General features: G+C 41.9%; 36 protein-coding genes and 3 tRNA genes. 20 read left to right on the plus strand and 19 right to left on the minus strand.

Annotated elements, in window-relative coordinates; all coding sequences use genetic code 11:
• Positions 1-223: 223 nt before the first annotated feature.
• The 4 genes from ACEO2X_RS06625 to ACEO2X_RS06640 are packed head-to-tail and all read left to right on the plus strand — an operon-like array spanning position 224 to position 5074.
• Positions 224-1705 (plus strand): TolC family protein, encoded by a 1482-nt coding sequence (locus ACEO2X_RS06625; protein ID WP_371971302.1) that lies wholly within the window; start codon positions 224-226, stop codon positions 1703-1705.
• 11 nt (positions 1706-1716) lie between these two features.
• Positions 1717-2847, plus strand: a complete 1131-nt coding sequence (locus ACEO2X_RS06630) for an HlyD family secretion protein (protein WP_096901140.1) — start codon at positions 1717-1719, stop codon at positions 2845-2847.
• Positions 2847-3977 (plus strand): ABC transporter permease, encoded by a 1131-nt coding sequence (locus ACEO2X_RS06635; RefSeq protein WP_004971855.1) that lies wholly within the window; start codon positions 2847-2849, stop codon positions 3975-3977. Before ACEO2X_RS06630 ends, ACEO2X_RS06635 begins: the two co-directional genes overlap by 1 nt.
• Positions 3974-5074 (plus strand): ABC transporter permease, encoded by a 1101-nt coding sequence (locus ACEO2X_RS06640; RefSeq protein WP_096901141.1) that lies wholly within the window; start codon positions 3974-3976, stop codon positions 5072-5074. The genes ACEO2X_RS06635 and ACEO2X_RS06640 overlap by 4 nt, the downstream gene beginning before the upstream one ends.
• Before the next feature lie 27 nt (positions 5075-5101).
• On the opposite strand, the gene ACEO2X_RS06645 is transcribed toward ACEO2X_RS06640, so the two are convergent.
• The 10 genes from ACEO2X_RS06645 to ACEO2X_RS06690 all read right to left on the minus strand — a co-directional run bounded on the left by ACEO2X_RS06645 (position 5102) and on the right by ACEO2X_RS06690 (position 15925).
• Positions 5102-5527, minus strand: a complete 426-nt coding sequence (locus ACEO2X_RS06645) for a DUF3887 domain-containing protein (protein ID WP_096901142.1) — start codon at positions 5525-5527, stop codon at positions 5102-5104.
• A 68-nt stretch (positions 5528-5595) separates the two neighbouring features.
• Complete coding sequence (gyrA, locus tag ACEO2X_RS06650; RefSeq protein WP_131261185.1) at positions 5596-8571, minus strand: DNA gyrase subunit A; 2976 nt, start codon at positions 8569-8571, stop codon at positions 5596-5598.
• Between the two features lie 402 nt (positions 8572-8973).
• Positions 8974-9906: an electron transfer flavoprotein subunit alpha/FixB family protein gene (locus ACEO2X_RS06655; RefSeq protein ID WP_004971866.1), complete on the minus strand. Its 933-nt coding sequence runs from the start codon at positions 9904-9906 to the stop codon at positions 8974-8976.
• A gap of 18 nt (positions 9907-9924) precedes the next feature.
• Positions 9925-10674 (minus strand): electron transfer flavoprotein subunit beta/FixA family protein, encoded by a 750-nt coding sequence (locus ACEO2X_RS06660; protein ID WP_179994645.1) that lies wholly within the window; start codon positions 10672-10674, stop codon positions 9925-9927.
• Positions 10675-11220: 546 nt separating this feature from the next.
• A complete protein-coding gene (locus ACEO2X_RS06665; RefSeq protein ID WP_096901040.1) occupies positions 11221-11592 on the minus strand; it encodes a hypothetical protein in 372 nt (123 codons plus the stop codon).
• 281 nt (positions 11593-11873) lie between these two features.
• Positions 11874-12788 carry a site-specific tyrosine recombinase/integron integrase gene (gene xerA, locus ACEO2X_RS06670; RefSeq protein ID WP_178318862.1) on the minus strand — a complete coding sequence of 305 codons (915 nt, stop codon included), beginning with the start codon at positions 12786-12788 and terminating at the stop codon, positions 11874-11876.
• Positions 12788-13426, minus strand: coding sequence for an alpha/beta fold hydrolase (locus ACEO2X_RS06675; RefSeq protein WP_096900946.1), 639 nt, complete (start codon positions 13424-13426; stop codon positions 12788-12790). Before ACEO2X_RS06675 ends, xerA begins: the two co-directional genes overlap by 1 nt.
• A gap of 131 nt (positions 13427-13557) precedes the next feature.
• Positions 13558-14403, minus strand: a complete 846-nt coding sequence (gene dapF, locus ACEO2X_RS06680; protein WP_371971308.1) for a diaminopimelate epimerase — start codon at positions 14401-14403, stop codon at positions 13558-13560.
• Positions 14404-14415: 12 nt separating this feature from the next.
• Positions 14416-15660: a diaminopimelate decarboxylase gene (lysA, locus tag ACEO2X_RS06685; RefSeq protein WP_004971882.1), complete on the minus strand. Its 1245-nt coding sequence runs from the start codon at positions 15658-15660 to the stop codon at positions 14416-14418.
• Between the two features lie 25 nt (positions 15661-15685).
• A complete protein-coding gene (locus ACEO2X_RS06690; protein ID WP_004971884.1) occupies positions 15686-15925 on the minus strand; it encodes a lipoprotein in 240 nt (79 codons plus the stop codon).
• A gap of 359 nt (positions 15926-16284) precedes the next feature.
• On the opposite strand from ACEO2X_RS06690, the gene ACEO2X_RS06695 reads away from it, so the two are divergent.
• From ACEO2X_RS06695 to ACEO2X_RS06705, 3 genes are all read left to right on the plus strand, one after another.
• Positions 16285-17640, plus strand: coding sequence for a sodium:alanine symporter family protein (locus ACEO2X_RS06695; RefSeq protein ID WP_096900947.1), 1356 nt, complete (start codon positions 16285-16287; stop codon positions 17638-17640).
• Between the two features lie 424 nt (positions 17641-18064).
• Positions 18065-19456 carry a DNA repair protein RadA gene (radA, locus tag ACEO2X_RS06700; RefSeq protein WP_371971312.1) on the plus strand — a complete coding sequence of 464 codons (1392 nt, stop codon included), beginning with the start codon at positions 18065-18067 and terminating at the stop codon, positions 19454-19456.
• Between the two features lie 115 nt (positions 19457-19571).
• Entirely contained in the window at positions 19572-20558 is a 987-nt protein-coding gene (locus ACEO2X_RS06705) for a Tim44 domain-containing protein (protein WP_004971891.1), read from the plus strand.
• Positions 20559-20908: 350 nt separating this feature from the next.
• Here the strand turns inward: ACEO2X_RS06705 and ACEO2X_RS06710 are convergent, their stop codons facing one another.
• Positions 20909-22087, minus strand: a complete 1179-nt coding sequence (locus tag ACEO2X_RS06710) for a trypsin-like peptidase domain-containing protein (protein ID WP_004971893.1) — start codon at positions 22085-22087, stop codon at positions 20909-20911.
• A 167-nt stretch (positions 22088-22254) separates the two neighbouring features.
• On the opposite strand from ACEO2X_RS06710, the gene ACEO2X_RS06715 reads away from it, so the two are divergent.
• The 7 genes from ACEO2X_RS06715 to ACEO2X_RS06745 all read left to right on the plus strand — a co-directional run bounded on the left by ACEO2X_RS06715 (position 22255) and on the right by ACEO2X_RS06745 (position 25360).
• Positions 22255-23013, plus strand: a complete 759-nt coding sequence (locus ACEO2X_RS06715) for a Nif3-like dinuclear metal center hexameric protein (RefSeq protein WP_180064435.1) — start codon at positions 22255-22257, stop codon at positions 23011-23013.
• Between the two features lie 181 nt (positions 23014-23194).
• Complete coding sequence (locus ACEO2X_RS06720) at positions 23195-23821, plus strand: superoxide dismutase (RefSeq protein ID WP_026438302.1); 627 nt, start codon at positions 23195-23197, stop codon at positions 23819-23821.
• 146 nt (positions 23822-23967) lie between these two features.
• Positions 23968-24043: transfer RNA gene (locus tag ACEO2X_RS06725), tRNA-Asn, on the plus strand.
• Between the two features lie 6 nt (positions 24044-24049).
• Positions 24050-24125, plus strand: a tRNA-Asn gene (locus ACEO2X_RS06730).
• Between the two features lie 217 nt (positions 24126-24342).
• The gene (locus ACEO2X_RS06735) at positions 24343-24645 is read left to right on the plus strand and encodes a hypothetical protein (RefSeq protein ID WP_004971899.1); all 303 of its coding nucleotides are present in this window, start codon (positions 24343-24345) and stop codon (positions 24643-24645) included.
• Positions 24646-24762: 117 nt separating this feature from the next.
• Positions 24763-24838: transfer RNA gene (locus ACEO2X_RS06740), tRNA-Asn, on the plus strand.
• Between the two features lie 78 nt (positions 24839-24916).
• A complete protein-coding gene (locus ACEO2X_RS06745; RefSeq protein WP_004971902.1) occupies positions 24917-25360 on the plus strand; it encodes a DUF2726 domain-containing protein in 444 nt (147 codons plus the stop codon).
• Positions 25361-25376: 16 nt separating this feature from the next.
• Here the strand turns inward: ACEO2X_RS06745 and ACEO2X_RS06750 are convergent, their stop codons facing one another.
• Both ACEO2X_RS06750 and ACEO2X_RS06755 read right to left on the minus strand, forming a co-directional pair.
• On the minus strand, positions 25377-25634 hold the full coding sequence (locus ACEO2X_RS06750; RefSeq protein ID WP_096900950.1) for a hypothetical protein: 258 nt from the start codon (positions 25632-25634) through the stop codon (positions 25377-25379).
• Positions 25635-25830: 196 nt separating this feature from the next.
• Entirely contained in the window at positions 25831-27576 is a 1746-nt protein-coding gene (locus ACEO2X_RS06755) for an FAD-dependent monooxygenase (RefSeq protein WP_371971316.1), read from the minus strand.
• A 224-nt stretch (positions 27577-27800) separates the two neighbouring features.
• Here ACEO2X_RS06755 and ACEO2X_RS06760 point away from each other — a divergent pair, with 224 nt between their 5' ends.
• Entirely contained in the window at positions 27801-28673 is an 873-nt protein-coding gene (locus tag ACEO2X_RS06760; protein WP_371971318.1) for a LysR family transcriptional regulator, read from the plus strand.
• 107 nt (positions 28674-28780) lie between these two features.
• Here ACEO2X_RS06760 and ubiA read toward each other — a convergent pair whose 3' ends face one another.
• The 3 genes from ubiA to glnA form a co-directional block, all read right to left on the minus strand.
• On the minus strand, positions 28781-29659 hold the full coding sequence (ubiA, locus tag ACEO2X_RS06765) for a 4-hydroxybenzoate octaprenyltransferase (RefSeq protein WP_178318581.1): 879 nt from the start codon (positions 29657-29659) through the stop codon (positions 28781-28783).
• A gap of 14 nt (positions 29660-29673) precedes the next feature.
• A complete protein-coding gene (locus ACEO2X_RS06770) occupies positions 29674-30162 on the minus strand; it encodes a chorismate lyase (protein ID WP_004971911.1) in 489 nt (162 codons plus the stop codon).
• Positions 30163-30369: 207 nt separating this feature from the next.
• Positions 30370-31785 (minus strand): type I glutamate--ammonia ligase, encoded by a 1416-nt coding sequence (gene glnA, locus ACEO2X_RS06775; RefSeq protein ID WP_171287402.1) that lies wholly within the window; start codon positions 31783-31785, stop codon positions 30370-30372.
• Between the two features lie 874 nt (positions 31786-32659).
• On the opposite strand from glnA, the gene ACEO2X_RS06780 reads away from it, so the two are divergent.
• The 5 genes from ACEO2X_RS06780 to folE all read left to right on the plus strand — a co-directional run bounded on the left by ACEO2X_RS06780 (position 32660) and on the right by folE (position 36484).
• Positions 32660-33244, plus strand: a complete 585-nt coding sequence (locus ACEO2X_RS06780) for an aminodeoxychorismate/anthranilate synthase component II (RefSeq protein ID WP_004971915.1) — start codon at positions 32660-32662, stop codon at positions 33242-33244.
• A 17-nt stretch (positions 33245-33261) separates the two neighbouring features.
• Positions 33262-34308, plus strand: coding sequence for an anthranilate phosphoribosyltransferase (gene trpD / locus ACEO2X_RS06785; RefSeq protein ID WP_371971322.1), 1047 nt, complete (start codon positions 33262-33264; stop codon positions 34306-34308).
• Between the two features lie 21 nt (positions 34309-34329).
• Complete coding sequence (gene trpC, locus ACEO2X_RS06790) at positions 34330-35136, plus strand: indole-3-glycerol phosphate synthase TrpC (protein WP_371971324.1); 807 nt, start codon at positions 34330-34332, stop codon at positions 35134-35136.
• Positions 35137-35152: 16 nt separating this feature from the next.
• A complete protein-coding gene (locus tag ACEO2X_RS06795) occupies positions 35153-35842 on the plus strand; it encodes a Smr/MutS family protein (RefSeq protein ID WP_371971326.1) in 690 nt (229 codons plus the stop codon).
• Between the two features lie 93 nt (positions 35843-35935).
• Complete coding sequence (gene folE / locus ACEO2X_RS06800; protein WP_171062567.1) at positions 35936-36484, plus strand: GTP cyclohydrolase I FolE; 549 nt, start codon at positions 35936-35938, stop codon at positions 36482-36484.
• A gap of 99 nt (positions 36485-36583) precedes the next feature.
• On the opposite strand, the gene ACEO2X_RS06805 is transcribed toward folE, so the two are convergent.
• The 3 genes from ACEO2X_RS06805 to ACEO2X_RS06815 form a co-directional block, all read right to left on the minus strand.
• Positions 36584-37939: a diguanylate cyclase gene (locus ACEO2X_RS06805; RefSeq protein WP_096900955.1), complete on the minus strand. Its 1356-nt coding sequence runs from the start codon at positions 37937-37939 to the stop codon at positions 36584-36586.
• Between the two features lie 105 nt (positions 37940-38044).
• A complete protein-coding gene (locus tag ACEO2X_RS06810) occupies positions 38045-39994 on the minus strand; it encodes a DUF4105 domain-containing protein (protein ID WP_371971328.1) in 1950 nt (649 codons plus the stop codon).
• 94 nt (positions 39995-40088) lie between these two features.
• On the minus strand, positions 40089-40559 hold the full coding sequence (locus ACEO2X_RS06815) for a DUF3015 family protein (protein ID WP_180096011.1): 471 nt from the start codon (positions 40557-40559) through the stop codon (positions 40089-40091).
• Positions 40560-40708 lie beyond the last annotated feature (149 nt).

Below are 40708 nucleotides of genomic sequence, written 5' to 3' on the forward strand. Positions count from 1 at the left end.
GTCATGAGAAAGCCCATATAAATGGGTAATGTACAAGTTGCTGTAGAAGCATGTTTAATTCGTCTGATCACAGATACTTTATAACGTATTTTAATACTTTTTTGAATCCGTCAATGCGTAAGTCCTAGAAACAATACTATAACTTTACACTAGTTCTATCTGCGAACCTTTGATTTATACTAGCGGGATAACATTACCGGCTTTAAATCAGTTTAGCGACTTTATGAACTTAAAGAAAAATAAAAGACAGCTTGTCTGGGGTTTAAATCTGCTTGCATCTATGATGTATGGCAGCTTTGCTCATGCACAGAGCATCAGCTTTCAGGATGCTGAACGTCAGTTGTTGCAAAATTCTTATAGCAGCCAAGCCTATCAAAGTCTGGAACAGGCTTCAAAACTTGAAGCTCAAGCAGTAAAAGGCGTAGGTCTGCCACGTGTCGACCTGAATGTTCGTGCCTATGCCTTTCACAGTGAAGTCGATATTCCATTAAAGCAATTTAAAAATAATCTGGAGAATTCACTCTCTCAAGGCGTGAATGGCCGGCTTAATGAGTGGGAGGCCAGTAATGGCGTGGATCTACTTGCAGGTATTACCGATCCACTGCGTGATGGACTTAACAATACTATTCATAGCGGAGTTGGTCTGATTCCGGATACGTCTAATGTCATCCTTGAAGATCAGGTGATTCGCCCCACTGTTTCCGTGATTATGCCAATATATACTGGAGGCCTCACCCGTAGTGCCAAAGAAATTGCCAATATTCAGGTCGGTCGTAGTCAGCTCAGCAACAAACAGCAGCAAGATACGCAGCGTTTTGAACTGATTCAAAGTTATTTTAATGTGCAGCTCCAAAAGCAATTGCATGAAGCTGCGCTGTTTAATCTGAATGCCATGCAGCAGCATTATCGCAATGCCTTAAAAATGGAACAGCAAGGTTTTATCAGTAAAGGCCAGCGTACGCAATTTGAAGTGGCACGTAATAATGCCGAGCGCAGCCAGCAAAATACGCAGGCCAATTTGAATGCTGCGCTGTTCCAGCTGAATAATCTGCTTCAGGAAAGTAGCATCACTGAGCTTTCGACGCCTTTATTTGTCAATAAAACCGAGCCACAGGCCTTAAATCATCTGCTAAAAACTTTTAGTCAGAACTCTGCGCTGATTCAAAAAATGCAGCTGGATACCCAATTGGCCCAAGCCAATGTGAAAGCCCAGCAAGCAGCGAAAAAACCAAATGTATTTGCTTTTGGCGAATATAGTCTGGATCAAAATGAAAACTGGATTGTCGGGGTTGCCGCACGCTATAATCTGTTTTCCGGGATCGATAAAAACAAGAATATTCAGGCTGCCGAACTCAAACGCTCTGCAACAGAACTGCTTACTGCACGCACCCAGCAGGAAATTGAAAATCTGATTTATAAATCTTATAGCGAAGCACTTAGTGCACAGCAAAGTGATGTACTTCTGGCACAAAACTTGAAAGCCGCACAGGAAAATTTACGCATCCAAGAATTGTCTTTTAAAGAAGATACGGGCACCGCCACACAGGTCATCGATGCACAAAATATGCTGAGCGGACTACGAGCTGAAACTGCCTTGAATGCTTACAAATATGTGATGTCACTGGCCACACTATTACAAAGCCATGGCTCGATTGCAGAATTTCCAACCTACATTCAACATGCCAACACCCACTATATTCGCTAATGGAGCCGAACATGAACGAAGATCAAAAACCCAATGATCCTGTGAATGAAGTGGCTTCATCCAGCGATACAGAAAAATCGCCTGCGCAACAGGTAGAAACAAAAACTGAAATAGAAAACAACGCGACGACTTCGACCGAGCAACAACAAGCTCCTGAAATCGCTAAAAAGAAAAAATATTTATTGCTCGCCCTGATTCCAGTTCTGCTGGCAGTCATCGCTTTTGGATTGTGGAAAAGCTACCAACCGGCTCCGCTTGAATTGCAGGGTCGTGTAGAAGCTGAAACAGTTCAGGTGGCGACCAAAGTGCCAAGCCGTATTGAAGAAATCTATGTAGAAGAAGGTCAGCGGGTCAAAAAAGGCGATGTACTGGTGCGCTTAAACAGCCCGGAAATTCAGGCCAAAAAACAGCAAGCCGCAGCGGCTTTACAATCTGCGCTGGCCTTACAATCGACTGCTGAACGTGGCTCGCAGGAAGAAAATATCGCCAGTCTGTATGCCAACTGGCAATCGCTGAAAGCACAGCAAAATTTAGCCAAAGTTTCTTATGAGCGTGGTGCAAATTTATTGAAGGAAGGTGTGATTTCACACCAGCGCCGTGATGAATTGTATGCAGCCAGTCAATCAGCGGCGCAAATGACAGAAGCAGCGTATCAGCAATACGCACGTGCCAAACGTGGCAGCACCTCGCAGCAAAAGAGTTCTGCCGATGCACAAGTAGATATTGCCCAGGCTGCGCTGGATGAAGCCAATGCTTTAGAAGCAGAAACCCAATTAGTAGCACCTGTAAACGGAACGGTGTCTAAAACCTATGGCAAAGTCTCGGAGCTGGTAGCCACCGCAGTCCCTGTGGTCAGCCTGATTGAAGATCAAATGTGGGTGAGCCTGAATATTCGTGAAGACCAATATGCCCCATTTCAGAAAATGAGCAGTATTGAAGGTTATATTCCCGCCCTAGATAAAACCGCCACTTTTCAAATTAGACAGATCAGTGCTGAAGGTGAATTTGCCACCATTAAGACCACACGTCAAACCGGCGGTTATGATGTGCGCAGTTTTAAGCTGCATCTTGTACCCACACCAGCGATTTCTGAACTGAAAGTCGGGATGAGCGTGTTATTTAAACTGAAAGAGACCCGATAATGTGGACGGGTATATGGCGCGAACTGCGCTATCTGCTCAGCGAAAAATGGGATCTGTGTCTGGTCACGCTGGCACCTGCACTGGTGATTATTTTATTCAGCAGCATGTTTGCTCAAGGGAAATCGGATCATTTACCGATTGCGATTATTGATCAAGACCAGAGTGCGCTGAGTCAAAGCATTTATCAACATGTGGCGCTGAATCATACTCTTAAAATTGCTACGGTGTCGGAACAAACAGCTGAAATTGAGCGCCTGTTAAATCAAAATAAAATTTGGGGTTATATCCATATTCCAAGCGGTGCCGAGCAACGTCTGGTTCGTGCCCAGGATGCTGACATCAGTATTGCTTTTAACCAGAGTTATTTCAGTATTGGAAATACCATTTCCTCGGCCATGCTGGTCAGTACCCTACAAGCACTCGCTGAATTTAGCGGACAGCAATATCTGGGCAACCGACTCCCCTCTCTCGAAGCACCGTCACCGCATATTAAAATATCTCCGCTGTATAATCCGCAGCTGAATTATGAATTCTATCTGGAACCCTATGTCATTCCGGCAATTCTGCATTTACTGCTGTGTTGTTGTGTGGCATTTTCCGTCGGTCAGGAACTGAAGCGGCAGACCTTAACAAGCTGGATTAGCAACTCATCCATCTGGATGGCATTGCTGTCTAAGAACCTGATCTATGTGGCTATTTTTAGTCTATGGACCTGGATCTGGATGTTCTGGCTGATTGAAATTCGCGGCTGGTTTGTTGCCGGCTCGCTCGCTCTGATTCTATCGGCACAATTTCTGCTATATAGCGCTTATGCATTTTTAAGCAGTGCAGTGGTTCTGGCAACCAAAGATTTAAGTAAATCTTTTGGCATCATTGCGGTCTATGGTGGTTCATCTTTAAGTTTTGCCGGTGTGACTTTACCTTTAAATAATGCGCCCCTATTCACCCAGTTCTGGTCCAATATTATTCCGTTTACGCCCTATGCCAAATTACAAACTGAACAATGGGTGATTGGTAGTCCATTGCATATTTCACTGCAAGCTGGATTCATGCTGCTGATCTATGCCCTAGTTTACGCTCTGCTGGCTTATCTGTTTCTTAAAAAAATAGTTAAAGGAGCAGTCCAATGAAATCCCTCTGGTTTTACTATCTGCAAAGCTTTAAGGATATTGTCAGTCACGGCACGATCTTTACCACGCTTATTCTATCCGTCTTGTTTTACAGCTTTTTTTATCCAACCGCTTATCAGGCACAGCAGGCTGAAGCCTTACCGATTATTATTGTCGATGAAGAACAAAGTAACTTAAGCACCCGTATTATTGGTCAAGTGGCACAAAGCCCCAATGTGGAGATTGAGGCGATTACCGGCAATTTTTCCGAGGCCAAACAATGGGTGGAATCACAAAAAGCCGATGGTATTTTACTTCTGCCGGACAATTTATCGCAAAGCTTAAGGCATGGTGAAACAGGTGGCATTGGCCTGTATTTAAGTACAGCCAACTTTTTAGTAACCAAACAAATTGGTCTGGGCTTAGCCACATCAGTTGAGCAAACTTTGGCAGATTATACTGAACGCTTTGGCAAGGTCTCGGATTTTTCACCTGCCCTTTCTGTGCATCAAATTCCTTTATTTAATCCGCTGTCCGGCTATGGCAGCTATGTCTTTCCTGCGGTTGCACCTTTAATTATCCACCAAACCATTCTTTTGGGTTTGAGTATGCTGATTTTGGTATATCGGGAAAGAAAAATAGAATTAAACACAAATGCATTGATTGGGATGTGTTTAGCGGTCTTCACCATTGGTTGTCTGGGATGTTTCTATTTATTCGGCTTTAGCTTCTGGCTATTTGATTATCCGCGCGGTGGCAACCTGCTCGGGATGCTGCTGGCTGTTGCGGTTTTTATCTACACGATAATTGGCATGACCTGCTTATTTGCTAGTTTTCTGGATCTGCCGGAACGTGCGGGGCATGTCATTGTATTCACTTCTATTCCACTGTTCTTTTTATCTGGTGCGGCCTGGCCGCATGCTGCCATGCCCACCTGGATGCAAGTCGTTGGCGAAATCCTGCCCTCTACCCAAATTGTGCAGATGTTTATTCAACTCAATCAGATGGGTGTGCCTACAACACTGATCTTGCCTAAATTGCTCTATCTTGGAATGATCGGTAGCTTGTGCTTTTTTTTGGCTTATCGACGTTTAATTTCTGGTCATCAAAGCAGATAGAGCATTATAGCAATGCTCCTATTCCACTTATTTACCCGATTCGCCAAAGACTTGAATATTGAAATTACGAATCTTGTTGCTACCATTCGGCTTGTCAAAACTAACATCATACTGAACCAGATTTTCCGGATAGGCAATTTCATAGCTGACCTTATATTGCCCAAGCTGATTGGTTGCTTCTTCAATCTCTTTGGTCATTAAAGTCTTAGACTTGTATTCACCTTGAGGAATTGAACGTGAAAAGCGTTTCATCAGCTTTTCATTGTCCTTAAACTGGGTTTGCAACTGCGGCTCTAACTGATCCAAAAACTCGTCATACTTCCCATCACGCAAATCCTCATAGGCTAGCTGTGCCGCCTTTTCCTGTTCAGGACTCGGATCTGGAATATTGTCCATTGAATTACAGCCACTCAATGCAACCGCTGCTGCCAACAACATTAATTTGGTTTTCATCGCTTACCCTTATGCAGTCAACGTTTATAAAAAAGGACGCCGAAGCGCCCTTTTTATCAGTAAAAAACTTATTCTTCTACTGAATTTTCACCGTCTTTTTCCACTTGCTCAGTTTCAGCAACTGCATCCGTTTCAGCCACTAAAGATTCTGCACCTTCAATCGCTTCAACAAACTCGTCTTCTTCAACAGCTTCAATCGCTTCTACACCCACCAGTGTTTCGTTTTCACCCAAGCGGATTAAACGTACACCTTGTGCATTACGACCTGTTTGCGCCACTTCAGAAGCGCGAGTACGCACTAATGTACCGCCATCAGAAATCAGCATCAGTTCTTTGCTTTCATCAATAGCAACTGCACCGACCAATTCACCATTACGTTCAGAGGTCTTAATGGCAATCACACCTTTACCACCACGTTTTTTGGTTGGGAAGTCGTCTACAGGTGTACGCTTACCATAACCATTCGCCGAAGCACACAAAACTTCGCCTGTTTCTGGTACTACGACTAGCGATACGATACGGCTGATGAGTGCTGAATCTGAACTGTCTTCATCATCGCCATCGACTTCTACATCTTCGACATCTTCAACTTGTGCTGAACCGAAGCTGACACGCATACCACGTACGCCTTTGGCCGCACGACCCATTGAACGTACATCGGTTTCAGCAAAACGAATCGCTTTACCTTCATTGGAGAACAACATAATTTGCTGTTCGCCATCGGTAATTGCAACACCAATTAAAGTGTCTTCTTCATTCAATTCAATGGCACGTAAACCATTCGAACGTACGTTACTGAATTGTTCCAATTCAACACGTTTCACTGTACCTGATGCCGTTGCCATAAAGACATAAAAGTTTTTACGCAAGGCTTCTGCTTGTGATGCAAATTCTGCAATGATCTCATCGTCTAAATCGGTTGCAGAAAGCTCTACACCCAATTGTTTCAATTGCACACGCAATGCATCAGATAAATCATCACCATCTGCTAATTCAGCAAAGGCAGCTTCTAATTCTGCATAATGTGCAGCAATGATTGCGTTGGTTTGTATATGTGTAGCATTGGCTTTTACATAGCTACGGAAGTCTGCCAAACGCTCGGTAAATTTCTTCGGTGCATCAATGACAGGTAAAATCGCGGTGATGGTTTCATTGGCATCTAATGGCAATAAGTTCACCATTGGACGACCTTTCGCACCACGCGATGCCTGTGGCACTTCAAACACTTTCAGACGGTAAACTTTACCCACATCGGTAAAGCACAGCACCGTTGCATGGTTAGATGTCACGATTAAATGCTGCACATAATCATCTTCTTTCATCGACGTTGCAGATTTACCACGACCACCACGACGCTGCGCTGCGTAATCTGACAATGGTTGAGTTTTTGCATAACCTGTTTGTGATACTGTCAGTACCACTTGTTCTTCTGGGATTAAATCTTCACGCGAGAAATCAATGCGAGATTCTACAATTTCAGTACGACGTGCATCGCCATATTGCTGTAAAACTTGCGCCAACTCTTCACGAATCACGCCCATCAACAAATTAAAGTCATTCAAAATTGCAGTTAATTCAGCAATTTGTGCCAAAATTTCAGAATATTCTGCATGTAACTTGTCTTGTTCTAGACCTGTTAAACGATGCAAACGTAATTCTAAAATTGCGGTCACTTGCGCAGGTGATAAACGATAGACCTGACCATCTAAACCAAACGGGCGGTTAGGGTCTTCGCCTTCAATTTCATCTGGACGTACAGAAACTGAACCTGCTTTTTCCAATAACGCAACTACACCACCTGCTGCCCACTCGCCTGCCTGTAAACGCTCACGCGCTTCGGCTGGGTTGGCAGAAGATTTAATCGTTTCGATGATGGCATCAATATTGGCCAACGCAACGGTTAAGCCTTCTAAGATGTGTCCACGTTCACGCGCTTTACGCAACTCGAACATGGTACGGCGGGTCACTACTTCTTGGCGGTGACGAATAAATGCCGCAATAATATCTTTCAGGTTCATCAATTTTGGCTGACCATTGTCTAGGCAGACCATGTTGATGCTGAATGAGTTTTCTAACTGCGTATTTAAGAACAGGTTATTCACAATCACTTCAGCGTTTTCACCACGCTTCAGATCAATTGCAATACGCATCCCTTCTTTATCAGACTCATCACGTAATTCTGAAATACCTTCGAGTTTCTTCTCTTTCACCAGTTCAGCAATACGCTCAATGGTTTTGGCTTTGTTGACCTGATAAGGGATTTCAGTAAAGACGATGGTGGTACGACCAGATTTTTGATCTTCTTCAAAATGGTACTTACCACGAATATGCAAACGGCCTTTACCTGTACGGTAAGCATCAACAATGCCTGATTTACCGTAAATAATACCGCCTGTAGGGAAGTCTGGACCTGTGATATGTTCCATCAACCCTTCAATTGAAATATTTGGGTTGTCTGCATAAGCCAAACATGCATGCACCACTTCAGTCATGTTGTGCGGTGCCATATTGGTCGCCATACCTACAGCAATACCTGCAGCACCATTGACCAATAGGTTTGGAATACGAGTAGGCATCACTTGAGGAATACGCTCAGAGCCGTCGTAGTTATCTTCCCAATCGACAGTGTCCTTTTCTAAATCGGCCAACAGTTCATGAGTAAGTTTGCGCATACGGACTTCAGTATAACGCATGGCTGCGGCACTATCGCCATCAATCGAACCGAAGTTACCCTGACCATCGACCAATTGATAACGCAAACTGAAATCTTGCGCCATACGAACAATTGTTTCGTAAACTGCAGAATCACCGTGAGGGTGATATTTACCGATGACGTCACCGACTACACGGGCAGACTTTTTGTAAGCTTTGTTGTAGTCATTGCCCAATTCGTGCATTGCGAATAGCACACGACGATGCACAGGTTTTAGACCATCTCGTACATCTGGCAGCGCACGTGACACAATCACGCTCATCGCATAGTCTAAATACGAGTGCTTGAGTTCATCCTCAATGGCAATCGGTCTAATTTCCGATACGCTCATGCATACTCCTTATTCTGCAAACAAATTTTGCTTGCATTTTATATGTCGTAAAACTTGCAAATGATTAGCCTGAAATGCAGGCTAAAAATAAAAACTAGCGAAAAATTATAGCATATACGCCTGTGTTTTTGTGCTTTAGAGATGATCTTAATCTTGTTAATTTACTTAAATTTAACGGTGATTTTTTAGGCAAAAAATATTCACACCCAAGAAACAAAAGTGCTTCATATTTTTAAGAGTCACGTCAAAATATCTTCAACATATACTTGCTCGATATGTACCCACATATACGCTAAGTTCACATAATGTACTTAAAACCAATCACTGCATCTAAATTAAAAAAGACAATAAAAAACGCCCCTATGCTATTCACATAGAGGCGTTTTTGACTGTGTTCAGTAATTAGATTTTAGATACTAACTCTGGAACAACAGTGTTCAAGTCACCCACTAACCAGTAGTCAGCTACTGCGTTGATTGGCGCTTCTTCGTCTTTGTTGATCGCAACGATCACTTTAGAGTCTTTCATACCTGCCAAGTGCTGAATCGCACCAGAGATACCTACAGCGATATACAAATCAGGTGCAACGATTTTACCTGTTTGACCAACTTGCATGTCATTTGGTACGAAGCCCGCATCAACTGCTGCACGAGATGCACCTTGTGCTGCACCAAGTTTGTCTGCCAATGGATCAAGTACTTTGTGATAGTTCTCACCAGAACCTACACCACGACCACCAGAAACTACAATACGAGCTGCTGTTAATTCTGGACGCTCTGATTTCACAATTTCTTCAGAAACAAATTTAGAAATACCAGCATCACCTGTCACAGTAGCAGCTTCAACCGCAGCTGAACCACCTTCTGCAGCCACTGGGTCAAATGCTGTACCACGTACAGTACCTACCACAATCGCTTCTGAAGATTCTACAGTTGCAATCGCGTTACCTGCATAAATTGGACGTTTGAATGTCTTTGCAGAATCTACAGCGACGATGTCTGTGATCATGCTAACATCAAGAAGTGCAGCCGCACGCGGTAAAATGTTTTTACCTGTTGTTGTAGAGGCAGCAAGGATATGGCTATAACCTTTGCCTAATTCTGCAACAAGTTTTGCTACGTTTTCAGCCAATTGGTTTGCATAAGCCGCATCGTCAGCAAGTAATACTTTGCTTACGCCTGCAACTTTAGCTGCTTGGTCTGCAACTGCTTGTGCACCAGAACCCGCAACCAATACAGTGATATCACCACCGATTTTTTGAGCTGCAGCAACAACGTTTAATGTTGCACCATTTAGTGCTTTATTGTCGTGCTCAGCGATAACTAAAATACTCATGATTTTTATCCTTCTGTATTAGATCACTTTCGCTTCGTTTTTCAATTTTTCTACAAGCTCATCTACAGATTTCACTTGTACGCCCGCTTTACGCTCAGCAGGTGCTTCAACTTTTACAGTTTTCAGCTTACTACCTGTTGCAACGCCATAATCTGCAGGAGATTTGGTGTCTAGCGGTTTTTTACGTGCTTTCATGATGTTTGGAAGTGCCGCATAACGTGGCTCATTCAAACGTAAGTCAGTGGTGATGATTGCAGGAAGTGCAAGCTCAACAGTTTGTAAACCACCGTCAATTTCACGTGTTACCTGAACTTTGTCGCCATCTACTTTTACTTCTGAAGCAAAAGTACCCTGACCTGCACCAAGTAAAGCGCCTAGCATTTGACCAACTTGGTTAGAGTCGTCATCAATAGCTTGCTTACCCAATAAAATAAGTTGTGGTTGTTCTTGTTCAACAACACCTTTTAAGATTTTAGCCACTTCAAGTGCACCAATCTCATCGGCTGTTTCAACCAAAATACCACGGTCTGCACCAAGCGCCATTGCAGAACGAATTTGTTCCTGCGCTTCTTTAGGACCAATGGATACCACTACGATTTCTGAAACAGTTCCTTTTTCTTTTAAACGAACCGCTTCTTCCACTGCGATTTCACAGAATGGGTTAATTGACATCTTAACGTTAGTTAGGTCAACTCCACTATTATCCGGCTTAACGCGAACTTTAACGTTGGCATCTACCACACGTTTTACAGCAACAAGAGCCTTCATGTAATCCTCGGCTGTTTTAGCAAAAGTAAATATTGAGAAAAGTTAATAATAACTCTTCGCTTTAAATTTTTTAGGTGTCCTATCTTGCTATGTGATCGGCATTTCGGTCAAGTCAGAATTGTCTAAACAAGGCTAAAAATGCCGAAAATTAACTGAACGATGCGTTCATACTTTTTTATTTCTAAAAATTAACAAACCAAGCGACGATTATATAAGCAATTTTAAGCTTTGATTTATATTATGTTTTTTATTTATTTCCCTCATCAACAAGATTGATTGAAATGCAATTCAAATTGAGTTCCGCCTACAATTTAAGCAAAGTTCCTTACATAAAACCCCATAATCTGACTGTCATTAAAGATAGAAAACTTTATTTTTTGCAGTATTTTTTCAGATATAAATGCTCTTTTAAAATGTGACTGCTGGTTCACAAAACTGTATTCAGCAGTTTATTGGGTATGAAATAAACAATCTGTTTTATTTTGATGGATATTTATGCGCTTTCACCACGCCACCTCCCAGATAAAGGACATAAAAAAACTCAGCTTAAACTTGCTGAGTTTCTAAAAAGTCACGGTGGATATGACTTAAATCTATCAATTCATAGGCCTGTAAATTAAAAATTTCCCAAACTGCAATAAAATCTTCTTTTACATCTATTTTACTGCTTGCATTTGGGCGTGCTTGCCACTGCTGATCTGAAATCCATAAATAGCTTTGTTGCGTTTGCGGATGAATCGCCTGCATTTTACCTTCAGCATTAATACCCTGCACCAAACAATCGGCAGGTAGTTCTTGCTCGATCATCGGCAAGCTTATTTCGACAAAATGTTTCACTTGACGCAAGCCATAACCTGCAAAAATTTCTTTTTGGCTTGGGCTTAATTGTTCATATTTTTCTTGAAGATTCGAAATCATGGTTTTGCCTATCATTTGATATCCAAAGTGTTATGCAGTGGAACAAAAAATAATGTCATCCATGTCTATTATTCGTGTGACCCACTCTTTCTGCTTCTTTATACTGCATAACGCACTTTTTTATTATTCTACAATAGTTGCAATGACATATTGGTGAAAGCACTTTTACTTAAAGTATTAAGTACAGCACAAAGGCTTTACAACTGACTGTGAGAAAAAATTTGCAGTATGAAATAGCTATATTTTAACTTGCAAAAATAATGCCGACTTTAGGTAAAGCTTCACTTTTTACTCGCACGTGGATGTGCCTGATCATAAACTCGCGCTAACTGATCAAAGTCGACATGGGTATAAATTTGCGTGGTGCTTAAATTGCTATGCCCAAGCATTTCTTGGACTGCACGTATATCGCCACTATTCGACAACATGTGACTGGCAAAACAATGCCTTAATAAGTGTGGATGCAAATCGACATTAACGCCCGCACGCTGCGCCTGAAACTTCACCCGATTTTCAATTTGGCGTGCTTTTAAAGGTTCACCTTTTTGAGTAATAAACAATGCTGCATCGGGTACAAAATCGCCCTGCCATAAAGGGTAAATCTGCAGCCATTGCATCACCGCATCTTTGGCTTTGCGACCAAAAGGCACGATACGGGTTTTATTGCCTTTACCCGTAATGCGCAGCAATTGACGGTTAAAATCTAAATCGCGGATGCGTAAACTTTGCACTTCTGCTAGGCGTAAACCACTCGAATAGAGCAATTCTAAAATCGCTTTATCGCGTCGCCACATTTGTTGCTGCACTTCAGTTTCGGGTTCTGGCTGATCCAAAATTTGATGAATCGTTTCAATATCAATCAAACCCGGCAAAGGTCGTGGCTGACGTTTTAACTGAAAATTATCAATTGGACTAAATTGTAAATACTGCCCTTGCTCAGCCCATTTCATAAATTGACGAATCGCTGACAACATGCGCTGTAAACTGCTGCTATTTAATTGTTGCTGTTCTACTTTTTGCGCTAAATAATGGCGCAAATCTGCAGCTTCTACATCATATAAGGCAAGTTGTTGTTGCTCACAAAAGCTAAAAAAATCATTTAAATCACGCGCGTAGGCTTTTAACGTATGTGGTGACTGCTGTTGTATTTCGCGCTCTTTGAGCCACATCTTTAATAGTTGCTGCGGATCGTACATTAGTCACGCTCCGATTGCTGAACTGCGGCAAACTGAGATAAATAAGCAGCAATGTGTTCAGCCGCCTGATCTGCATGTGTTTCTAAAAACAAATGATCACCATCATGCACAATTTTTAATACGGCTTGTGGAAATTGTTGTTGTAAAAACTCACCTACCGCCAGTGGACTTATCGGGTCTTGATCACCCCATAACAACAAAATAGGCATGTTGATTTTAGCAAAGTCTACCGTGTAATCGGCCTTTGCCTCTACAAACCAGTCAGGATAATTTAAATCACTTGCTTGATAGTCTTGTCGCCAATCTTGCACCTGAAAACTGCTTAAATCCATGCCACCAGATGTTGCAACCAATACTAATCCTTTGACTTTTTCTGGATATTGCAACGCGGCAGCAACTGCAAAAATACCACCCATCGACTGTGCAATGATAATGCAATCATCTGGGATATTCGCCAACACATAAGCCTGCAAACTTGCAAAATCATGTACCTGTGAATGTGCAGGTTGATGATTAAATTCAGGATAAGCCACAATTTTTACAGCATTCTGCCACGGCAATTTTTCAATTTTTTCGATTAGCGGATGAAAAAATGCGGTATTGCCTGAAGCGCCAGGTAAAAAAATCAGTTGCGGCATAATGAGTAGAAGTTTTTAGAGTGACATTCAGTACAGCATACCTGATCCGTGCTGCAAGATACAAAAAAGCACCATTCGTTTTGAATAGTGCTTTTAAGTAAGATAAGAGCTGTTCATGTTAGAACGAAACATCAGCCCTGAAAATAATTTAAATCCAAACGACCGTGATAGACATTAGCAGTTGGCCCTGTCATCCACACCACATCGCCTTCACGCCATTCGATTTGCAACTTACCACCTGCCAGTTCAATTTCAACTGAATTAGACAATAAGCTACGGCGCATACCCGAAACGGCTGCAGCACATGCACCTGTACCACAAGCCAAGGTTTCACCTACGCCACGTTCAAACACACGCAAACGCGCATGTTTTTCGTCAATGATTTGCATAAAACCTGCATTGACGCGCTGTGGAAAACGCTCGTGTGATTCCACTTGTGGGCCAATACCTGCAACATCGGCAGTCAATACATCAGGCACAATGGTCACAGCATGAGGATTGCCTATGTTCACCACATCAATGGTCAATGCAGCACCATCTTTCAGCGCAATGTCATATAAGTTATCAGGCTCATCGGCAATGAATGGAATCTCATGCGGCAAGAATTTTGGATAGCCCATATTCACCCGCACCCAACCGTTTTGCCCCAATTCAGGCTCTACAATGCCTGCCTTGGTTTGCACCTTGATTTTGGTTTTGGTCGTAAGCTGACGTTCATGCACAAAACGTGCAAAACAACGCACACCATTGCCGCACTGCTCCACTTCAGAACCATCGGCATTGAAAATGCGATATTTAAAATCGACATTTGGTAAATCGGGCGGTTCCACAATCAGGAGTTGGTCAAAGCCAATCCCGAAGTGGCGGTCTGCAAGGCGTTGAATAGTCAGCGCATCCAAATACGCACGCTGGCTGATGAGATCAACCACCATGAAGTCATTGCCCAGACCATGCATTTTGGTAAATTCTAATAACATCTCGAATTCCCCTTATGGCAATAAACGCTCTCTTTCCCACAGCGATTCAATGCTTTCACGTTCACGAATTAAATGTGCTTGATCTGCATCGACCATGACTTCAGCTGCACGACCACGGCTGTTGTAGTTAGAACTCATCACAAAACCGTATGCGCCCGCACCCATTACAGCTAAAACATCATTTTCTTTGATCGCAAGCTGACGTTCTTTACCCAAGAAATCACCTGTTTCACAAATTGCACCAACCACATCCCACTCTAGCGTTTCAACATCAGTACGTGGGGTTACGGGCTGAATGTCCATCCATGCTTCATATAACGCAGGACGGATTAAGTCATTCATGGCAGCGTCAATAATCGCAAAGTTACGATGATTGGTCGGTTTGAGTAAATCAACTTTTGTTAGCAGCACGCCCGCATTGGCAGAGATACTACGACCCGGTTCCATATACACTTTAAGACCTAACTTTTCTAAAGCGGGACGTAAAGCATTGGCATATTCTTCAACCGTTGGTGGAGTTTCATCTTTATAAGTCACCCCTAAACCACCGCCAATATCAATGTGTTTGAGCTGAATACCCATTTCTTTTAAGGTATCAATCATCACAATCACGCGATCTAAAGCATCGACAAACGGTTGTGTTTCGGTCAATTGTGAACCGATGTGACAGTCAATTCCAACGATATCTAAGTTTGCTAAAGAAGCCGCATATTCATAAGTGCTATATACCGAATCAGACGGAATCCCGAACTTGTTTTCTTTTAAGCCTGTAGAAATATAAGGATGGGTTTTGGCATCGACATCTGGGTTAACCCGTAATGAAATTGGTGCTTTGACATTCATGCTTGCCGCAACTTTTTGAATACGGTCTAATTCTGCATGCGATTCTACGTTAAAGCAGGCAATCCCAACTTCCAACGCTTTTTGAATATCGGCTTCAGTTTTACCTAAACCTGAAAAAACAATTTTCGATGCATCACCACCTGCTTTGAGAACACGCGCCAATTCACCGCCTGTCACAATATCAAAACCTGCACCCAACTTAGCCAATACATTCAATACCGCAAGATTCGAGTTTGACTTTACCGCAAAACAAATTTGATGATCGATAAAGTGGAAAGCACGATCCATATCTAAATAATGCTTTTCAAAAGTCGCTTTTGAATAAACATAGAGTGGTGTGCCAAATTGCTGTGCGAGTTGTTGTAGCGAACATTGCTCGGCGTGCAAAACCCCTTGAATGCGGGTAAAACTCATGAATGTATCCTTTATCTAGAAAGCGTTAAGGTGTAGTCGATGTAGATGCAGCAGGTGCAGCAAACTGCTGTTGCACAGGTACGGCTGTGTCTGACGATGTTGCCGATTGCGTTGCACGTTTAGGCGCAGCATCTGGATATAACAAATATTTTGCGCGTTTGTCGTAATTTGGGTCATTGGGTAACTGTAATGTACCTGACTGACCACAACCGACCAAAACCACTGTTGTAAGCAAAACACTCATGCAGCAAATGACGGTACGCATCTGACCACCTATAAAATATTTTCGATGAAGTATAACGCGATCACTGCCGCGACCAAAGTGCTAATGCAGAGAGATTATATTGAGCTTAGTAAAAATTCTAGCTTACTTACTATTCTGCTGGCATAGATTGACCTTATCAGGTCTGAAAAATTGCGACTTCTGACACAGATAAAGTCAATTTTATTTCAAGGCATCAATTGTCAAAATCTAAAAACTATGCAAAAAATATAACGTGCTTAAAACCAAGTTCTTTTAACAGGAAGTTTTAAAGACTGGCATATCACTTGCTTAATTTTTACAACTGTTCAACTACAGTCACAAACTAAGCATTTATACACTGCGTTTATAAGAAGAAATTTATGCAAAATTTACAATCGATGATGGAAACCCTAAGCGGTTGGGTCTGGGGTCCATACATGCTGGTTCTCATTGTGGGAACGGGCGTCTTCCTCACCTTCCGCTTATTGTTCTGGCAATTCCGCATGCTGCCACTGGCTTTTAAACAAGTCTTTTGCAAACACGACAAAGCGCAAAAAGAACCGGGCGATATTTCACATTTCGCATCACTGATGACTGCACTCTCTGCCACCATTGGTACGGGAAATATTGCAGGTGTTGCAACGGCTTGCGTCCTCGGTGGCCCGGGTGCAGTGTTTTGGATGTGGATGACTGCCCTGTTTGGTATGGCGACCAAATATGGTGAAGGTGTTTTGGCGGTTAAATACCGTATTAAAAACGAAAAAGGGCAAATGTCAGGCGGCCCAATGTACTACATTGAACGCGGACTAAAATGGAAATGGCTCGCGATTATCTTTGCCTTTTTTGGCACAGTCGCCTCGTTTGGAATTGGTAGTTCAGTACAATCCAACACCGTAGCTTTAGCAGTTGAAAATAGCTTAGGTGTAGAAACTTGGATTACTGGCGTGGTAATTACCGTATTTTCTGCATTGGTGATTTTGGGCGGAATTAGCTCGATTTCCAAAGCATCTTCGGTGATTGTTCCGATTATGGCCATTCTGTATGTTACAGGCGGTTTAATTATTATCCTGAATAATTTACACCTTGTCGTGCCTGCATTTGAGCTAATTTTCCGTGATGCCTTTACTGGTGAAGCAGTTGCGGGCGGTGCAATTGGTGCAGTAATTCGTTACGGGGTTGCACGTGGCGTATTCTCCAACGAAGCAGGGATGGGTTCTGCCCCAATTGCTGCTGCGGCTGCAAAAACCGACCACCCTGCGCGTCAAGGTTTAGTGTCTATGACAGGTACCTTCATTGATACCATTATTGTCTGTAGCATCACGGGGATTGTTTTGGTAATGGGCTTCATTATGGCAGGTAATAGCTTTGGTGGTGCAACAGGTGCTGTACTCACCACACAGGTTTTTGACCAGTTATTGCCAGGCTTTGGTGGTTGGGTCGTCACTTTCGGGATCATCTTCTTCGCCTATTCCACCATTCTCGGTTGGAGCTATTATGGTGAAAAATGCTGTACTTATTTATTCGGCGAAAAATACGTGTTGATTTACCGCTTAATTTATATTGCTTCAGTGTTCATTGGCACCATCGCCACCCTAGATTTAGTCTGGTTATTTGCCGATACCTTTAATGGTTTAATGGCTGTACCAAACTTAATTGCCTTGTTGTTACTGTCTGGTGTGATTGCCAAAGAATCCAAAGACTTTATTGCGAAGCGCAAATCTGGCGAGTTGTATTAGGGTCTGTTGACAATTCGTCTATGTTTGCGGCAACGCATATTTTTTAGCTGATATAAGGCATGGGACAGGAGATTTAGTCATTCTAAATGACTGGCGCATAACGCAATAGCAGCAAAAAATATGCTTGCCCTGAAAGGCTGTGGCTAAAACTTTCTCAGATTGCGTTATGAAACTTGGCAATAGTCTCGCTATTCCCTGCGTTTCATGCCTAATCTGCTCAGTTTTAGCCTACAGCGCAAGCCATTTATGAAATGTCAACAAACCCTAAATAAACCCAATTCATTGAATTATTCCGTTCAAATCATAAATCATACAATCACCCACGTGGTTGTATGATTTTCCATGAAAAATCCAGATAACATTCATTTCGCGAACATTCCTCTGTATGCTGTAGTCAGTTTTTAATTGATGCAATGACTGGGTTATGGCAAAAGTAAAAAGTGTCTATCGCTGTGAACAATGTGGTGCAGATCATCCTAAATGGGCAGGTCAATGTTCAGAATGTGGGGAATGGAACTCACTTCATGAGGTCAGTATTGCCCCTGCGGTGACGCATCGTGCCCAACCTAAAATGGGCGGTGGCTATGCAGGACAAGCGGCCGCCATTACCACGCTTAATAAAGTGTCTGTATCGTACGAAACCCGTTTAACAACAGGCATTGGGGAATTTGACCGTGTTTTGGGTGGCGGTTTGGTTACGGGCTCTGTGGTACTGATTGGTGGAGATCCTGGTATCGGGAAATCGACCATTTTGCTACAAACTGCGACTCACATGGCGGCTGCCAATAACACAGCTTTATATATCACAGGTGAGGAATCTCTTTCGCAAGTGGCGTTACGCGCTCAACGCTTAGACTTACCCACCGATCAACTGAAAGTCATGGCAGAAACCTGTGTCGAACGGATTTGTGAAGTTTTGGCGCATGAACGCCCTGCGGTAGCCATTCTGGACTCGATTCAAACTTTATATACCGAAACGTTGCAGTCTGCTCCAGGTGGTGTTTCACAAATTCGTGAATCAGCTGCCTTGCTGACTCGTTTTGCTAAAAATAGTGGCACTGCGCTGTTTATTGTCGGTCATGTGACCAAAGAAGGGGCTTTAGCGGGGCCGCGCGTCCTTGAACACATGGTCGATTGCGTCTTGTATTTTGAAGGACAGTCAGACTCACGCTACCGTATGATTCGAGCAGTCAAAAACCGTTTCGGTGCAGTGAATGAACTGGGCGTTTTTGGCATGACCGATAAAGGCTTACGCGAGGTTGCCAATCCATCTGCGATATTTTTGAGCCGTTATGATGAGGCAATTCCAGGTTCTATTGTCATGATTAGCCGCGAAGGAACGCGACCACTTTTAGTTGAAGTACAAGCTTTGGTGGATGATGCACATGGTCAGCCTAGACGTGTGGCTTTAGGTCTGGAACAAAACCGTCTGAATATGCTATTGGCGGTGATGCATCGGCATGGCGGCGTACAAACTTCAGGGCAAGATGTGTATGTGAATGTGGTCGGCGGCTTAAAAATTACCGAAACAGGTTCAGACCTTGCTGTACTACTTGCCTGTGCTTCTAGCTTGCGTGGCAAAGCCCTGCCACAACAATTGGCAGTATTTGGTGAGGTCGGTTTATCGGGTGAAATCCGCCCAGTACCAAATGGTCAGGAACGCTTAAAAGAAGCTATTAAACACGGATTTAAATATATTATTGTGCCGCGTGGCAATGCCCCACAAAAAGCCATTGCAGGTGTGCAAATTATTGCGGTGGCGCGTTTGCATGAAGCCTTAACTGAAGCCATGAATTTAAGTGAAAACTTAGGTTAAATCCTTGGATGATATTTTTTCAGTTTCAAGAAAAAATATCATATTTATATTGAAATTCGCAGCAAATGCCTGCATAAATACACAGCTTAACTTTATTTTAATATAGGAAAATTTGATGGAAGTTCGACAGCGTGGTTTGATCGCAGCAATGCTCACAGCGACTTTATTGGTAGCTCCGTTAGCAGCAGAAGCAAAACGTGCAGGTGGCGGTAAAAGCCATGGCATGAGTCGTTCGGCTGCTCCAACTCAGTCTTACCAACAACCTCGTCAAACAACGCCAGCACAACAACCAACAACTGCACCAGCACAGCAAAAATCTGGTCCAGGCGTAGGTGGTATGGTTGCTGCAGGTGTTGCAGGTGCGGCAATTGGTGCGGTTGCTGCCAATGCCTTGGCCGATGATCAAGCTGCAAGTGCTGCCGAAGCGCAAGAGGAAAAAGGCGGTATTCCAAGCTGGATTTGGATTTTACTCGCTGCTGCTGTTGCCTTCTTCATTTTCCGTAAGATGGGCGCAAAAAAAAAACTAACGCCTAATCCGTATGCGCCAAATAGCGGTGCCAATCAGGCACCGTTTGCGCAAACACCACCTGCTGCAGCGCCACGTAACGACAATACCAATATTTTTGGTCAATCTGTTGGGGGTTCTGCCGCTTCTACCCAAGCGCCTTTTGGTCAAGCTGCCAATAATAACGCGCCATTTGGTGCAGCTTATACCAACAGTGGCAATCAATTGCCTGATGGTTCAGAGCCTGCAACCTTTTTACGTGTAGCGCGTCAGCGTTTTAACCATATTCAGTCTATGAACACAGCCAGTAATATCGCAGAAATTCAGCGTTATTTAACTCCTGATTTATATCAGTCGATGTATCAGGACATTATGGCAAACCAAGACCAAGATGTAGCAGAGTTTTCTAACTTGAATGCCATGGTGGTCGATTCTGCAACTGAAAATGGTCAATATGTCATAAGTGTACGCTTTACAGGTACAGTCAGCGAAGACCTGAACAGCTTACCGCAACCATTTACAGAAATTTGGCACTTTGTAAAACCTGCAGGCTCTAATCAAGACTGGTTAGTGGCAGGTATTCAGCAAGAGCAATAATTTCAATGGATCTAGAAAAACAGCGACTTCGGTTGCTGTTTTTTATGCCTTTCTTTATCTAAGTTGAGACCCATCATGTTTAAACAGCACGTTTAAATCTTCTAAGACATCAACTCCGAATACATCCACACTTGCCACACAAAACCAAACCCTCGATTGATTAGATCTATCAAAAAGTATCATCATTCATCAATACAGTTTATTTAGCCCACCTTCTCTTTGTATCTACCCAGAGATAAATCAAATCACGTTATCCGTATCACTTTGGTTATTTCCAGTCGATCTCCATTTACTTAGCCAACAAAAAAGCCCTGCAAACGGGCAAGGCTAAATTGTTACTGTTAAATCTATTATTCAGGCAATGGAATAAATTGCTTATCGGTATTTTGAACTTTGCGCTCACCGACTGCGACTTCCAAATCTAAGGCTTCTTCACCACGTTCAACTGAAACAGTCACCGTCGTATGCGGTGCTTGTGCAGCAACATAATTAATTAAATGCGAGGTTGAAGTAATCGCTTCATCATTCACTTTTAAAATTTTGTCACCACGTTTTAAACCTGCTTCTGCTGCAGGGCCACCGCGCAGTACATCAGCAACCACTACACCGCCTTGTGCAGGTTCTAAAATGTTGTCTTGTTGCACAGGCAACAAACTAATACCTAACCAACCACGAACCACACGTCCATCTTTTAAAATCGAGTTTAAAACCTGCTGACAGACTTGTGCAGGAATTGCAAAGCCGATGCCCAATGAACCACCTGATTGCGAGAAAATTGCCGTATTTACCCCAATCAAATTCCCTGCCACATCAATCAATGCACCACCTGAGTTACCTGGATTAATTGCTGCATCGGTTTGAATGAAATCTTCATAGGTATTAATACCCAAGTCAGAACGTCCTGTCGCAGAAATAATCCCTTGAGTCACGGTTTGTCCCACACCAAATGGGTTACCAATCGCAAGTACGACATCGCCCACTTCATTGCCACTCAGTTTAAATGGCAATACAGGCAGTTTTTCTAGATCAATTTTAATGACCGCTAAGTCTGTGTCTGGGTCAGTTCCAACAACTTTTGCAACCGCACGGCGTCCATCGTGCAAAGCCACGACAATTTGTTCAGCCTGCGCGATCACATGATTATTCGTTAAAATATAACCATCTGGACGAACAATGACCCCAGACCCCAAACTGTTTTCATTTGGGCCTTGCTTAAATTGATCGGGTAACTGATTGCCAAAAAATTCACGAAATGCAGGGTCATTTAACAATGGATGATCCATTTGTTTCACTTTTTGTGTGGTAAAAATATTTACCACCGCAGGCGCTGCCACTTTAACCGCAGCGCTATACGACACCACCCCACCTGTCCGTGTTGTATCAATTAATGGTTCAACTTTCTCGGCAGGCATTTTGACCCCATCGGCAGCCACAGGCGCTTTCGGTTTTTGCAGTTGTTGCCAAGTCACAAAGCCAATAATAACCAGAATGAGTAACACCCAAGGTAACCAGGTAAAGGTCCGGCGCACGTTTTGTACCTCTAAGTAAATTTTTTTTGATGATTAAGTCATTGAATGAGCTATTGTAAAACGAAACACAAATAGAAACATAAAAAAGCCCAAGAGTTTTGTCTTGCTTTAGTTACAATACAAAATATGTTTTGATATTGGCTAAATATGAGCAATTTGAGAAAGTTATGGCGCAGCTAAAAGAAATTATTCAATGGTGTGATCAAACTTTAAATACACATGAATTTAAAGATTACGCGCCCAACGGTTTACAAATTGAAGGTAAGTCTGAAGTTCAAAAAATTTTATGTGCAGTGACTGCCTCTCAAGAGGCTATTGATGCTGCTATTGCCCAAAATGCAGACTTACTGTTGGTACATCATGGCTATTTTTGGAAAGGCGAACCTTACCCAATTACAGGCATGCGCGGTAAACGCATCAAAAGTTTAATCCAGCATGATATTTCTTTGGTGGGTTATCACTTACCGCTCGATTCACACCCAAGTCTAGGCAATAATGCTGCCATTGCTGAATGTTTGGCATTAGAAAATTTGCAAGCCCTAGACCCGAGTGAACGTCATCCTATTGGTAATATTGGTTTTTTAAAGCAAGCCATGAGCGCAACCGAATTTCGTGACTATCTCACAGCGCGTTTAGGCTTTAAAACCATTCATCTTCCTGCCGAAAAAAGTCAGATTCAAAAAGTAGGGTTCTGCACGGGTGCAGCACAAGATTTTATTGGCAAAGCCGCAGAACAAGGTTGTGATGCCTTTATTTCGGGCGAAGTCAGTGAACGCACCTATTATGAAGCCAAAGAACTAGGCGTGCATTATTATGCCTGCGGACATCACGCGACTGAGCTCTATGGTGTACAACGACTCGCAAAAGCTATTTCAGAACAGTTTAATATTGAGTATAGTTATTTTGAATTAAATAACCCAATTTAATACACCGTTTCACCCAACGATTTCACTCAAATGACATCTGTGTTTAACATAGTCTTTAGATGTATACATTCGAGTCTTATTCTGTATGGTTATTTATACCTAATGCGCAATTTGATCTCGAAATCTATTACAATAGAGCCACTTAATGTTAAAACCCAGCAAAATGCAAGGAATTGAAAACATGACAACCATTACTTTACCGGCTTTACCATACGGTTACGAAGATCTTGCTCCACACATCAGCAAAGAAACTTTAGAATTCCACCACGACAAACACCACAACACTTATGTTGTGAACCTGAACAACTTGATCGCGGGTACGGAGCTTGAAGGTAAAACTTTAGACGAAATCATCAAAGCAACTGCAGGCGATGCAGCTAAAGCTGGTGTATTCAACAACGCAGCGCAAGTTTGGAACCACACGTTCTACTGGAACTGTATGGCGAAAAACGGTGGTGGTAAAGCTACTGGTGCTTTGGCTGCTAAAATTGATGAAGCTTTCGGTTCTTACGAAAAATTTGCTGAAGAATTTGCTGCTGCTGCAACAACTCAATTCGGTTCAGGTTGGGCTTGGTTAGTAGCTGACGAAGTGAATGGCAAACTTTCTATTATGAAAACTTCAAATGCTGACACACCAATGGCGCACGGCAAAGTTGCAGTATTGACGATTGACGTTTGGGAACACGCTTACTACATCGACTTCCGTAATGCACGTCCTGTTTACATCAAAACTTTCTTAGAAAGCCTTGTAAACTGGGATTACGCAAATGCGAAATACGCAGGTCAAGATGCTGGTGTAGAAAAATAATTTCTATTTTTCTGTAGAAAAACTGCTCTTTATGGGCAGTTTTTTTATTTTTGCAGATGAAATGAATATTTATAAAGCAAACAATACATTTCTGATGATGAACGTGTTGACGACTTAAACTTTCATCCCTAAAATGCCCCACAGATTCTCCAATAGCTCAGTCGGTAGAGCGACGGACTGTTAATCCGCAGGTCCCTGGTTCGAGCCCAGGTTGGAGAGCCAATCTATTCTCCCATAGCTCAGTCGGTAGAGCGACGGACTGTTAATCCGCAGGTCCCTGGTTCGAGCCCAGGTGGGAGAGCCAAGATTCTAAAAATCCCACGCAGTATGACGTGGGATTTTTTTTTGCAATTTTTATTGTTTTTATAGTGGATATGATGTTCTAAACGAATGGAACAGGCCTCACTCTCCCCTTAAATCAAAATTAAAACCATACAGTGAAGATCGGGCTATCCCCTCTTGTGATGACTCTATTTTTTCGCTAACTTAGGTTCATCAACAACAATAAAACTTGAAAGCCCATGCAAGCGCCTTGGTTAAAATCCCTGATTTTTTGGACAATTCTGATTGTGGTGATTTTTGCAATTTTTCAATGTACGCAAAAATCTGAAAGCAATAAAACTGCTGCGACACTCATGTATGAACGTCTGTATCAATGCAGTCGTGATCTGAACGCACAACAACAAGCCACCTTAAAACAAATTCAAAGCCAAGTGAAAACAGAAATGACTCAGCAAGAGATGCTGCAATTAATTAACTTATGTCGTAAAACCAACCCACCACAGACACGCGAAGATTATATAAAAGCCATTCAAGCACTCTAAAAACTGCGTTGAAACAAAGCTAGATGATTATTTTTAAAGCAGTTAATCTATAATTACGGTTTTTTTTCAATTCCAGCTTGACCAAAAACAGATACCCACATAGAATGCGTGTCAGATTCTCCCATAGCTCAGTCGGTAGAGCGACGGACTGTTAATCCGCAGGTCCCTGGTTCGAGCCCAGGTGGGAGAGCCAAAATTCTTAAAAAACCCACGCATTATGACGTGGGTTTTTTATTCCTGCTGTTTAGGGTCTAACGACACCGCATCATCTATGTTTGAATCCAGTCAATCGACTTTCTTGCTTATTGGCAGCTTGGCTAGCCTTGCCCTGTTTATCTTAATTTTTAAGCAATTATTTTTCCCCAAGAAAAACTTTTATCCTAAACCGATGATGACTGCTTTTGAACGCAGAATGTTTATGCGTTTAAAACAAGCTTTTCCTGAGCATCACATCTTGGCACAAGTGGCGTTTAGCGCATTAATCACCAACAACCACTATAAAATTCGTGCGCTGTTTAATCGTAAAGTGACTGATTTTGTGATCTTAAATGCAGAAATGCAGGTCATTGCAATTATAGAGTTAGATGACCCCTCACATATTGGCAAAGAACAGGAAGATGCAGAACGGGATGCAATGTTTCACGAGGCAGGTTATCGCGTTGTCCGATACACCGAGATTCCAAGTATCAGACAACTACAATCAGATTTGAGTTGAAATCATCAACTCGATATTAAGGTGTAGCTTCTGAAGCAGCTTGTGTCTGACCCGCCTGCTTCGCTTGCTGTGCTGCAGCTTCACGCGCTTCAATACGCGCAATAATTTCTGCCTGCTGTTGTTTATATTTTTCCTGATTTTTGGCATCACTATTGACTGCTAAAAATGCCATGCTGACCAAAAAGATAGGAATCAACAAACCTAAGCTTGCCAAGATAATCATCTTTTTTAGACTTGGCTTTTTTTCAGGACTTTGCTGCTCAGACTGTGACATCATATATTCCTATTTCAAACGCATCAAAATGAAGCTCAATATATCAAAATCGAGTGTAGGCACAAAGTTTCTTGTGGCTTTTGCACGTTTATTCATCTACAACTTTCTTTGAATCAATCAATAGATAAAAAACCACAGCCTGCGTACAAGCTGTGGGCAGTTCATAAACAAAGTATTGCTGAACAGTCAAAGCTGTCTATTTAATACATAATTGGATTTGCGACAAAACCTGTTTCAAACACGCCAAATGGTCAAAATCTGCAGATGGCGTGTCTTGCATCCGCCAAGCCACATAACCATCTGGGCGTACAAGCACTGCACCTGCATCGGCAATTTCAGACTTTTGCTGCCATGTTGCATACACATCTAGATGCTCATGCGCACCAATCTGAATCACATCTAAATAGGCCAAGTTGAGTTCTGCTGCAGCCGTTTTCCATGCTTTGCCTGACAAACCTGTCAGCAAGGTAAAACGACCTTTACCGACAATATCTAAAGTTGAATGTTTATGACCTTTGGCATCAATCAACCACGTATGTGGGACTTTTGCACCTGGGCGTGTAGTGGCTTGCAAGTACAATTGCGGGTCTTGTAAAAACGTTTCAGTGGTAGTTTCAGCAAGCATGGCATTAGATACATACCGCTGATTCAACTCCACTCCCTGCGCATTAAACTCATAATGTTTAATTGCCAGTGCCTGATACAATTTTTCCCGAATTTGGGCTGCTTCTGCAGTTTCTGCAAAAATAAGATCCAGCATTTCAGCTTGTGTGCTAACGCCATCATCAAAGCCAAAAACTTCTTTTAGATGTTTATAATCAAAGCGGGACTGGTTAGCACGCGCGACAATTTGCTTACCTACAGGCGCACGTTCATCACTGTATGATGCCAAGAGTTCAGGCGTTGCCCAACCTTTCACCGCATAAGCCAATTTCCAACCCAAATTGAAAGCATCTTGCATACAAGTATTAGAACCTAAACCACTCGAAGGTGGATGACGATGCACGGCATCTCCACCACAGAATACCCGTCCAACCGAATACTGGGTGGCCCAAGTTTGATTGACATACCAATAGGATACTTTTTCAATTTCAACTTCTTGGATTTCTTCGCCCACAAAGGCATTCAAACGTGCGCGAACTTGTGCTTCGGTTACCTCAGGCTCACCTTTGCTGATGTCAAAACCCCAGCCCATAATCCATTCATTCCAAGGTTGAATGGCACGTAACAAGCTCATGCCCAAGTCACCAAAACTGGCTTCAGGATTGACAATCCACTGTAAAATTGCAGGTCGATGCGCCACATATTTACTCAAGTCGGCTTTAAAAGTCACATAAACTGTACCCGCACGTGCCATTACACCTTCTAAAGGCAATTGCAATTCTTCAACCACTTTAGAACGCGCACCGTCCATCCCCACCAAATACTTGGCACGTAAACTAAATTCTGTATTCGTGATTTTATTCTGAAAAGTTGCGGTAACTCCATGTTCATCTTGGGTATGTGATAAATATTCGGTATTGAAATTATAAATTGCGCCACGCTCGGCTGCATTTTTTACCAATAATGTTTCCATTTTTGGCTGAATTAAATCGACAAAAGGACATGGACTGCCTTTGATATAATCACCGTGACGTTCATCACCTGTTCCCCAGCAACTCATACGTGCAATTTCTTCACCGACCAAACTGGTGGTAAGCAAACTTTCGCCCATTTGTTGCCACGGTGTTGCAATGGCTTTAACTTGTTCTTCGATACCCAAATCACGTAAAACTTCCATCGCCCGTTGATTGGTAATATGTGCACGCGGGCTATTGGCTAACCAGTTAAACTGGGTGAACAATTGTACTTTGATGCCATAATTCGCCAAAGCTAAGCCAAGGGTTGAACCCGCTGGCCCCGTACCAATTACCAAAACATCGGTATCGTAATGTGTCGACATACTGGACTCCTTTCACTGCCAAATCTGTTGCAAACATCTTGCGCTGCAGTGTAATCCAGTCAAAAAGTGCGCCTATTTGTATGCGTATAAACTATAGATGGATTGGTTTTAGCACTAGTTTGGCTTTGTACTGAATTTTTTGACCGATATGCAGAATGCTGTATCGGCAAAACTGCTTTGGTTTACAATTGCGGTAGACAGATGCGGGTTGATAGGCAAAGCGAATGGAATTGAGGCATTTACGTTATTTTGCTGCAGTTGCAGAAGAACAAAGTTTCACCAAAGCAGCAGATAAACTCTTTACCGCGCAACCGTCTTTAAGCCAACAAATTAAAGATTTGGAAGAAGAAGTCGGTGTAAAATTACTGGATCGTTCTGCGCGACAAATTCAATTGACCGATGAAGGTCGTGCTTTTTTACCCTATGCCCTACAAGCCATTGAAAACTCAAAATTAGCCATTGCTTCAGCGCGTCAAGTTGCCCATCAAAAAAACTATCAAATTCATATTGGTTTGTTGAATGTAGCGGAGCTAAAAGTTCTACCATTAATTTTGGAACGCTTAAAATGTGAAATTCCTGATTTGCAAATTCACATTCAAAGTCTGACTTGTTTGGAGCAAATTCAGCGTTTAAAAAATGCTGAACTCGATTTAACTTTTACCCGCTATGCAATTACACATGAAGATTTTGAAAACCTGCATATTTTGACCGAAAAGATTTATTTGGTGTCGGGGCAAAAGTCTGTGACGCATAAAACTTGCTTGAGTGTGCAAGATGTAATGCAACACAATTTAATTATGTGCGAACAAAATGCCTCACCTGTTTTTTATGAACACGTTACCGACACCATTCCTGTAGAGCAGATGCCTACAGAACGCTTACTTTGGGTGACCAATGTTTTGCAGCATATTAATTTGATTAATCTGGGCATGGGCTACAGTTTTGTACCTGAATATTTATTACGCTTTCTAGCCGATCATGTGGTGATTTTAGATACCAATTTTGAAGTGCAAGCTTTAAATTTATATGCCAATTATCGTAAGCAAAATCAAAATCTGGCTTTGCAACTGATTACGCAGGAGTTAAAAAGGGTTTAGTCGCAAATGGTTTAACAAGAAAAATACGGCAAAAATATCTATAAAAAAAGCATCTGACCAGCAATATCATCAGATGCTTTGTTAGATTTTTTATTCAATGAAAGGGTTTACATTAAAGCCAATACAATTCCCACAAAAATAATCAGCCCTACCCAACGGTTATGACGAAATGCCCAAAAACAGCGTTGCGGGTCTTTATCTTTGGTTTTACTCCATTGGTATATAAAGTCTGCAACCACAACCAGTAATGCCGCTAAACCAAACGGAATCAGTAAATTTTCTAACCACAATGCCGTACCAATCAAAAGTACACTGCCCGCTTGCAACAATGAAATAATCTGAATGTCATAGCGACCAAATAAAATTGCGGTAGATTTCACCCCAATTTTCAAATCATATTCACGGTCAGTAATTGCATATTGGGTGTCATAAGCCACAGTCCACGCCAAATTGCCAAAATACAATAACCAACAAGTAAGATCAGGCGTTGCACCTACAGCGGTATAAGCCATCGGGATAGACCATGAAAATGCAGCTCCCAAGAACACTTGCGGCAAATGAGTGTAGCGTTTCATAAACGGATAAATAAACGCTAAAAATAATGCCCCAAATGACCAATAAAAAGTTTCAATCGGTAAGAACAACAACATGGCTGCGCTAAGTGCAACCAAACCCAAGAATACATAAATGGCTTCTTTGGCACTAATCACACCCGTGGCTAAAGGACGTGTTTTGGTACGCTCCACATGACCATCCACCTTACGGTCAGCAAAGTCATTAATGGCACAACCTGCGGCGCGCATAAAAATTGTGCCTAGAATCATAGGGATTAATATCCCGATAGATGGCATGCCCTGATTAGCAATCCACAAGGCCCACATGGTTGGCCAAAACACCAGTTCTGTGCCAATCGGTTTATCGAAACGACACAAATAATAATATGCTTCTAAACGCTCACGCCACGTGATCTGCTGTGCCAATGCCATACCAATCTCGTATCTTAATGTTGTTGAATAAATTGCTCAAAACGGGGTAAAAAAGTTTCTTGCACAATAAATTTACAGCCATGCCAAGTATAGCAACTCTGCCGTGTCCAGCCTTCATCGAGCAAAACCACACGCCTTTGACACAACGGATTGGTACGCTGAAATAAAAACCAGCCAATGGGTTTATTGCCAATATGCTGAAATAAGCGGGCTTTGCTTTGTAAACTTAAAATCGGAAAAATACTTTTGGCTTTGACCCACGGCTGTTCATCGCAACCATATAAATAACTTTCACGCACCCATGAGGTGTGCCAATGTGGCATTTGCATCCACTGGGCATCTTGTAAATTTAAACGTTGAAAAGATTGTTGCAGCGGTTCAACTTTAAATTGTCCGCCTGCGAGCTGAGTCAGTTGTTGGGTCAAAGAACCTGCTGCATATAGCCATGTTTTTAATTCAGAAGGCAGATTTGCCTGCTTGGGAAAAATAGGCTGTGTTCGCATGTTCCGCCACCTTAACAAGATAGCCTAGTGTAGCCCAAATTTAGGCAAAGTTTTGTGACCGATGGCGCAATTCCCTGCAATTATCCAAAAAAATTAAGCGAATTCTTATATTTTGATAAAATCCATGCCAATTCAAAACCATGATTGCACCATCTAAAACAAAAAACCCGCCGAAGCGGGTTTTTCAAATTTAAGATTTTTGATGTATTACAAGCTGTAGTACATATCAAATTCAACTGGGTGAGTGGTCGTGTTCAAACGACGTACATCTTCAGTTTTCAATTCGATATAAGCATCAAGCATGTCTTTGGTGAATACACCACCTTTTAATAAATAGTCGTGATCTTCTTTCAAAGCATCAAGCGCCATTTCTAGGTTGTGTGCCACAGTTGGGATTTTTGCTTCTTCTTCAGGCGGAAGGTCATACAAGTTTTTATCTGCAGCTTCACCTGGGTGAATCTTGTTTTGAATACCGTCAAGACCCGCCATCAACAATGCCGCAAAACCTAAGTACGGGTTCATCATTGGATCAGGGAAACGCGCTTCAATACGTTTGCCTTTCGGGCTAGACACGTAAGGAATACGAATAGATGCAGAACGGTTACGCGCTGAGTAAGCCAACATAATTGGTGCTTCAAAGTGCGGTACTAAACGCTTATATGAGTTGGTCGATGGGTTAGTCAACGCGTTCAAAGAGCGGGCATGTTTGATAATACCGCCAATGAAGTACAACGCCATTTCTGACAAACCTGCGTATTCATCGCCTGCGAATAAGTTTTTGCCATCTTTAGAGATAGACATGTGTACGTGCATACCTGAACCGTTATCGCCTACCATTGGTTTAGGCATAAAGGTTGCAGTTTTTGCATATTGATGCGCAACGTTCCAAACTGCATATTTGAACTGTTGCACTTCGTCAGCCTTACGCACCATAGTATTGAAGCTCACACCAATTTCTAACTGGCAAGATGCAACTTCATGGTGATGTACTTCTACACGACCAGGCCCCATGATTTCTTCAATTTTTGCACACATATCTGCACGCATATCTTGAGAAGAATCTACTGGTGGTACTGGGAAATAACCGCCTTTCACACGTGGACGGTGACCTGAGTTACCAGCTTCGTAGTCTTTACCTGTAGACCATGCAGCTTCTTCAGCGATTAATGTGTGGCGCGCGCCAGACATATCGATGTCCCATTTTACTTCGTCAAATACAAAGAATTCTGGTTCTGGGCCAAAGAAAGCAGTATCACCAATACCTGTCGATTTTAAATATTCTTCAGCACGGCGAGCAATAGAGCGTGGATCGCGGTCATAGCCTTGACCTGTCGATGGTTCGATAACATCACACGTTACAACCACTGTTGGTTCTGCAAAGAACGGGTCAATAAAACCTGTGTTGGCATCTGGGCGTAAGATCATGTCTGATGCTTCGATTCCTTTCCAGCCTTCAATTGAAGAACCATCAAACATTTTACCGTCTTCAAAGGTATCTTCATCGATACTGTCTGCAGGATAAGTTACGTGCTGCTCTTTACCCTTAGTATCTGTAAAGCGGAAATCGACCCATTTTGCACCACTTTCTTGGATGAGTTGAAGGACCTTGTTCGCCATGCTCATTTTGCTCCGATGTTTTTTGTTGCACCCGAAAGTGCGTGTTAGTAGTTGGCAGTTATTAAGCAATTAGCGTACCAACTTTTAAAAGCAAAGCTAAAACCATGAATTCCGTATGAGAATACATCATTTAAAAAAATTACTTTGTCTCTATTATACTGTCAGAAATACGATTTGCACCATATTCAAACACTGTTCATTTGATTTGATTTAAAACTGCAAAACATAGCACCATTTTAGTGCATTTATGTTTTATTTCTGTTGAATTGTAGATCAAAAAATAGCTCAAACTGTATCTATGCAAGTATTTTGCTGTGCCGTACTTTCATTGAGCAATGCAAATTATTCAACAATATTAAACAACACTTTATTTTTTATTGAGCAAAAATAATAAGATCGTTTAAAAATCCTAAATCTGTATTCTTTTCGAGCAAGCTGATTGAAAATACCTTTACTACACATTTGTATTTTCTATCGATGTTTTGCAATCAAACTGCCTGACGTGAACCGCTAATAACATGCGCCATGATGCTACTTTTTAGCGCATTTTTTACGTTATCTATAAGTGTGAAGCTAAAATATGACTGCTGAATGACCCTGCTTGATCAAGTGATCATTTCTTTCAGATCAAACTTGAACAATGTGTAATAAGCTTTGAAAATCTATGAACTGGTGAATGCGCTGATAAGCTTTAACAGGGATTATCATATAAATAGTCCGCAGAAAATACTTATTATTTGCTATGATGATAAGTGCTTTCTTATTCCACCTTCTTTTCGACAAGAAAAATAAAGTCCTTTCTCATTATAGGCGCAGGAATAAAGCAAATTATCTCAGACTCTTTAGCACTTAAAGTGTTCAATTTTCAATAGGTTAGCTCATGCTTTTAATGATCGATAACTATGACTCTTTTACCTACAACATCGTCCAGTATTTTGGCGAGTTAAATCAGGAAGTAAAAGTCGTTCGTAATGATGCCGTGACATTAGAAGATATTGAGCGATGGCAACCCAAGTATTTGGTGATTGGCCCAGGCCCTTGTTCTCCATCTGAAGCAGGGATTTCTATTCCTGCAATTCAGCATTTTGCAGGCAAAATTCCGTTACTGGGTGTGTGTTTAGGACACCAAAGTATCGGACAAGCCTTTGGTGGAAACATTGTGCGCGCTAAAACCGTGATGCATGGTCGTTTATCGGATATGTACCACAGCAACACAGGTATTTTTAGCAATCTGCCTTCACCATTTTCTGCAACCCGTTACCACTCTTTGGTGATTGATCAAGCAACCTTGCCAGATTGTCTGGAAGTGACATGCTGGACCAAAGAAGCAGATGGTTCGATGGAAGAAATTATGGGCGTGAAGCACAAAACTTTGCCTGTTGAAGGCGTGCAATTTCACCCCGAATCGATCCTGAGCCAACACGGTCATCAAATCTTTAAAAACTTTTTGGAAATTTACGCATAATGAGCGAGTCAAATCACATGAATATTCAACAAGCACTCAACCATATTACAAAACAAATTCACCTGACTCAGCCTCAAATGGAAGATGTGATGCGCGCGATTATGTCGGGCGAAGCAACAGACGCTCAAATTGGTGCATTGATGATGGGCTTACGCTTAAAAGGCGAAAGCATTGATGAAATTACTGCTGCTGCACGTGTAATGCGTGAATTTGCCATCAAAATTGATGTCAGCGATATTCCTTTTCTCGTGGATATTGTCGGCACAGGTGGCGATGGTCAAAACCTATTTAACGTATCTACCGCCTCTGCTTTTGTGATTGCAGCGGCAGGTGCAACCATTGCCAAACACGGTAACCGTGGTGTTTCAACCAAATCAGGTTCATCCGACTTACTTGAGCAAGCAGGCATTAATCTTGATTTAAACATGCAACAAACTGAGCGCTGTATTCGTGAAATGGGCGTGGGTTTCTTGTTTGCTCCGAATCATCACAAAGCCATGAAATATGCGGTTGCACCACGTAAAGAGTTAGGTATTCGCAGTATTTTCAACTTGCTTGGACCATTGACCAACCCTGCGGGTGTAAAGCGTTTTGTCATTGGTGTATTTAGCAATGAATTGTGCCGCCCGATTGCAGAAGTGATGAAACAGCTCGGTGCTGAGCATGTCATGGTGGTGCATTCTAAAGATGGTTTAGATGAAATTAGCCTTGCTTCGAGCACTTATGTTGCAGAGCTCAAAGATGGTGAAATTACCGAATGGGAACTTACCCCTGAAAGCGTGGGAATTGAATCTCAAACTTTAACAGGACTGATTGTAGAAAACTCAGCTGAAAGCTTGAGTTTGATTAAAGATGCTTTGGGCAAAAACAAATCAGACAAAGGCGAAAAAGCGGCCAATATGATTGCACTCAATGCGGGTGCGGGTATCTATGTTTCGGGTCTAACCACAAGCTACAAACAAGGTGTCGCTTTGGCACATGACATTATTTATGGTGGACAAGCTTTGGAAAAAATGGGCGTGTTGTCTGAATTTACCAAAACGCTCAAACAGTACGAAGCATAAAGCAAATCAGGAAGGTGCATCATGGTGGATATTAGCAATACCATTTTAGGTAAAATTGTAGAACGTAAAAAAGAAGAGTTTGCCGAGCGTTTAAAACAACACAGTTATGCAGACCTAGAACAATTGGCACGTGCAGCGACACCTGCACGCGGCTTTGCACAAGCCTTGCATAACAAACGCCCTGCAGTGATTGCAGAAATTAAAAAAGCGTCGCCATCTAAAGGCATTATTCGTGAAAACTTTGACCCTGCCGAAATTGCACAGCAATATGAAGCAGCAGGTGCAGCCTGCTTATCTGTACTGACCGATGTCGATTTCTTTCAGGGTGCAGATGAAAATATTCAGATTGCCCGTTCACACTGTAACTTGCCTGCCCTGCGCAAAGATTTCTTGATTGATCCGTATGGTGTGGTGGAAGCACGTGCCTTACATGCAGACTGTGTGTTATTGATTGTATCTTGCTTATCTGACCAACAGTTGGAAGAAATGTCGGAAACGGCTTTTGAACATCATTTAGATGTGTTGGTTGAAGTGCATGATGAAACTGAATTGGAACGTGCTTTAAATCTTTCAGAGCGTTGTATTTTAGGGGTCAATAACCGAAATTTAAAAACCTTTGAAGTCGATTTAAATACCTCATTGCGTTTAAAAAACTTGTTGCCACCTGCACGTTTATTGGTCACGGAAAGTGGTATCGCCACACCAGAAGACGTCCGTATGATGCAAGACCATGATATTCACAGTTTCTTGGTCGGTGAAAGTTTTATGAAACAAGCACGTCCTGACCATGCCTTTACGGCACTGTTTGGTCAGCCTGAAAATCTATAATCCAATTTGAAATACCATGAGTAAACATGATTCTTCGCTTTCTAAAGAACAGTACAATTTACTGAAATCTTTTAAAAAGCAAATCACTCAGCCTCATACTTCAAGCATTGCCAAGCCGTCTGAGCCCAAAGTTCAGACGCCTGAGCAACAACAGGAAGATGATCTCGCATTGTTTCGTCAGCAAATGCAAGGCGTTCAAAAAATGGATGCAGGCAATATTGTAAAAATCGAACACACTGCCAAGAAAAAACCAGATGCTCAAACGCTGGCCAAACGTGCAGCAGCCATAGGGCCTATGGAAACCGATGACACCTTGCTGTCCGATACGCAAGCCATGCTCAATCCAGTGGGTAGCCAAGCTTCGCTGAGCTATCGCATTGCAACTTTGCAACATAAAGTCTTTGAAGATTTAAAAGCAGGCAACTTACGCTGGTTTGAAGCTGTTGATTTGCACGGTTGTACGGTAGAAGAAGCGCGGGTAGCCGTTTTGCAAATCATTCAAATGGCTAAAGATGAAAACCAGAACGTGATTAAAATTGTGCATGGCAAAGGCCCTGAAGCCATTTTAAAAACTTATGTAAATGGCTGGCTGCGTCAGCATCGTGATGTTTTGGCTTTTGTGAGTGCGCCTGAAAAACAAGGTGGCACTGGTGCAGTTTTAGTGTTGCTTAAACGCAGCGAAAAGAACCCAAAGTTTAAACAGTAATCGGTTTCATCTTTTAAACAAGGCATTGCAATAGTTTTCTGTTACAATGCCGACCTTGTTCAATATCAGTGTAAGTGAACACGTCTTATGTCTATGCAGCAATCCTACGCAAACATCCTAACCGCCGTTGGTGAAGATCTTAATCGTCCAGGTCTAAAAGATACGCCGATGCGTGCTGCTAAAGCTTTTTCGTATTTAACTTCGGGCTATAGCCAAACCTTAGCCGAAGTGACCAATAATGCCGTATTTCCATCCGACAACCGTGAAATGGTCTTGGTGAAAAATATTGAGTTCTACTCACTGTGTGAACATCATTTATTGCCATTTTATGGTCGCGTGCATATTGCTTATTTGCCTGAAGGCAATGTTTTAGGCTTGTCTAAATTTGCCCGCATCACCGAAATGTTTGCACGTCGTTTGCAAATTCAAGAAAACCTAACTCAGCAAATTGCGGAAGCTGTTGCCGAAGTGACCAAAGCACGCGGTGTTGCTGTGGTGATTGATTCAGCCCACATGTGCATGATGATGCGCGGTGTAGGCAAACAGGAATCGACCACACGTACTGTGTCTTTTGTAGGTGACTTTAAAACAGATAAAGAAGCCCGTCGTGAATTTTTAAGTGCGGTGCCTGAAAGTTTTTAAATTGTGGCTAAGTTCCACAATCAAATAAAAAATCCCGAAATTTATGTTCGGGATTTTTTTGGTTTTAGATTAAAAAATCAGCTTGATACATCTTCATCTTTAGCCTACAGACACATTGTTGCGTCCATTATTTTTTGCCATATACAAGGCTTTATCCACTTCTTCAAAAAAACGTTGATAGTCTGGATGTCCATCATATTCATGCACACCAATACTAATAGTAAAGTTAAATTCTTCACCTGTTGATGTTTTTAAAGTGGCTTTTTCGACACGTTTACGAATATTTTCTGCAACCACTAAGGCACGATCAATGGTGGTATCAATCTGTAACAGTAAAAATTCTTCGCCACCAATACGGAAAGCATAGTCACTGCCTTTTGCATATTGCAAAATCACATCAGCTAAAAACTGTAATGCATCATCTCCTGCTGCATGTCCATAACGGTCATTGATTGATTTAAAATGATCGGCATCTATCGCCAACAATGTTAAAGGCGAATTATTTTTTCGTGAAAAATTAATTTCACGGGACACGATGGTATTTAAATAACGGCGGTTGAGCAGTTGAGTTAAGGCATCATTGCCTGAACTGATATATTCAGACACCTGAAAAATTTGATCGACTAAATGCAAAATTTCACGATTCTTGGCACGAATGGATTGAATCATTTCAATTGCCTGTGCCTGACTTTCACATTGACCAATTTTCTGAATTAATTCATCCACCTGATAAATAAATTCAGTAATAGTTTGTACTTGTTCCGAACTTGAAAATGCATAAGCCGCTTTATGAATAAACCATAAACCAAATTCTGTTTTAGATAAAATCGGTTGCGTCATTTTGGTGTGATCGGACACCACCTGAAACATCAGTTCATTTTCCCAATCCAGCAAAGTTCCACGTTGTCGATCTTTGTGCACGGCAACATCTTGCATGGCAGAAAATAAGCGATAGGTATGTTTCATATCATTATGTACTTCGACCTTCATTTCATAAGATCGGCACATAATTTCTGTGGCAAAGCATAAAATTTGGCTTAAATAATTAAACTGATTTAAGTTGCTATTGGCTTCTGTTGCAAAAAACTCAAAAGCCTTTTTTATAATAACGCGCACACCACGAATAATCAGCCAAGATGGAATTTGTACACGTGCATGCACATCGCCCACTTTAAATTGCTTTTCTACAATCTCGTTATAATTGTGTTGAAACGGAACTTCAAAACTGGAAATTAGCCACTGATATAAAGAGTTTTTTAAGCGATTCTTCACCATCTCTGCAGACAAAAATTCTGTCGCATGTTCTTCAAGCAACATTTGCTGATAGAACTCGATCACAAAATCTTCTGCATGTGCTTGAATAAACTGGAATGTCGCTTGCAAATCTTCTGGCTTAAATTGCTCGCAAATTGACTTCCATTGCTCTGCAAGCTCATGCGTACACTCTTGATACATCCACAACAACCGAGCCAAAAGAAACTGCTAAATTTTAACGGGTTTCACCAGCAACTCAACTTGTTTAGCTGGTTTTTTACAATTCAGTATAAATTCAACAGCTCTTTAAAAAAAATGCACATAGCCTAAACTGGTCTTGTTCCAGTCCTGTTTGTCCTGTTGTTGATATTCCCAACCCAATCGCAACACATGCTGCGGGTTGAGTACATATTGCAACTGGCTGTTCAGCTTAAATTGCCATTGGTGACGATCTTCCCAATACGGTAATTCAAGCTGAACCAAACTATTCATGCGTGCTGACCAGATATTTTGACAACCCAGTGTTGGGCCAATTCCAACACGCCAGCCTTTGTCTAAAGCCTTACCCGCTTGCACATGATTTTGAATTTGCACATAACACAAATGTTCACGCGCTTGATTAGCCACGCTATAACCAAACTGTGTTTTTAAACTTAAAACACCATGCTGTTCCGTTTCGCTAAAAGCCCCGTGCGAATTCAGGGCTTCTTGCTGCCAACCCAAATTAAAGCCCCAACTAAGTGGTGTTTTAAATGCGGTCATTGGGTTATAAGAGTTCACCGAGAGTAAATCTAACTGATTCAGTTTTAAGCGGTCTTCACGATATTGCACAGAAGCTTCTAAAAAGTTGAGCTGCGTCCCTGTACGAAAACCACCTTGCGGATCAAGTAAGTCATGGTAAGCCTGTCGATGACTCAACTCTACAAAATGCTCGCCTTGCACGTCGCCAGTACGCACAGCAAAGCTTCGTGCATGATGCCCCTGCACAGGATCGACCTGAGGGCGTGCGACATCCTGACGTTGTTTTTCTAAATTGATCTGACTTCTTAAACTTAAAATTTGTCTCAGTCGCGGTTGTGCAATTTTGGCTTCAATTTTGCGTCCAATCAGTTTCAGATACAAATCGTCATAAGCCATTTCCAGAATTTTAGCTTGATCGATTTGGCTGTAATTTTGCAAAATTGCCGCCACATTTTCAGGTTCTGCTTCGGCCACTTGATGGGCAGTTTTTGCCAACGCTGTGCCATGTTGTCTAGCTTGCGCCAATAACTGAGTTTCCAAAGCAGGACGATAGACAACATCTGCCACTAAATTTTCCTGCTCTACAGCTTTTAGTGTTTCAATTGGAATAGATGCGACTCTAAACTGCTGCTGTAAATTCAGCTCAGGGCGCACCAAATCCATTAAGCCCAATAAGCGATAGGCACAATTGTCACTGATAAAATAATACGGAAATTGCACATGCTTCATTTCCCAAAAGTGCTGCACCAAAAATGTGGTTTCCTGCTCATTCAGTGCCAGTTCGTACTCCCACAAATCTCGGCTTTCTAAATCACCATATTCTTTTACTTTGCGGTAATACGGCATCAGTGAATATTCACCCGGATATTGCCCTGTAAGTCCTTTCCATGCATAAGACCAATCTTCGCTGCCCGTTACCGTTGCTGCATAATTGACAGCATAGGAAATTAAATTCAGTTGTTTTTGATCTTTTGGGTCTAAGCGCAATAAAGTATGCCCAAACATAGAACTTGGATTGCCCATAAAGTCTGTGGCATAAATCAGCACTGCTTTATAAGGTTTAATTTGTCCAATCCATTCGTCCAATTCAGGACATTGCACCTGTGCCAAATCTTGTTGAGGAATTTGTAATTGTTCAATTAACCAGCGGCTACGTGCAGGAAATTTGCACTGCACCGATTGATTGGCAGGCGCTGTTTCAAATAATGCCTGCACATTGCGAAGTAACTCTTGGTCTAAATTGCTTCCGCCTTGTTCCGACACAAAATAGCCCGCATATTGCACTTCACTTTTACCTTGCTGTGCATACATTAAACGCTGCCAAGTCACCTGTTCTGCCAAGTGTAGGTCTTTGGCTTTTTGCACATAATGTGCGGAAGATATTGCTAATTTATTTGTATTTTGTACTGTAGAAGTGGCTGTAAGTGGCTGAATCTGTATTGGAGATATTTCAGGAGATAACGCAAAAACCGTAGGAGATAAAAAAACTAAACTACTTAAAATAATGGATTTCATGGACATTTTATAAATTTTATATACATATTCAGGCTTAAACGTATTCTTGTGCTATAAAAAAGCCCTGCGAATAATGCAGGGCTTTTATTCAAACTTAAACGTATGCTTTTAAAACGTCATCATTCGCCATCACGTTCTGTAAAGATGCCAATACTTCTAAAGAAGTCTGGTTTTCTGCAGAATAAATAGATGCAAAGTTTTGCTTAGAAACCGCAAAGAAATGTGCTTTATCTTCTGCTTTAATGCTTAATAATTCAGCCAATACGTTCAAGCTTTCGCCTTCACCAACTGCCATGTCGCGTGCCAATGTTTCAGCATTTTCATTGGTAAATGTCACAACTTGTGCAGTTACTGTACCTGTACCGCTACAACCTAAAGTACCAAATGTGATACCAAACAATTGGTTCGCAAAAATACCGTTTGTAGTTGCTGCTAAAATTTTTGCAACTTTGCCAGACTGACCTGCCCAAACTTGAGAACCGATACCACAACCTGCATCACGGTCTGCAAATGCTGCTGTAGAACCCAATGCCAAGACAGCAGCCAATGCTAATTTTTTAATCATCGCCTTACTCCAGAGATTTATTATAGGACTTACGCATTGACGGATTCAAAAAAGTATTAAAATACGTTATAAAGTATCTGTGATCAGACGAATTAAACATGCTTCTACAGCAACTTGTACATTACCCATTTATATGGGCTTTCTCATGA

Source organism: Acinetobacter sp. AL9 (genome assembly GCF_041464035.1).
Classification (GTDB): Bacteria; Pseudomonadota; Gammaproteobacteria; order Pseudomonadales; family Moraxellaceae; genus Acinetobacter; species Acinetobacter towneri.

Bases quoted from the DNA above. Each gene is read 5' to 3' on its own strand.
- ACEO2X_RS06625 (WP_371971302.1), top strand. From the start codon at position 224: ATGAACTTAAAGAAAAATAAAAGACAGCTTGTCTGGGGTTTAAATCTG.
- ACEO2X_RS06630 (WP_096901140.1), top strand. From the start codon at position 1,717: ATGAACGAAGATCAAAAACCCAATGATCCTGTGAATGAAGTGGCTTCA.
- ACEO2X_RS06635 (WP_004971855.1), top strand. From the start codon at position 2,847: ATGTGGACGGGTATATGGCGCGAACTGCGCTATCTGCTCAGCGAAAAA.
- ACEO2X_RS06640 (WP_096901141.1), top strand. From the start codon at position 3,974: ATGAAATCCCTCTGGTTTTACTATCTGCAAAGCTTTAAGGATATTGTC.
- ACEO2X_RS06645 (WP_096901142.1), bottom strand. From the start codon at position 5,527: ATGAAAACCAAATTAATGTTGTTGGCAGCAGCGGTTGCATTGAGTGGC.
- gyrA (WP_131261185.1), bottom strand. From the start codon at position 8,571: ATGAGCGTATCGGAAATTAGACCGATTGCCATTGAGGATGAACTCAAG.
- ACEO2X_RS06655 (WP_004971866.1), bottom strand. From the start codon at position 9,906: ATGAGTATTTTAGTTATCGCTGAGCACGACAATAAAGCACTAAATGGT.
- ACEO2X_RS06660 (WP_179994645.1), bottom strand. From the start codon at position 10,674: ATGAAGGCTCTTGTTGCTGTAAAACGTGTGGTAGATGCCAACGTTAAA.
- ACEO2X_RS06665 (WP_096901040.1), bottom strand. From the start codon at position 11,592: ATGATTTCGAATCTTCAAGAAAAATATGAACAATTAAGCCCAAGCCAA.
- xerA (WP_178318862.1), bottom strand. From the start codon at position 12,788: ATGTACGATCCGCAGCAACTATTAAAGATGTGGCTCAAAGAGCGCGAA.
- ACEO2X_RS06675 (WP_096900946.1), bottom strand. From the start codon at position 13,426: ATGCCGCAACTGATTTTTTTACCTGGCGCTTCAGGCAATACCGCATTT.
- dapF (WP_371971308.1), bottom strand. From the start codon at position 14,403: ATGTTATTAGAATTTACCAAAATGCATGGTCTGGGCAATGACTTCATG.
- lysA (WP_004971882.1), bottom strand. From the start codon at position 15,660: ATGAGTTTTACCCGCATTCAAGGGGTTTTGCACGCCGAGCAATGTTCG.
- ACEO2X_RS06690 (WP_004971884.1), bottom strand. From the start codon at position 15,925: ATGCGTACCGTCATTTGCTGCATGAGTGTTTTGCTTACAACAGTGGTT.
- ACEO2X_RS06695 (WP_096900947.1), top strand. From the start codon at position 16,285: ATGCAAAATTTACAATCGATGATGGAAACCCTAAGCGGTTGGGTCTGG.
- radA (WP_371971312.1), top strand. From the start codon at position 18,065: ATGGCAAAAGTAAAAAGTGTCTATCGCTGTGAACAATGTGGTGCAGAT.
- ACEO2X_RS06705 (WP_004971891.1), top strand. From the start codon at position 19,572: ATGGAAGTTCGACAGCGTGGTTTGATCGCAGCAATGCTCACAGCGACT.
- ACEO2X_RS06715 (WP_180064435.1), top strand. From the start codon at position 22,255: ATGGCGCAGCTAAAAGAAATTATTCAATGGTGTGATCAAACTTTAAAT.
- ACEO2X_RS06720 (WP_026438302.1), top strand. From the start codon at position 23,195: ATGACAACCATTACTTTACCGGCTTTACCATACGGTTACGAAGATCTT.
- ACEO2X_RS06735 (WP_004971899.1), top strand. From the start codon at position 24,343: ATGCAAGCGCCTTGGTTAAAATCCCTGATTTTTTGGACAATTCTGATT.
- ACEO2X_RS06745 (WP_004971902.1), top strand. From the start codon at position 24,917: ATGTTTGAATCCAGTCAATCGACTTTCTTGCTTATTGGCAGCTTGGCT.
- ACEO2X_RS06750 (WP_096900950.1), bottom strand. From the start codon at position 25,634: ATGTCACAGTCTGAGCAGCAAAGTCCTGAAAAAAAGCCAAGTCTAAAA.
- ACEO2X_RS06755 (WP_371971316.1), bottom strand. From the start codon at position 27,576: ATGTCGACACATTACGATACCGATGTTTTGGTAATTGGTACGGGGCCA.
- ACEO2X_RS06760 (WP_371971318.1), top strand. From the start codon at position 27,801: ATGGAATTGAGGCATTTACGTTATTTTGCTGCAGTTGCAGAAGAACAA.
- ubiA (WP_178318581.1), bottom strand. From the start codon at position 29,659: ATGGCATTGGCACAGCAGATCACGTGGCGTGAGCGTTTAGAAGCATAT.
- ACEO2X_RS06770 (WP_004971911.1), bottom strand. From the start codon at position 30,162: ATGCGAACACAGCCTATTTTTCCCAAGCAGGCAAATCTGCCTTCTGAA.
- glnA (WP_171287402.1), bottom strand. From the start codon at position 31,785: ATGAGCATGGCGAACAAGGTCCTTCAACTCATCCAAGAAAGTGGTGCA.
- ACEO2X_RS06780 (WP_004971915.1), top strand. From the start codon at position 32,660: ATGCTTTTAATGATCGATAACTATGACTCTTTTACCTACAACATCGTC.
- trpD (WP_371971322.1), top strand. From the start codon at position 33,262: ATGAATATTCAACAAGCACTCAACCATATTACAAAACAAATTCACCTG.
- trpC (WP_371971324.1), top strand. From the start codon at position 34,330: ATGGTGGATATTAGCAATACCATTTTAGGTAAAATTGTAGAACGTAAA.
- ACEO2X_RS06795 (WP_371971326.1), top strand. From the start codon at position 35,153: ATGAGTAAACATGATTCTTCGCTTTCTAAAGAACAGTACAATTTACTG.
- folE (WP_171062567.1), top strand. From the start codon at position 35,936: ATGCAGCAATCCTACGCAAACATCCTAACCGCCGTTGGTGAAGATCTT.
- ACEO2X_RS06805 (WP_096900955.1), bottom strand. From the start codon at position 37,939: ATGTATCAAGAGTGTACGCATGAGCTTGCAGAGCAATGGAAGTCAATT.
- ACEO2X_RS06810 (WP_371971328.1), bottom strand. From the start codon at position 39,994: ATGAAATCCATTATTTTAAGTAGTTTAGTTTTTTTATCTCCTACGGTT.
- ACEO2X_RS06815 (WP_180096011.1), bottom strand. From the start codon at position 40,559: ATGATTAAAAAATTAGCATTGGCTGCTGTCTTGGCATTGGGTTCTACA.